The sequence below is a fragment of the Lactobacillus sp. UMNPBX6 genome (assembly GCF_002553975.1).
In the GTDB taxonomy this organism is placed as follows: domain Bacteria; phylum Bacillota; class Bacilli; order Lactobacillales; family Lactobacillaceae; genus Lactobacillus; species Lactobacillus gallinarum.
Map to the genome: position 1 here is coordinate 1 of NZ_PCZD01000005.1, position 54,336 is coordinate 54,336.

The following is a 54,336-nucleotide window of genomic DNA, read 5'->3' on the forward strand; positions in this document are numbered from 1 at the left end:
TTTAGGACGTTTATAGTTTAAGCCCGATCCAATATCTGAGATATATTCATCGGCGATAATGCCTCTAGCATTCAAGAATTGCCTTAAAAAAGCAACTTGATCTTTTAAATCGTCTTTTTGCCCATTGGAAGATACCCGCGCATAAGCCACAATTTTGCGTTTATCAATGGGCTCGTTATGATCAAGGCCTAAATACTGATCAAGCTCTGATTGATAGTAAAATCGTCTGTTGTTAGCTGTTCGATGAGCTTTTAATTTTCCAGCTCGATCCCAGCTTTGAAGAGTGAACGGCGCTTTGCCAAGATAGGCAGCAGCTTCTTTTAAATACATAATTCTAGACATAAAAAAATCTCACCACCTTGTAGCGAGATTATAACACACTTTATAACACTTAAGAAACACAATTACACATATATTTTTAAACTTGTTGAAACTCCCATGAATACTACTAAGAAAATTTCTATTCAGGTTGTTGATAAACCTAAAAGAAAAGTAATTATTTAACGCGGCATTAAGGCAACTGATTACTTAGACTACTGTGATGAGGTTGGCTGTGAAGTATAGGGATTGCTTAAAAGCATTAAATCAATCAGTGGAGAACCTGTTTGCCTCTGGCTACCTGCTAAATATCGTCAGCCCAATACTTCCGAATATGTTCAAGGTGTTGAAGTAGCAACAGATTATAACGCTCCAGTGCCAAAAGGGTTTGACGTTATTGAATTACCCGCTGCTAAATATTTAATGTTTAAAAGTGCACCATTTGCAGAAGAAAACTGTGGTGCAACTATTGAAGATGTAAGAGCAGCAATTAAAGAATATGATCCTAAAACCAAAGGCTATCTTTGGGATGAATCTAATCCAAGAATTCAACTTGAACCTATCGGAAGCAGAGGTTACATTGAAATGCTGCCTATTAAGAAAATAGATTAGACATATCCTCTAATTTTTAGAATGCATCTTTTGAAAAGAAGATAATTTTTGATAAGAAGTAGCTAAATCATTCTCAATTTCACGATAAAGTGGAAACATTTTTTGATAAGCAGCTACTTCTTTTTTGTGGGGATAATAAACTTTGTCATTTTCAACAAATTGTCCTATTTCATCAATCTTTTTATTTAGCCCTAATACCTGTCTTGCTAAAAACATAGCTGCAAGCGTTCCACTTTGTTGCTCCTTCATCGTGACAATCGGCACATCAAAAATATCAGCACACATCTGTCTAATAAAATCACTTTGCAAAAATCCGCCAGTTGCATTTATCGCAGCTGGTTTTTTAGTACTTTCAATTAACCCCGTTGCTGCATCGTAAAGATTAAAGATAATCCCTTCGATTACTGCTTGTGCCATCTCAGCCTTGGTATGCTGACGAGTCAGGCCAACAAAAGAACCGCGAGCCTTTGCATCCCAAATAGGTGCACGCTCTCCACCTAAATATGGTAAAAAGATCAAGCCTTTACTACCAACCGGTGCATTTTTAGCCAATTGCAGGAAATCCTCTACTGTTGCTTTTTCATCTAGCAAAGTTCGTCTTGCCCAATCCAGTACAATTCCACCATTATTTACTGGACCGCCTAATAAAAATTGCTGTTTGCTTGCTGGATAACAAAAATGACGCGCATCTTGATCTATTTGTGAATTTTTAACAATCGTTCGCACGGCACCAGAAGTACCAACATTTAATGCAAAATGATTTTCGTCCACAACATTTACACCTACCGTGGACAAATAGCCATCGCTTGCGCCTAAAACAATCTTAGCGTCCGAACTTATCCCCAGGTTATGCACATATTTTGCACAAATTTCTCCAACAACCGTTGCCGGATCAGCTAAACTCGGTAATTTAGCTGCATCAATTTCTGCCGCTTTTAACAAATCTTGATCCCAATCTAATGTTTTTAGATTAAGCATCCCTGTTCCAGCTGCCATCGTTGTATCTGTTACAATTTTGCCAGTCAAACGATAAATAATATATTCCTTAATCCCAATCCATTTTTGTACCAGGTGAAAAAGATCAGGATTACTCTGCTTTAGCCATATCAATTTATAAATCGGAGCCATCGGATGGAGCGGCATTCCCGTTTTTTGATAAATCTTCTGTGCTAAGTCAGTCTCTTTTGCTTCTTCAACTACAGTGGTGCAGCGATTATCTGCCCAGGTAATGCTATTAGTCAAAACTTGATTATTTTTCCCTAGCCCAATTAAACTGTGCATTTGACTCGACCATGAGATTGCCGCAATTTTCCCCTGCACTTCTTTAGCCAATTTAAAAATAATCTTTTGCACCGCATTAAAGATTACCTGTGGATCTTCTTCTGCTTGCCCTAATTCCTTTTGAATTAATGGATAGCTTTGACTTACAATCATAATAGTTTGACCATCTAAATCATATAGCACTCCCTTAGTTGCAGTTGTTCCAATATCTATGCCAATTATGTATTTCATAAATTTAATCCTTATTCATTTTTTGCAACAAAAAAACAGCTGCCGGAGAGCAGCTGCCTTGGTGGTCAAACATGCGTGACCACGGTGCGTAGAACATTGTTTTTAGTCGGATTTACTTCTTAAGATTTTCGTTAACGAAGGCTTCGATTTTATCATCTGAGTCTTTCAAAAATGGAAGCATATCTTCTTCCGTCTTCATGGTATCTCTACCATTCTTTTCCATAAAGTAGTCCCAAAGGGCATCTCTAACTGGCATATCTGAATCACTCCAGTCAAAAGCTTCCTTCATGTGACGGTCTAACAATGCAGTCTTAATAATTTCGTCTGCCATCTTAAATTACCTCCTAAAATATTCTACATTTAGTATTATACCGCACTTTCTTTTGATCAGCTACAAATTGAAATATTAAAAAAGAACATTCCTCATCTTTTGAATCGTTCTAGATCTCGCCCGTAATAGTTTGGCAGCTCCAATATTCAAATGATTAATTACATACTCAACGCTCATCTCACCTAAAATTGTTAATAATGCAATTAGTTCAAGCCGGGATAAGCTTTTGACAAAATTATTATAAGTATCATCAATTGGAATCGCGAGTTCAGAACGTTTAGGCTCATTAATACTTTGCAAATCAAGTCTCTCTAAAGAAACCGAATTATTATACGTTCGCCGCCTTAATGCAGTATGATAGCGTACCAAAGTTCGCGCATGATTAGTCAACTTAGCTTTATATAAACCCGCAAAATTGCCTTTACGCTCAGAATAAACCATGGCCGCTTCATAACAAATAATCATCGCCTCTTGCTGCCAATCATTTTGATCATAATGACGTAAATAATATCCCTTCAGCACTTTGTTGACTAGGGGTTGATATAAAGTAAACAACTCCTTTAAGGCTTCGTCATCTCCTCTTTTAACTTGCTTAATCAACTTCTTTTCTTTAGCTTGCATTTATATTTCCTCTCAACTTTTCTTCGTTGAGAATACCTGTAGCCCTCTGAAGTCGAGAAGAAAACAAACGTTTATTGTCACACAACTATTTCCCTGTATAAAAAAAGATGGACAAAGCCATCTCTTTGTCCACCTCTATTAATTAATGCAACGGGTGTCTACTATTATGAGCCTGATAAAGTAAAACTCCTGTAGCCACACTCGCATTCAAAGATTGCACATGTCCAATCATTGGTAAAGTGATTGTTTGATCCATTTGCTTTTTAAGCAATGGCGCAATTCCCTTACCTTCATTACCAATTACTAAAACCGTTTTTCCTTTAGCATTCCATTCACGATAATCCGTACCAGCCATATCTGTTCCGAATACCCAATAGCCGCGCTTTTTTAATTCTTTGGTAGTTTGTACCAAATTATTGACGCGAGCAACTGGCACATAATCGATTGCCCCTGTTGAAGTTTTTGCTACAACTGAGGTCAATCCTGTTGCATGGCGCTTAGGAATAATAATCCCGTCAACACCAGTGGCATCAGCAGAACGCAAAATTGAACCTAAATTATGAGGATCTTCAATTGAATCAAGCATCAATAAAAATGGTTCTTTACCTTCATCATCAAATTGATCCAATAATTTGCTTAAATCGGCATATTCAAAACTAGAAATAGCCAAAACTAAGCCTTGATGATTACCACCATCAACCAAACGATCAAGTTTATTTTTAGGCACATTTTGAATTACTAATCGCTTCTTTTTACAAATAGCATAAACCTGATTAGCAAAATCTTCTTGAATACCATGTTGTAAAAATACTTTATTAATTTTATCAGCACTTTGTGTCTTTAAATAATCAAGACCAGCATGGCGTCCAAAAACGAAATCTTTACTTGAAGTCATAATCTTTTAATCCATCCTCTTCTACGGTATTAATGCACCATTCAGTCAACTCTTGAACGCGATCATTTTTATTCAATAAATCAAGATAACCAATCATAGCTTCAAAACCAGTGGATAATTGATAGGTCTTTAAACTAGTATTTTTAGCTTTAGTATGACTCTTGGCATTACGACCGCGGCGGAAAGCTGTTAATTCAGCTTCAGTTAATCGCTCTTCATCTTGCAATTTAGTAACTAAGCCGGCTTGAGCTTTAGCTGAAACATAATGAGTCGCTTCACGCTGCAAGACCTGCGGCTTAACAATTCCGCCTTTAACTAAATGACGGCGAATGATTACTTCATAAACTGCATCCCCCAAATAGGCAAGCGTTTGTCCATTCAAAGTATCCGGATTTACTTCTTCTTCCGTTAATTTCTTTATTTTAATCACGAGTCCACCTTGTCCCTTGTGGAGTATCTTGAATAGTGATACCCATTTCTTTTAATTGATCACGGATTTGATCACTAGTTGCCCAATCCTTGTTCTTACGTGCTTCATCACGCTTTTTAACCAATTGATCAATTTCATCATCATTTGAACCTGCACTTTGACTGCAGAGCTTTTCAGTATCGATACCAAATACCAACAGCCATGCGGAAAGCTTATCCTTAAAAAGCTTCAATGATTCTTTATCAGCTTTTTCTGCATTGGCATTAGCGTTAATTACTGGCAACAAATCATAAATAGCGGTTAAAGCATTTTGAACATTAAAGTCATCATCCATTGCAGCTTCAAATTCTTCATTTGTTTTATTAATAGCAGTTGCTAACTCACTTGAATCTTCACTTGGCGTGTCATCTTCAAGACGGTAATTGATGTTAACTAAAGTATTTTTAAATCTATCTAAAATAGTAGCAGCTTGTTGCAAGTTTTCTGCAGAATAATTAATCTGACGACGATATTGTACGCTTGCCATAAAGAAACGCAAAACTTGTGGATCAACTTCTTTTAAAATGTCGTGTACAGTCACAAAGTTGTGTAATGACTTAGACATTTTTTCTTGATCCTTACCCACAGTCACAAAACCATTGTGAAGCCAGTAATTAACGAATTTTTTACCAGTTTTAGCTTCACTTTGGGCAATTTCATTTTCATGGTGCGGAAATTCCAAGTCTTGACCACCGCCATGGATATCAATTGTGTCACCTAAATATTTAGTAGACATTACTGAACATTCAATATGCCAACCTGGACGCCCCTTGCCCCATGGAGAATTCCAAGCAATTTCATCTGGTTCTTTTTGAGCTTTCCAAAGAGCAAAATCAATTGGGTCTTCCTTTCGATTTTGTTCTTCATCATTGATATGTTCTGAAGCGCCCTCTTCAAGTTGTTCAATATTTTGATCACTGAGCTGTCCATAATGCTTAAATTTCTTAGCACGGTAATAAACATCACCATGACTCTCATAAGCATAGCCCTTATCAATTAAAGTTTGAACAAAATTGATGATCTCTTTGATTTCATGAGTAGCACGGGGATGCAGTGTTGCCGGCTCGATATTTAAAGCAGTTGTATCCTCTAAAAACGCATTAATAAACTTTTCAGCTAACTTAGGAACCGTGGTGCCTTCAGCACGGGCTTCGTTAATCATCTTGTCATCAACATCAGTAAAGTTAGAAACATACTTAACCTTATAGCCCTTGTACTCCAAATAGCGTCTAATAGTATCAAAGGCAATTGAGCTACGAGCATTTCCGATGTGAATATAGTTATACACAGTAGGTCCACAGACGTACATGCTAATTTGTCCTGGAACTAAAGGTTTAAATTCTTCTTTTTTACGCGTCAGTGTATTATATACTTTCACGGCTAACACTTATCCCTTCTGTAAAAATAGCTATCCTTATTTTAGCAAATGAAAAAAGAAGTTGCAGTTATCTGCAGCTTCTTTTTCTAATCGTCTTTAATTAAAGACCATTTTCACTCATTTGCTTTAAGGTTAAGTCGATGTGTTCAACCACACGCTTCTTACCCAAAAGTTCCATAGCTTCACCAATACCAGGGCCCACCATTGAACGAGTAGTAGCAATTCTGATTGGCATAAAGAGCTTTCTGCCCTTAACGCCAGTTGCCTTACGAGTAGCTTGAATAGCACCCATAATTTGAACTGAAGTAAATCTTGGGATAAGGTCTAATTGCTTCTTGAATTCTTCAATTACACCACGACCATCATCATTCTTGATTTCTTCAATTTCTTCATCTGAAAGATCCTTAGTATCTTCAAAGAAGATCCTAGCCATGTCAACGATTTGCTTAGTGTATGACATTTGTACTGAGTAAATGTTAACCAATTGACGAATCCATTCCATCTTTTCTGGAGCTGGATGTTCATCAACTAAACCTGCTTCTTGCAAGTTGTTCAAAGCAAGGTCAAGCAAGGTATCACGATCAGCCTTCTTGATGTATTGGTTGTTAATCCATTCAAGCTTCTTTTGGTCAAATGCAGCAGGTGACTTAGACAAACGAGCTGGATCAAATTGCTTGATGAATTCGCGCTTGTTAAAGATTTCGTTTTCACCCTTTGGTGACCAACCAAGAAGAGTAATGAAGTTAAACATAGCTTCTGGCAAGTAACCAAGGTCACGATATTGTTCAATAAATTGAAGAACTGATTCATCACGCTTAGAAAGCTTCTTACCAGTTTCTGAGTTAATGATCAAAGTCATGTGACCGAACTTAGGTGGTTCCCAACCAAGTGCTTCATAAACAACTAATTGCTTAGGTGTATTTGAAACGTGGTCATCACCACGAAGTACGTGGGTAATCTTCATCAAGTGGTCATCAATTACAACGGCGAAGTTGTAAGTTGGCATACCATCACGTTTTTGAATAACGAAGTCACCACCGATGGTGTCTGATTCGAATTCAAGGTGGCCCTTAACGATATCATCCCATGAGTAGGTTTCCATTTCTGGAATATGAATACGAACAACTGGCTTTAAGCCCTTAGCCTTAGCTTCTTCTTGGGCTTGCTTGATTTCATCAGCAGTCATGCCTTCATATTCATAAGTGTAGTGAGGTGCAACACCCATAGCACGTTGTTCTTCACGTTGTTCTTCAAGTTCTTCTTCAGTCTTGTATGAGTAGTATGCCTTACCTTCATCGATCAATTGATCAATATACTTTTGGTAAATTTCTTTTCTTTCTGATTGACGGTATGGACCGTAGTCTCCACCTTTATCTGGACCTTCATCCCAGTCAATACCTAACCAGTGAAGGTTTTCCATCTGAGACTTGGAACCGCCCTTAACGTTACGTTTTTGGTCGGTATCTTCAATTCTCAATACCATAGTACCCTTGTTATGACGGGCGAATAAATAGTTAAAAAGTGCAGTACGTGCGTTACCAATGTGCAAGTGACCAGTTGGACTTGGTGCATATCTTACACGGATTTTTTCTTTAGCCAAAATTCATGCCTCTTTCAAAATAGTAAATTCAAACAATTTTAGTTTACTCGTTATATAGGAAGAATTCAATCTGTGCTAACCAAAAACTAATTTTAATGCTTGTGGAATACTGGAAATCGGAATTACTTCAATCCCGTTTTCCGTTAAGCTTTGATACATATTGTGTTTAGGAATAAAAATACGTTTAAAACCTACCTTGGCAGCTTCCTTTACTCTTGCTTCGATTTTATCAACGCGGCGTACTTCGCCGGTCAACCCTACTTCACCTACGAAACAATCAGTAGGCGAAATTTCTTTATCGGTATAACTTGATGCAACTGACATTGCAATTGCCAAATCGATTGCCGGTTCATTTAACTTGATACCACCGGTAGCCGTTAAATAGACATCCTGATTTTGAAGCATCAAATTGCCTCTTTTTTCAAGTACGGCTAACAATAATGATGCTTTATTAAAACTAATTCCTGAAGTAGTTCTTTTAGCATAACCAAATGCAGTTGGTGTTACCAAAGCTTGAATTTCTGCCAAAAGCGGACGTGTTCCTTCTAGTGAAACTACCACGGCTGAACCGGTTGAGTTAGGCAGTCTTTGATCAAGAAAAATCGATGATGGATTAGTTACTTCACGTAATCCTTCATTTTCCATCTCAAACATCCCGATTTCATTAGCAGCACCAAAACGATTTTTCACGGAATGCAAAATCCGATACGTATGATGTTCATCCCCCTCAAAATAAAGGACAGTATCCACCATATGTTCCAAAATTTTTGGACCAGCAATTGCACCTTCTTTAGTCACGTGTCCAATTACGAAAACGGTAATCGCGTCCATTTTAGCAATTTTCATCAATTCACTAGTGACTTCACGTACTTGTGAAGCAGAACCGGTCATTGAATCAAGACTTGGTTCATTCATCGTTTGAATAGAATCAATAACGACAAAATCTGGCTTAACATCATTAATCTGTTCGCGAATATCCTGCATATCCGTTTCTGGATAAAGCAGCATATTGCTTTGACCGACTCCAAGACGGTCCGCTCTCAATTTAATTTGGTTAGCTGACTCTTCCCCTGAAACATAAAGAACCTTATATTTTTCTGCCAAATCACTCATAATCTGTAACATTAAAGTTGATTTACCAATTCCAGGGTCACCACCAATTAAGACAAGAGATCCGGGGACAATTCCGCCACCTAAGACACGGTTTAATTCCTCAGATTTAGTTGGAATTCGCTCTTCTTTTTCCGCCTTAATTTTATCCAAATGAACTGGTTCATTAATTCCCGTTTTTTGAATTAAACGACTGGCGGTTGCCTTAGTAGAACGCTTTTGCACTTCTTCAGTTTCTTTTTCAAATTGATTCCATGCACCACAATTAGGACAGCGTCCTAAGTAACTAGCAGAGATATAGCCACAGGAACGACATTTATATTGTGTTTTTACTCTAGCCATTAATCATCTTCCTCTTCATTAGTTGAACCAAAGCCACTTAATCGCGCACGACTAATCGGATTGTCATCATCGGTTTTTAAATACTTCATAAAAATTCCTTGTGCAATTCGATCGCCTTTATGGATATGCAGTGGACAAACTCCGTAATTTAACATTTGAACAAATAACTCACCCTCATTATTGGGATTATTGTAATAATCTGCATCAATCACACCGATACCGTTAGGTAAAGATAAGTGTTTCTTAAATGTATTGGATGAGCGATTAGCCAAAATTAACACTTCATCCTCTGGCATATAAACTTTTAAACCAGTTGGCACCAAAATCGGCTTTAAAATTTTATCAGCCATTTCAAAATCGCGTTGATACAGTTGATGTCCATTACGAATCAAGCGAAAGATTCTAACGAAATCCAAGCGCCAAATGCTAGGAATAGTGATATCTTCAGCAGCTTCAATATCATAACCCGCACTAGCTAAAGTTTGACGACGTGGTAAATTAATTTCCTTATCTTGATACTTCTTTACTACTTCAAATCCGCGTGTTTTCATTTCGATAACTCCATTTACTACTTTTCATTTAACAGATATATATTCTACAATGTTTTGAGTAAACACAAAATATTTAACTCTCTATTATTTATTACGCAAAAAAGAGTGATTTTTTCTTTTAAAAAGGTGAAATTTTATGTTTGACATTAATAAATCACATCTATCATTTGAAGATCATGATGATAGCAACGTTTTAACCAGTAGCTGGACGATGGATAAAATAAAAAGAAATGACGGTACCGTTTGGGTGATGAATCATTTCTTTATTAATCCTAATTCTAATTTAGAAGAGGCATTAGAAAAAGAAATGCCTACCGCTTTATCCGTTGCCCAAGAATCCGGCTACCCTATTTGGCCACTTGATCCAATAGTTATCAACTATTTTGAAAAGCATCCCGAATTTCACAGTATTTGGTATCATCAGCCTTACACAAAATAAGAGTCCACATACGTGGGCTCTTATTTTCTTTGCAATTGATTATATTTTGCACCATCTGGTAACTTGAAATCTATTTTGTTATAGCCATTCCAAGTTGTTTGTTGCTCTACCAATTTAGTTTCATTATTTTCACTACTACATCTTAATACCCCTGCATCGTACCCATTACTAAAATCGAGATAGGCCGAACTTTTTAATTAATCTTTATCGTGATATAAAATTTTTATATATCTTATCTAAAATAGGTATATCAATACTAGTAATAGACTACTTCCTTTTTATCAGCTAAAATATAGAATGAAGAGGTATATATTAAAAGGAGGATTTTTAATGGCAAAAGAAATTAATAATGATACCATTGCAAAATTTGAAAATGATTTAAACAATCATCCTGTTTTTAACGTTGCAAGTCACGCAGCACAAGAAAATGGCATTTACAAAGCAAGTCAAAACTTACAAACTAAGATCGACCTAGACCCAACTTTCTCAATTGAAATTGATACTGGTAAGCCAGCTGATCAAAAACAATCAGGCCGTTGCTGGATGTTTAGTGCTTTAAACACTATGCGCCACCCATTACAAAAGAAGTTTAAGTTAAAGGACTTTGAATTATCTCAAAACTACACTAACTTCTGGGATAAATTTGAAAAATCTAACTGGTTCTTTGAAAACGTAATTGCAACAGCTGATAAAGACTTAGGCGATCGTAAGGTTTCATTCTTATTCACTACCCCACAACAAGATGGTGGTCAATGGGACATGCTTTGCGGCATCATCGAAAAATACGGTATTGTGCCAAAGAGCGTTTACCCAGAAACTGCTAACGCAACTAATTCAAGTGCATTAAACGATACTTTGAACACTTTGCTTCGTAAGGACGGTCTTGAATTACGCAGACTTGTTAATGCTGGCAAATCAGAAGACGAAGTACAAGCTCGCAAAGAAGAAATGTTAGACGATGTCTTCCGTGTTCTCGCAATTTCACTTGGTGTTCCACCAAAGAAGTTCAACTTTGAATACCGTGATGATGATCACAATTATCACATCGACAAGGACATTACACCTAAAGAATTCTTCGATAAATATGTTGGTATAGATTTAGCTAACCACATTTCAACTATCAATGCCCCAACCAGCGATAAGCCTTTCCACAAGGTATTCTCAGTTGAATACTTGGGTAACGTTGAGGGCGGTCGTCAAGTTCGTCACTTGAACTTAAAGGTTGATGAAATGAAGGATTTAATCATCAAGCAATTGAAGAGCGGTGAAGTTGTTTGGTTTGGTTCAAACGTTGTTAAGGATTCTGAACGTCGTGCTGGTCTGCTTGACACTAACCTTTACCGCCGTGATCAATTGTTTGATGTTGACTTCTCAATGTCTAAGGCTGACAAGCTTGACTCAGGCGAAAGCATGATGGACCACGCAATGGTCATCACTGGTGTTGACATTGTTGACGGCAAGCCAACTAAGTGGAAAATTGAAAATTCATGGGGTGAAAAACCAGGCTTTAAGGGCTACTTCGTAATGAGTGATTCATGGTTTGACTCATTTGTTTACCAAGCAGTTATCAACAAGGATATCTTGCCAGAAGACCTCAAGAAGGCTTACGACGAAGGCAAGGATAACCCAATTCAATTATTGCCATGGGACCCAATGGGTGCTTTAGCATTTAAGTATTAATAAATAATTTTATTCAACATACTTGAAAGACTAGGAATGTAAGTTAGGCATTCCTAGTCTTTTTTCTCCATAAATCAAAATAATTTGCTAGCAATTTAATTTTATTTTATTTAGTTTATTATTATGTTTATACTTACAAAAAATAAGGATGGTGATTTATGAATATACTCATTGCTTTAATTCCAGCACTTGGTTGGGGTATTTTTCCGCTCATTGCTGGTAAAATCAAAAACGGTCAACCTGCTAATGAATTAATGGGATTGGGAACTGGTGCATTAATAGTCGGTATTATTACAGCCATTATCCATCCTACCAATTCCAACCTTACGATATTTTCATTATCATTGATTTCCGGAATCTTTTGGACGATTGGACAATCTGGACAATTTATTTCAATGCGCAATATTGGCATCAGTAAAACGATGCCTTTATCGACAGGTTTACAGTTGATTGGTAATACCTTAATTGGAGCCATAATTTTCGGAGAATGGACTAGCGGTTCTCAATATTTAATTGGTACTTTAGCCTTGGTATTAATTACGTTAGCTTGACCGCTCTCAGCAAAGATAAAAGTGCAAAGCTCAAAATAAGAGATATTATTTTATTGCTCTTCACATCAGTTGGTTATTGGATTTATTCATCATTTCCAAAAGCTATTACAGCCGATGCGCAGACCCTATTTTTACCACAAATGATCGGTATTTTTATTGGTAGTATCATCTTTTTATTGGTATCTCATCAAACCAAGGTATTAAAAGAAAAAGCTACCTGGCTTAATATCTTTTCCGGCTTTTCATTCGGTATTGCCGCATTCGCATATATCTTTTCAGCTCAACTAAATGGTGTTATTACTGCTTTTATTTATAGTCAACTTTGCGTAATAATTTCTACCTTAGGCGGTATTTTCTTCATTGGTGAAAATAAGACTAAGTTAGAATTAGTTGCAACTTTCGTTGGCTTGATCTTAATTATCATTGGTGCAGCTATTCAATGAAATACTAAAACTAACGAAGACTTCAGATGATTTATTCTGAAGTCTTTTTGTATTTACTATCAATATCATAAATCTATAATGCTTTCACATTTCCAAGTGCATATTCTTGCTTTATTCAAAAATGAAACATCCAATGAAAGCTTATTTAGTAGAGATTATCATTTACCTAGGAGGTAATAAACATGACAGATTATTCAAAGAGACAATTGAAAGCTTTAGACAGATTTTCTAAGAAGATTAGTGACGCTGAAAGTCACCTAGCTAGAATCGAAGATTCAGTTCCTGACCGTCGTCACCGTACTGCACAACATGAAACAATTAAGGACATTAAGTCCATTTTAAAGCATGCTAGAAAAGTCGGTGAATATGACGCTAAGATCGAGCTAAAGCTGATGAAAAGCTTGATAAGTTAAGTGATACTGATGGCTACGATATTAAACGTTATCGTGAAGAACACCACTCACTTGAAAAAGCTAAGGAAGTTTTAGCAAAAGCTGGTAAATTAGAATGATTTATTCAGTAAAATAAAAAAGACACAGTTAGGTAAGAAAATCTTACCAACTGTGTTTTTTTGTTTTTACCAAATATGTAACAAACGTGTTGGGTCTAACTTGCTTAAGTTAAACTGATGAACGTGCTGCTTAGAATTTTCTGGAAATTTCTTAACAAAATCGGCTACGTTGTAGAGCCCTGTTGAATATGTCCAAACTCCCTTAATTTTTCTAATCGGATCTAGCATTTCATTTCTGATTGGGTAAGCAGAAATCAAGAAATGCTTGTGATGAAACTTGAATACAAAGTATGGTAACTTAAATTGTTTTACAGCTTCATCTTCGGTCTTAGCAATTGAAACTACATTGCGATATGTACCATATTTTTCAGTAAACTTTTCATTAAATGAAAAATAGAAATTAGAGATATGCACATGTGGAAAATCTTCTTCTTCCACTTGATCTGGAACTGCAATCACATGTGCATAACTATCTAAATTACTTTCTCTTTGGGACAAAGCGTGATCCATCTGATTAGGGACAATCTTGTGTGCCCAATATGGTACTTCAGGATGGGCTTCATATGAACGATACATTTGCTTAACTACTTCTGGTTTTACCCAGTCATAATGTATTCTTGTCTGGTTACGTTTAAGCAAATTCTCTAATGTATTGTGTTGCATCAAATCAACCACAAAACATTCATAATGATACTTATCCACCCATGACTTAAAATGTTCAATTGCACTTGGAACAATATGCGTTCCATCGACAATTACGGTTTCCCCATGTTCCATCTTGTGTTCTACAAGGTGATCCACCATTTGCTCAGTACGCACTGTTACGTGCCGCGGAATAACTTGGTGTAATACATCCGCATCCTCTTGATAATAAACTGTCAAATCCGCCAATAATAACCTTATTTGATCTCGACTAATCGCATAAGGCGTTAAGTGATGGCGTGCAATAAAAGAAGATTTACCGGAGCCAGGTGCACCTCGTAATAAAAATAATTTACGCATGCCTAATACTCCAAACTAAATATACTAGAAATCATTATAGATTTTACCATAGATACGCGAAAATCATTATTAAGAGCACTAAAAAAATGCAGCAAGCTGCATTTTACCCCCGAAGTATTTCTTTTTTAACAATATTTAACTGATCATCCATAGTATAAACAATTGGTTCTGCGTTAGGCACTTCCAAGTTTACAATATCGTGATTGTTAATATTTTCTAGTTTTTTGATTAAAGCTCGCAGGCTTGAACCATGAGCTACTATTAATTGATCTTCTCCATTAAGCAATCTTGAGGCAATGTGATCATAATAATATGGCATCAATCTCTTTTGCGTTTGATGCAAACTCTCTGCACGCGGCATTAAATGTTGATCACACAACTTATAGCGACGATCAATAATTGGCGATCCCTGCTTGGGCGGAATGGAATCAAAACTGCGCCGCCATAATAAAACCTGTTCTACACCAAAGACTTTACGTGAGATATCCTTGTTGAGGCCTCTCAAGGCGCCATAATGCCGTTCATTTAAGCGCCACGTCTTAGTCATAGGTAGCCACAAAAAATCGCATGTTTCAGCTACAATATTGGCCGTCACAATGGCACGAGATAAGACAGAAGTATGAATATGCGTTGGTGCAAAATCAGAAATAGTATTAATCAATTCACCTGCTTTTTTAGCTTGTTGCTCGCCCTTCTTAGTTAATGGCACATCATTCCAGCCTGTATAAACATTTGCGGCGTTAGCAACACTTTCACCATGTCGAACCAATACTAATTTCGCCATTTTATCGATCCTTTATTTAAGTAAACATCTAACAATCATAACTATACCAGCAATTGTAAAAATTATCCCCAAAATCATAAACGCCTTAATGCCGCCCTTATTATTGGGCTGCTTGCGTCTATTAAAGGCATAAGACATGTCATAGATTCCCATGATTAAAACAATTATCGCTGTAAAAATATTAACTGAGAACATCTTTTCACCTAATCCTCATTAGTCCCACGGCCTGGAACGATCATTTTATCATTGCGTCCACGTTCGCATTCCGCTTGTAACGTCACATGGTTAATACCCAATTTGGCTTTAAGTTTTTTACCAATATCTTGATAAAGATTCTCAAGCTCATCTGCATGAAGATTGCGATCAACATTAATATGGGCATCCATCATAATAAAGTCATCACTATAGCGCCATACATGGACATGGTGAATATTCTTTACTTCTGGAAAAGAAAGCACAATGTCATTAACCGAATTTAAATCAATATCAGGATTTGATTCCATCAATACATTAGCAGCCTTCATCGTGATCTCATAAGCCTCATGTAAAACAAAGACTGAAACTAGAATTGTCAAAACAGGGTCAAGCCAAGTTACATTCCAAAAGTAAATAAAAATCGCACCAATTACAACGGCCACACTAGATAGTGCATCACTAAGCATGTGGATAAATGTTGAACGGACATTTAAGTTTCCTTTAGCATCATGATGCATCGCTAACATAGAAATAATATTGGCGACTAGTCCGATAATTGATACAACTAACATAATTCCACCATGAATATGTTCCGGTTGCCAAAATCTTTGAATAGCTTCGACGAATAATACAACACTGATAACTATTAGCACAACTCCATTAGTAAACGCAGCCAAGGTTTCGGCTCGATCATAGCCAAAAGTCTTTCGTTGATTGCGACTTCTTCTACTAATTAAGTGAGCTACAAAAGATAAAATAATGGCCCCCACATCGCTTAAGTTATGCACAGCATCTGAAAGCAATGCCAGTGAACCTGATAAAATACCACCTAAAAATTCCGCAATAGTAATTATCACATTAAGCAATGTAACAAATACATAACGCTTTGTTGTATGATCTTTATTCATAAATATTTTCCTTCCGTTATCAGTGTACCAAAAAAGCCCTACTTATGCAGTAGGACTTATTTTTACAGTTTTTCGGCATTGACATTGTAATCTACAATTTCAAATTTACCATTATCGTGCAAAATTCCACGAGTGACACTTCCATTATCTGGGAAAATGATATCGTGCTTACCATCGCTCTTATTCCAATATTTAATAGATAAAGTCTTGATAAAATCACCATGAGTTACTAATAAAACTCTTTGTTCATTTTTAGTCACATCTTTTAACACATCGATGGCACGAACCATACGTTTATCTAACTCATCTTTATCTTCGGCTAAGTGTCTTGGATCAGCTCTCTTAGTAGCTTCACGAAATTCACGCAAACCTACTTGGTTGATAATCTTAGCAACATTATCTTCATGCCCTATACCTGCTGCCATTGCTACTTGATCCCAGGTTTGGTTAATATCATCACCTTCAAAAGTTCCGAAGAATACTTCACGAAATTCAGGCAACTTTTTAATTTTACCAATATCTGAGACCAAGTTAGCATCTTTCATTAAATGAACAGTATCAATTGCTCTTTTTAAATCAGATGAATACATATTATCAAAGTGAACTTGACTCAAAGCATTAGCAGTCACTTTTAAATCGTTAATTCCCTTAACAGTCAGTGGTGAATCACACCAGCCTTGCACCTTATTCAATTGGTTAAACATGGTTTCACCATGACGAACTAAATAAACTTCTGTTGACATATTAACCCTCCCTTTACATTAATAAACATTGTATCAAACTTAACGAATATATGCTGTATAAAAGAAATATGATGCTTGAACAAATGCAAGTGTAGCAATGAAAATTCGAACTGGCTTCTCTGGCACTCGCCTTAAAATTGCAGGTCCAATATAGCCACCAGCAAACATCCCTATGGCTAATGGTATTGCCTGCAGCCAATAGATATGCGAAGTAAACATAAAAATAATAAGAGCCACTAAATTAGCAAAACCACAAATCACATTTTTGATTGCGTTAATCACGATGAATTTTTCATTAGTAATGTAGGTCAAAAGCACGAGTACTATTACACCACCGGCTGCACCGAAATAGCCAGTGTAGGCTCCCATTATTAAAAGCGCAATGAAATAGATCACCTTTAACCACATCGGCTGCTTTTTGGTATTCAAACTATGATGTTTGCCTGAAACAATGATCATAATTCCAGAAAATGCTATGAAAAATGGTACTGCTTTTTCAAAGACACTGGATGGAAATGAAAGTAAAAGCATGCAACCAATAATTGAACCGACTACAGTAAAAATAGTGTAAAACCAGACCTGTTTCCAATGTTCCTTTAACTCTTTCGTAGAGGAGACAGTTGAACCTATACTAGTCCAAATTAATGCGGCATCGTTTGTTACATTGGCAAAAACCGGCGGAATACCCACAGCTAAAAGCACCGGATACGAGGCAAGTGATGCCATTGATGCAATAGAAGAAAGTAAGCCGCCAGCTACTCCACCTAACAATAAAAAGATTATCGTCCAAATCGTCATTTTCTATTCCCTTTCTTTACATCATCCAATCCATTATAATTCTAGTAGTTACTAACATAAAGGAAGTTATCAAATGTCTACATTCAATACTTTAATTTTTATTCCTGAGGGCAGTCTTTTAAATGAAAAACTAGCTGAAAAAAATGCTCTTCGCCAAACTTTAAAACATTACGGCATAGATTGGGGACCAGCTGACCGGATTAAATATACTAGTTTGCAAAAGCAATTTAAGCTTTTATCCACAGATGAACAAATCGATCTAGCTTTGTCCACATACCTAAAAGAAGATTTAGCTGAAACACGAGCTGTTTTTGCACAAAAAATGCAAAAACAAACTCGCTTAGTTAAAGGCGCTACAGATTTTTTAGATGAAATTACTGGTTCTCTTCGTCTAATTCTACTTGCTAAAGAAACCAAAGCTCAAATTGAGCCACGTCTTGCGCCAACTGAATTACTCAGTTCTTTTAACTTTGCTTATTTTACAGACGATTTTAAAGATAAGCTGCCTAGTAAAAATATCTTTTTCAAAATATTGAAGGATCATCCTGAGATTGATCCTGACAGTACTCTCGTGATTGGCACAAATCTAGATGAAGAAATTCAAGGCGCAGAAAACGCAAATCTAAAATCTTTATGGCTTGCACCAAAAAAGGATAAAATTCCTATCTCACCTCGTCCTACCCTACATTTAAGCAAATTAGCAGACCTTGATTTTTATCTAGACCTTGATTAATAGTTATAATAAATATATGTCACTTAGAAAGGATGATTTTGATGACAAAAGTTGCTGTTATCTTTGCAGATGGTTGTGAAGAAGTTGAAGGTTTAAGTGTAGTCGATGTATTACGCCGTCTAAATGTTGAATGTGATATGGTCGGCTTGCACAGTAAAGACGTAGATGGTGATCACCACATTAAGTTAACTTGTGACAAAGTTGTGGACAACAGTTTGCTTGACTACGATTTAGTTGCTTTTCCAGGTGGAATGACTGGTTCAGCTAACTTACGTGATGATGAAAAGTTACGCGATTTAATGGTTAAGCGTCATGAAGCTGGAAAGTGGGATGCTGCAATGTGTGCTGCTCCTCGTGCATTAGCTCGCTATGGTGTATTAAAAGATGCTGAGTTCACTTGCTATCCAGGTATTGAAGAAGAATGTGCTAAGTATGATCCAAGCGCTCATTTCAGTGAAAGAATTACTGTCACTGACAAAGAACACAAAGTTTTGACTAGCCGTGGTCCAGCTACTGCTTGGGCATTTGCTTACGCTATTGCAGAAGCACTTGGTGTTGATACTAAGCAATTGAAGCATGGTATGCTTTACGACTACTTAGCTGATAATATTCAAGATAGTTTATAATTTGTGGAAAACTAAGAGCTAAAATGTTCTTAGTTTTTTATTGCACCAAAAAAGCATCCCTGATTGGGATGCTTTTTGTATAAACGTAAATCCAAAGATTAACGCTTTGAGAATTGTGAAGCTTTACGGGCTTTCTTCAAACCTGGCTTCTTTCTTTCCTTCATTCTTGGGTCACGAGTTAAGAAACCTGCCTTCTTAAGTGGACCACGGAAGTCTGGGTCAACTTCAAGAAGAGCACGTGCAATACCGTGACGGATAGCTCCAGCTTGGCCAGAGAAACCACCACCGTTAACATTAACGTGAACGTCGTATTGACCTTCAGTTTCAGTTAATGTTAAAGGTTGCTTTAAATCTTTAACCAAGTTAGGGTATGGAATGTATTGATCAACATCTTTACCGTTAACAGTGATCTTACCGTTACCTGGTACTAAACGAACACGCGCAACTGAATCCTTGCGGCGACCAGTACCTGTGTATGCAGCTTGTTGTGCCATTATTTAACCTCCTAATTAAATTAACTTGTTGATATCTAACTTTTCAGGCTTTTGTGCTTCGTGCTTGTGGTCTTCGCCAGCATAAACATGCATCTTCATGAATTCATGATGACCAAGAGTGTTCTTTGGAAGCATACCCTTAACTGAGATTTCAACCATCTTAACTGGGTTATTAGCAAGCAACTCGCCGTATGAAACAGCCTTCAAGCCACCACGCCATTCTGAGTGGTGGTAGTAGAACTTGTCTGAAGCCTTTTTACCAGTCAACTTAATCTTTGAAGCGTTGATAACAATAACGTTATCACCGGTATCAACATTAGGTGTGTATTGAGGCTTGTTCTTACCTCTCAAAATAGTGGCTACAGCTGCAGAAAGACGACCTAAAGATACGTCGGTTGCATCAACAATGTACCACTTACGTTCGATTTCACTAGATTTTGCTAATGGTGTAGTACGCAATTTAAATTCCTCCGTTTATTTGCAGTTTGAAAACAATAAGTTTCCGGGGCCTATCGTGGACAAACATACTATACTAGAGTACGTCCTTTTTGCTAAAAAGTCAATTATAAATGCTAGTCTAATCTATATTTTTGTGGTATTTCATCATAAAAAACATGATAAAGATAAAGACCACTTGCTTGAGCCGTTTGTCGTACTTCCTGCCTATCTTTAGCGGCAATTACACGCTTTAAATCATGAATTGGACGCCGTCCATTGCCGATTTCAAGCAATGCAGCAACCATAATTCGAACCATATTGTATAAAAAACCAGAACCAATAAAATCGAATATTATTTCATTCTCTTTTTCGTCCTTAACAATGTTTACATAATAAATTGTTCTAACTTTATCTTCTATTTGCCCACCGCTTGCCGCAAAACTAGTAAAATCATGTTTGCCTAACAAGTCTTGCGCAGCTTCTTGCATTTTTTCTACGTCTAGCACATATGGAAAATGTCCTGTATAAAACCGTTTAAATGGATTAACAAAATGATCCAAACTTACACGATAGCGATACCATTTACCTTTAATAGAATATCTAGCATGAAAATTTTCATTAACTATTTCACAATCATTAAAAATAATATCAGTTGGCATCATTGAATTTAACGCCAAGATCATTCGATTAGCTGGAATAGTTTTACCAGGATAATCAAAATGAATTACCTGTCCAACAGCATGAACTCCAGCATCTGTTCTACCAGAGCCTTGAACAATAATGCGTTTTCCCTTAGTCATTTTCTTTAATGCATCTTCAACGGTTCCCTGAACTGTACGTTGATCTGGCTGCAGCTGAAAGCCATGAAATAAATGACCATCATATGCCATTGTCATCTTATATCTAGTTGCCATAATTAATGTGTCCTAAAAATTAACAATAGTCCTACCAACAAAACAAAATATGCCAAAGAAATCAAATCATATTTTGACCAATTTAAAACTCGATATTTGGTTCTTCCTTCACTCCCACGATATCCACGTGATTCCATCGCAGTAGAGAGATCAATCGCTGTCTCAAGTGAGTGAATGAATAATGGGATAAGAATCGGTGCGATTGCTTTAGCTCTTTTTATTAAGCCACCATCATTAAAATCCGCTCCACGTGATCTTTGAGCATTAATGATTTTTAATGTCTCATCAAATAAAGTCGGAACAAAACGTAAAGCAATCGAAATGACGAGTGCAATTTTATCTACAGGAACTTTCACCACTTTTAAAGGCTTAAGTAACCATTCCATTGCATCTGCTATCTCCAGAGGCATAGTCGTCACCGTCATTACTGTGGAAATCAAAATGATTAACGTGAAACGGACAAAAATATATATCGCATTTACGATACCATAGCTTGAAATACTAAATATCCACCAATGCCAAAAAACTTTGCCACCAGTCATAAAAAACAATTGTAATAGGGAAGTAAAGAAAATTAAGCCTATTAAAGGTTTAACACCATTCCAAAACACTCGAGCTTTTAATCCTGTAGCAATTATCGCTAAAAAGCAAAATAAGGTAATAATTGCATAAGTAATAGGATTATTGGCTAAAAAGATGGCCAAAATAAACAAAATAGTGATTAATAATTTACCTCGGGGATCCATTTTATAAACAAGAGAATCACCTGGAATATATCGTCCAATAATTATCTTACTCATTAAACTCCCCCCTGCACATTTTCCTTAATTCCATCAACTAATTCTTTGATTGTCAACGGATTTTCTTTAAATCTGAAGCCCTTTAACGATGATGCAAACAAACTAGAAGTAGGTTCATCTAAATAATGCTTTTTTAACCATTCCTCATTTTCAAAAACTTTTTGTGGTTTATCATGTTTAATCAATTTTCCGTGTTCCATTACTAAAACATCATCCGCATATTTAGCAACATCATCCATATTATGAGTAACCAAAATAACAGTATGACCGGCCTTTTGATAATTCACAAAAATCTGCATCATTTCTTCTCGAGCTCGTGGATCTAATCCCGCTCCAGGCTCATCCAGACAGAGTATTTGAGGCTCATTGACCATTACACCTGCAATTGCAACGCGTCTCATCTGTCCCCCAGAAAGCTCAAATGGAGACTTAGAAATCACATCCGTTGACAACCCCACTTGCTCTAACCATTTCTTTGCTTTAGCTTCGGCCTCTTTATCACTCATTCCAAAGTTTTTTGGACCAAATTTCACATCATCAAGTACAGTGTTTTCAAATAATTGACTTTCTGGAAATTGAAACACTAATCCTACTTCTTTACGCAGTTTTTTTAAGTTCTTATTTCCAGTTTGGGACGTAATATGATATCCCGCTATATCAATTGTTCCTGAACTCGGTTTTAGCAATGCATTAAAATGCTGCATTAAAGTCGATTTTCCACTACCTGTATGTCCGATTAATGCAATAAAACTATTGTCTAATAATTCAAAAGAAACATTGTCTAACCCTTTTTTCTCCATTGTTGTTCCAGGAGAATAAACATAATTTACATTTTCAAATTTAATTGACATAGATATTGCTTCAACTCATCTTTCGTTTTTACATTCTGGGGCACTCGAATCCCATTTTTATTTAATTCCAGTATTAATTTATTAGTAAATGGAATATCTAACCCTATTTGTTTAAGCATAGAAGTTTTATTAAAAATCTTTTCTGGTGGATCCTGATCAATTATTTCACCATCATTTAAAACAATCACACTATCTGCCATACTGGCTTCATCGATATCATGTGTAATGGAAATAACCGTTAAATCCTTTTTCTGCATCAACTCACTAATTATTCTAAGAACTTGTTTTCTCCCACTCGGATCAAGCATAGAAGTAGATTCATCTAAAATAATAATTTTGGGTTCGACAGCTAGTATTCCAGCAATAGCTATTCTTTGCTTTTGTCCACCAGAGAGATTAGCGGGTTCAGAGTCAATATATTCCAACATGCCTACTTCAGATAAAACGTTCCTTACTGTTTTTATCATTTCTTCTCTAGGTACGCCGCGATTTTCTAAGCCAAAAGCTACGTCATCCCCTACAGTAGCACCAACAAATTGATTATCTGGATTTTGAAAAACTATTCCAACTTTTTCTCTAATATTCCAGATATTTTCAGCCGTCACAGGTGTACCTAAAACTGTAATTTTACTATTAGAATTCTCATCTGGTAACAGTAACCCATTGATCAACTTGGAAATTGTTGATTTTCCGCTACCATTATGTCCAATTAAAGACGTCCATGACCCTTTTTTTACTGTAAAATTAACATCCTTTAAAACAGCTTTTTTTGTATCTGGATAAGTAAACTTGACATGTTGAAACTCAACAGCATCATCCTTAGGCATGCTGACACTTCCCCTCTAAACTACTTATTAGTAATTGTAACAGAAAAAAGAGCAAAAAAAATCATCCATGAAGAGGGATGATTTCTATCATCTAAGCTAGACTAAGCTTTCGCCATCATCTTTACGCTTTTTCTCACTTTCATGGATAATTCTTAATACGTATTAAGTTGTGGTAATTCTGAATTAAACTAATTCAAGAATAACCATTGGAGCAGCATCACCTTTACGAGGAACAGCTAACTTCAAAATTCTGGTGTAACCACCATTGCGATCCTTGTAACGAGGTGCTACATCGCTGAAAAGCTTTTGCAATGCTGACTTAACAACAACTGCATCTTTTTCTTCATGAACATCTGCAACTTCGTTACGTACGAATGCTGCAGCCTTTCTTCTTGAAGCTAAATCGCCGCGCTTACCTAAAGTGATCATCTTTTCGGCAGTCTTACGAACTTCTTTAGCACGAGTTTCAGTAGTAACAATACGTTCGTTCATGATTAATTGAGTAGTCATTTCTCTTAGCATTGCTTTTCTGTGAGCACTATCGCGACCTAATTTACGGTATGCCATGGGTTTGCCTCCTTTATTTACCTACTTTAGTCTTCTTGACGAAGTGAAAGACCTAAGTCGGTTAATTTATTCTTAACTTCTTCCAATGATTTACGTCCCAAGTTACGTACACGCATCATATCTGATTCTGTCTTATCAGTTAACTCTTGAAGAGTGTTAATGCCGGCACGTTTCAGGCAGTTATATGAACGAACAGAAAGATCAAGCTCTTCAATTGTCATTTCGAGTTTCTTTTCTTTCTTATCGTCTTCCTTTTCCACCATTACTTCGCTGAATTTAGTATCTGCATCAGCTGATTCAAATACCTTGAAATGTTCAACTAAAATCTTAGCAGCAAAACTAAGGGCGTCATTAGGCTTGATTGAACCGTCAGTCCAAATCTCAAAAGTGAGCTTGTCAAAATCGTCTCTCTTACCAACACGAGTTGATTCAACTTGATAGTTAACCTTTTTAATTGGTGAGAATAGAGAATCAACAGGAATTACTCCAATTGGCATGTCATCACTCTTATTGTCACTTGCAGCAACATAACCTCTACCATTTTGCACGGCAATTTCCATGTGCAAGTGTCCACCTTCAGCAATGGTACAAATGTATTGATCCGGATTTAAGACTTGAACGTCTGCATCAACTTTAAGATCATCAGCAGTTACTGTGGCAGGACCTTCAACGTCTAATTCAATAACCTTTCTCTCATCTGAAAGAGACTTTAATTCAAGTTTCTTCAAATTAAGAATAATCTTGGTTACATCTTCTCTGACGCCAGGAACTGTTGAGAACTCGTGTAAAACGCCATCAATTTGCACATAAACAAGTCCAGTACCTGGAATAGAAGTAAGTAAGACTCTTCTTAGAGAGTTACCTAAAGTAGTACCAAAGCCTCGCTCAAGTGGTTCAACAACAAACTTACCGTAAGAATCTTCTTGTTCAACAACGGTAATATTTGGTTTTTCAAATTCAATCATTACTGGGCCCCTTTCAAAACGTAACGTCCTATATCAAGGACAATATTAAACACGACGACGTTTTGGTGGTCTGGAACCATTGTGGGGAACTGGCGTAACGTCACGAATTGCAGTAATTTCAAGACCAGTTGCTTGAAGTGATCTAATAGCAGATTCACGACCAGCACCAGGACCTTTTACAGAAACTTCTACATGTTTCATACCTTGGTCCATTGCACTCTTAGCTGCTGCTTCTGCTGCCATTTGAGCTGCAAATGGAGTAGACTTACGACTACCCTTAAAGCCCAATGCACCAGCTGAAGACCAAGCAACTGCATTACCTTGAACGTCAGTAATCATGACTAAAGTATTATTAAACGTTGAGTGAATGTGTGCCACACCGCTTTCAACATGCTTCTTCACACGACGCTTACGTGCTGTTTTCTTTGCAGGCATCAATAAACCTCCTTATAAATAAAATTAACGGTTTCTCTTAGTACCCTTACGAGTACGAGCATTATTCTTGGTATTTTGACCACGAACTGGAAGTCCACGGCGGTGACGAATACCACGATAAGAACCAATATCAACTAAACGCTTAATGTTCATGCTTACTTCACGGCGTAAGTCACCTTCAACACGATACTTATCAACTTCAGTACGAAGCTTTTCTTGATCTTCTGGAGTTAAATCCTTTGAACGAACGTCTTCAGAAACACCAGCATCAGCACAAATCTTCTTAGCAGTTGCATCACCAATACCATAAATGTATGTTAAAGCAACAACAATTCTTTTATCTCTTGGTAAGTCAACACCAGCAATACGAGCCATAAACTACACCTCCTCTTTTTCTACACTATTAACCTTGACGTTGCTTGTGCTTTGGATTTGCTGAGCAAATAACCATTACACGGCCATGTCTCTTAATAACTTTACAATGTTCGCACATTGGTTTAACAGATGGTCTAACCTTCATGTTTCCCTCCGTTATATTACTTTATAAACCGATACGTAATTCTACCTTTAGTTAAATCATATGGAGATAATTCTACTGTTACACGGTCTCCAGGCAAAATGCGAATATAGTGCATTCTGATTTTACCTGAAACATGTGCTAAAATAGTAGCCCCATTTTCTAATTCAACTTTAAACATAGCATTAGGTAAGGTATCTACTACCTTACCCTCTACTTCAATGACATCATCTTTTGCCAAAGTTGTTCCTCCGCAATTAAACAGTCATACTTTGAAATTATAACACGGATAAAAAATTATACAAATTTATTCTATTGATTATTACTCAATACCGCATCAATATCTTCAAAGACTTTTTCTGGAGTTTGTTCACCATTAATTACAGTAAGCAAACCTTTCTTTTGATAAAAGTCTTTCAAAGGTGCATTCATCTTTTCATTAACTTCAAGACGATTCTTAACAACTTCTGGCTTATCATCTTCACGTTGATAAAATTCATGACCATCACAACGATCACAAGTACCTTCAACTTTAGGTTGCTTTGAAAGTTTATTATAAGTGGCACCACAATTTTTACACATGTATCTAGCTGATAAACGCTTAATCAAAGTATCTTCATCAACTTCAAGCGCAATAACATTTGTTAATGGTTTCTTTAAGCGTTTAGTAATACCATCAAGAAGTTCTGCTTGTACAGTAGTTCTTGGGAAACCGTCTAAGATGAAACCTTCTTTAATATCAGGTTGGCTTAAACGTTCTTCAACTAACTTAGCAGTAACTTCATCTGGTACCAAGTTACCTTTATCAATGTAACTTTTAGCTTCAAGACCAACCTTAGTCTTATTAGCCATTGCTTCCCTAAACATATCTCCAGTTGAAATATGAGTTAAGTGATATTTATCGACGATTCTCTCTGATGCTGTACCTTTACCAGCACCCGGTAAACCTAAAAGAATTAAGTTAATCATTTATCCGTTCCTATCTGATGAATCCAACATATTCTCTCTTCATTAACAATCCGTTAATTTGACGAGATAACTCAAGAACAACCCCAATAACAATTAAAAGACTTGTTCCTCCTAAACCAATGGAACTTGGGAGATTCCAAAAGTTAGTAGCTAATTGAGGCAATAATGCAACTAAGCCTAAAAATACTGAACCTACAGTTGATAATTTAATCAACATTTTTGAAATATAATTCTGGGTATCTTTACCTGGCCAAACGCTAGGAATATAAGCACCTTGTTTTTGTAAGTTTTCTGCTAGCTTCTCAGGGTTAACCTGTACAAAAGCGTAGAAGAATGTAAATAGAATAATTAAAAAGGTGTAGATAATAACTCCAGGTGTAGTTTGTAAACTAAAGATCTGGTTCATTACTTTAAACCATTGCTGATCACCTTGGGTTCTTTGAAAGGCCATTAAAATTGTTGCCGGTGTAACAATAAAAGAACTGGCAAAAATAACTGGAATAACTCCAGATACATTAACCTTTAATGGTAGAAAACTTTCAGAACCACTAATCGTCGCTCTTCTTGTGTATTGAATAGGAATACGACGATCAGCTTGTTCAACCCATGTAACCAATTGGGTTACAATAAGGATTGCAACTATAACCGCGATGAAGAACAAAATACCTTGCCAACGATCACTGGCACTATTATTAATAATTCCTTCTTTATAGATTTGCCATAATCCACTAGGTAATCTTGCAATAATACCAGCAAAGATAATTACTGATACACCATTTCCAAGTCCCTTATCTGTGATTTCATCACCTAACCATGTTAATAACATAGTTCCGGCGGTCATGATAATAGCAATTTCTATATAAGTTTGTGGAGTTTGATTCTTTACCAACCCCATTTCAGTCAAGGCGTTAAAACCTAATGTAATACCAATACTTTGAACAAAAGCAACAACTAATGTCAAATATCTAGTTACTTGATTAGTCTTACGACGCCCAACTTCACCTTGTTTCCCCCATTCTACTAATGTAGGTACGATATCCATTTGTAATAATTGAATTACAATTTGGGCCGTAATATAGGGAGAAACACCCAAGGAAAATATTGAATAGTTATCTAGTCCACCACCAGATACAGTATCTAGCATTGGAACTAATCCAGTTTGAGCAACCTGAGTGATCGCCTTTGCATTAACACCAGGAACAGCAATATTAGCACCAATCCGGTATATTAAAAGAATAAAGAGTGTAAAATAAATTTTATTTCTAATTTCTTTATCTTTAAAGGCGTTCTTCAAGGTCGAAAACATTAGATCACCTCAACAGTTCCGCCAGCGGCTTCAACTGCCTTCTTAGCAGCTGCGGAAACTTTGTTAACCTTTACAGTTAATTTAACTTTCAATTCACCGTTGCCAAGTAACTTAACGCCTGATAATTCTTTCTTTACCAAACCGTTTTCCTTAAGAGTTTCAACAGTTACTTCACTACCGTCATTGAACTTATTTAAGTCATCTAAGTTTACAATTGCATATTCTTTACGGTTAATATTCTTAAAACCACGCTTTGGCATAGTTCTGAATAATGGCATTTGACCACCTTCAAAACCTAAACGTGTATGACCGCCTTGACGAGCTAATTGACCCTTTTGACCACGGCCAGAAGTTTTACCGTAACCACTTGAAGTACCACGACCAACACGTTTTCTATTGCGACGTGAGCCTTCAGCAGAATGTAATTCATGAAGCTTCATTAATTTGGCACCTCCTTGATATATTATTTATTAATCTCTTCAACAGAGATTAAGTGAGCAATTTTCAATAATGCACCGCGAGTAGCAGCGTTGTCTGGAAGAACAACAGTACTATTTACTCTACCTAAGCCAAGAGCTTTAACAATCTTTCTTTGTTCAGGTAGACGGTGAGCAGCACTTCTAATTAAAGTAATCTTTAAATCAGTCATCTATGATCTCCCTAATCTAAGCTCTTTCAGGTTGACGAAGTTTATTTACTTCTTCGCTAGTTCTAAGCTTCTTCAAACCATCGATAGTTGCACGAACAACGTTGATTGGAGTATTAGAACCAAGTGACTTTGAAGTTACGTCTGAAATACCAGCCATATCCATAACGATACGTACGGCACCACCAGCAGCAACACCGGAACCAGCTTCAGCAGGCTTCAATAAAATGTTACCTGAACCGTAGTGACCAATAACTTCATGAGGAATAGTAGTACCAACTTTAGGTACGTTAATCATCTTCTTCTTACCGTCTTCTACAGCCTTACGGATTGCTTCTGGGACTTCTTGAGCTTTACCAGTACCAAAACCTACACGGCCTTTCTTGTCGCCAACAACAACAAGAGCAGCAAATCTCATACGGCGACCACCTTTAACAACCTTAGTGATACGGTTGACAGCGACTAATTGATCTTCGATATCGTCTTTGTTTCTGCGATTATTACGAGAATCATTACGGTTTGCCATGTGTTAATTCTCCTTTCCTAGAAATCTAATCCGTTTTCACGAGCAGCATCAGCTAACGCTTGAATACGGCCGTGGTATAAGTAACCACTTCTATCAAATACAACTGTAGAAATGTTCTTAGCCTTTGCAGCTTCAGCAATAGCCTTACCTACAGCAGCAGCTTGTTCTACCTTAGTTGCATCTTCTGATACGTTTTCATCCAAAGTTGAGGCGCTTGCAAGCGTAACACCCGCTACGTCATCAATTAATTGAGCGTAGATGTTTTTATTTGAACGAAAAATGCTTAAGCGTGGGCGCTCAGCAGTACCAGAAATCTTACCACGAATACGTTTATGACGCTTTAAGCGTAACTTGTTTTTATCTGGTTTAGAAATCACAATTTCACCTCAAAATAACTACTTATTACTTACCTGTCTTACCTTCCTTACGACGTACGTATTCATCAACATAACGAATACCCTTACCCTTGTAAGGTTCTGGTGGACGTACGGCGCGGATTTCAGCTGCAAATTGACCTACATCTTGCTTTGAAACACCTTCAACTTCTACATCAGTTGCTGAAGTTGCCTTAACAGAAACACCTTCTGGTGCAGTCAATACAACTGGGTGTGAGTAACCAACGTTTAAAGTAATCTTGTTGCCTTGTGCTTGTGCACGGTAACCAACACCGATTAACTTTAAAGTCTTCTTATAACCGTTAACTACACCTTCGATCATTGAAGCTAAGTTAGCTCTTTCAGTACCGTGAATTGCTTTATCATTTTCACTTGAACGTGAAAAGTTAATTTCACCGTCTTTTTGTTCAAAAGTGATCTTTGGATCGAAGTATCTAGTTAATTCACCCTTAGGGCCCTTAACAGTAATGTTGTCGCCTTCCTTGGTAACAGTGACACTGTCAGGGACTTCAATAGTCTTTAAACCGATTCGGCTCATTAATTGTTCTCCTTTCTGTCAGTATTACCAAACGTAGGCAATTACTTCGCCGCCAACGTTCTTTTGTCTTGCTTCTTTGTCAGTAATAACACCAGCAGAAGTAGAAACGATGGCAATGCCTAAACCATTAAGAACTTTAGGTAAGTCCTCAGCACTTACGTAGTTTCTAAGACCTGGCTTAGAAATACGCTTTAAGCCTGAAATAACGCGTTCTCCATTTGGACCATATTTCAAGAATACCTTGATAACGCCTTGCTTGTTATCATCAGCAACTTCGTAATCACGGATGAAACCTTCACGTTTCAAAATTTCTGAAATAGACTTTTTAATATTTGATGCAGGAATTTCAACTGAATCGTGCTTTGCCATGTTGGCATTTCTGATTCTAGTCAAGTAATCTGCGATTGGATCTGTCATGACCATTTAAGCTATCCTCCTAACCGTATACTACCAACTAGCCTTTTTAAGACCAGGGATTTGACCCTTGTGTGCTAATTCCTTTAAGCAAATACGGCATAAACCGAATTTACGGTATACGGAATGTGGACGACCACATCTCTCGCAACGTGTATATTCGCGTGAAGAGAACTTAGCAGGACGACGATTTCTGATTTTTTGTGATGTTTTAGCCATTAATGTCCTCCACTATCTTGCAAACGGCATACCAAATTGAGTCAAAAGTTCACGAGCTTCTTCATCAGTGTTGGCAGTAGTTACGATAACAATGTCTAAACCTCTAGTACGGTTAACCTTATCAAAATCGATTTCTGGGAAAATCAATTGTTCCTTAACACCTAAAGTGTAGTTACCACGACCATCAAATGAACGAGTTGATACACCACGGAAGTCACGAACACGTGGAAGAGAAACATTGATTAACTTGTATAAGAAGTCGTACATTCTGTCGCCTCTAAGGGTTACCTTAGCACCGATAGACATACCTTCACGTAAACGGAAGTTAGCGATTGACTTCTTTGCCTTAGTAATTAATGGCTTTTGACCAGAAATTAAAGTTAATTCTTCAACAGCTTCGTCCAAGTTCTTGGCGTTAGAAACAGCGTCACCGACACCCATGTTCAAAACGATCTTGTCGATCTTTGGAATTTGCATTGATGACTTGTAATCAAACTTTTCTGCCAATGCAGGAGCTACTTTTTCTTTGTATTCTTCAGCTAAATAACTTGCCATTTGTGTCCTCCCTTCTACTTATCTTCTTTTTTACTAATAACTTTAACGTTTGATGCGTGAATTGAACCTTCTGATTCAACTACACCACCATTAGCGTTGGTTTGAGAAGGCTTTTGGTGCTTCTTAATCTTGTTAACACCCTTAACAACTACACGGTTCTTCTTAACATTAACAGAAAGAACAGTACCTTCTTTACCTTTATCTTTTCCGGCAATAACTTTTACCTTGTCACCAGTTTTAACGAACATCAGTGCACCTCACTATCAATTATAAGACTTCAGGAGCAAGAGAGACGATCTTCATAAAGTCGTACTCACGTAACTCACGTGCAACTGGCCCAAAGATACGAGTACCACGTGGGCTCTTATCTGCGTTAATAATTACTCCAGCATTTTCGTCGAATTTGATGTATGAACCATCTTCACGACGTGCACCTGACTTTGTTCTGACAATTACAGCTTTTACAACGTCGCCCTTTTTGACAACGCCACCTGGTGTTGCTTGCTTAACAGTACATACAACGATGTCACCAATGTTACCGGTCTTACGCTTTGATCCACCTAAGACTCTAATAACTAAAAGTTCTCTGGCACCAGAGTTATCAGCAACCTTTAAACGAGATTCGTTTTGAATCACTGTAGAATCCTCCCCTCACTAAATCCGCAAATTAAACAGATTTCTTAACAATCTTTACTAAACGGAAGCGCTTCTTACGAGATAATGGACGGGTTTCCATGATACGTACAGTATCGCCAACTTTAGCTTCGTTATTTTCGTCTTGTGCGTAGTATTTCTTAGAATATCTAATACGCTTGTTGTAAACTGGGTGGTTCTTGTAAGTATCAACAACGACTACGATAGTCTTGTCCATCTTATCAGAAACTACACGACCTTGGTATACGTGACGACGATTTCTTTCGTTTGTTTCGCTCAAGTTAATAGCTCCCTTCCATTAATTGTTTTCTAATGCTTTTTCGCTCAGAACAGTCTTGATTCTGGCGATATTCTTGCGGACTTTACTCAAGCGAGCGGTATTTTCTAATTGACCCGTTGCTTGTTGGAAACGCAAATTAAAGAGTTCTTCTTTATATTGCTTTTCTTTTTCTAACATTTGATCAGTGGTTAATGCTCTGATATCTTTAGCCTTCATTAGATTCGCCACCTACTTCCGAACTTCTAGTTACAAACTTAGTCTTAATTGGTAACTTAGTTGAAGCAAGTCTCAAAGCTTCACGAGCAGTTGCTTCATCAACACCACCAATTTCAAACATAATCTTTTCTCTCTTAACTACAGCTACCCAACCTGCAGGTGCACCTTTACCAGAACCCATACGTACACCTACACCTTTAGCAGTGTATGACTTTTGAGGGAAAATTCTAATCCAAACTTTACCGCCACGCTTCATGTAACGTGTCATAGCAACACGGGCTGCTTCGATTTGACGGTTAGTAATCCAATGTGATTCGAGGGCTTCAAGACCATATTCACCAAAGGCAATATATTTACCACCTTTAGCAGCACCACGCATCTTACCACGGAATTCACGACGGTGTTTTACTCGTTTTGGTACTAAAGGCATTATCTATTTCCTCCCTTCGCTGGCTTTGAAGCTGGCTTGTTCTTACGAGTAGGTAAGATTTCGCCACGGTTGATCCAAGCTTGAACACCAATTTCACCATAAGTAGTGAAAGCATTTACCCAAGCATAATCAATATCAGCTCTCAAAGTTTGTAATGGAACACGACCTTCTGTGTGCCATTCTCTTCTTGCCATGTCGGCACCGTTCAAACGACCAGAAGTTTGAACCTTGATACCCTTGGCACCAGCACGCATAGCTCTTTGAGTAGCTTGACGCATAGCACGTCTAAAAGCAATACGAGCTTCAAGTTGACGAGCAATACTATCTGCTACCAATTCAGCATCAAGATCTGGTTTCTTAATTTCAACAATATTAATGTGAACTTGCTTACCAGTTAAAGCATTTAATTGTTTTCTTAAAGCTTCAACTTCAGAACCACCTTTACCAATTACCATACCAGGCTTTGCGGTGTGGATTGAAATGTTAATTCTGTTAGCTGCACGTTCAATTTCAACAGTAGACACTGAAGCATCCTTCAATTTCTTTGAAATAAACTTTCTGATTCGAAGGTCTTCATTTAAAGTTTCTTTGTATCCTTTGTCAGCATACCATTTTGATTCCCAATCACGGATGACACCGAGACGAAAACCGTTTGGGTTAATCTTTTGACCCATTAATATACCTCCCTTAATCGTTCTTTTCTGAAACTACTACAACTACGTGACTGGTTCTCTTGTTAATTGGGGAAGCCATACCCTTAGCACGGGGACGGAATCTCTTTAAAGTAGCACCTTCGTTTACATATGCTTCTGATACGTAAAGATTTGCACTTTCAAGATCGTAGTTGTGTTCTGCGTTAGCAATTGCTGAACGTAAAACTTTTTCAACGATTGGGGAAGCAGCTCTAGGCGTAAATTCTAAGATTGCTAATGCTTCGGCAACGCTCTTACCACGAATTAAGTCAACGACCAAACGAGCTTTTCTTGGAGCGATGCGAACAGTTCTTGCTTCTGCCTTAGCTGAACTAATTTGTTCTGCCATTTAGATGTTTCTCCTTCCTCTATTGTGCTGTGGTTTTATCTTCAGTGGATTTGTGTCCATGGAAAGTTCTTGTTGGAACAAATTCACCTAACTTATGACCAACCATGTCTTCAGTAATGTATACTGGAACATGTTTTCTACCATCGTAAACAGCTATAGTCAAACCAACAAAGGAAGGGAAAATAGTTGAACGACGTGACCAAGTCTTAATAACTTGCTTCTTATCTGCATCTGCTTGTGCATCAACCTTCTTTAATAATGATGCATCAGCAAAAGGACCTTTTTTAATACTACGGCTCATTAATTAACCCTCCTTCTATTACTTGCTACCTTTACGGTGACGAATGATTAACTTCTCGCTAGCCTTCTTGGTGTCTCTAGTCTTGATACCGCGAGCCTTCTTACCCCATGGAGTCATAGGTTGTGGACGACCAACTGGAGCCTTACCTTCACCACCACCATGTGGGTGATCGTTAGGGTTCATTACGGAACCACGTGATTGTGGGCGCTTGCCTAACCAACGCTTACGACCAGCTTTACCTAATTGAATTAATGAATGTTGTTCATTACCTACAACACCAATAGTTGCACGGCATGATGACAAGATCTTACGAACTTCACCACTTTGTAATCTTACTAAAGTGTAATCACCATCAACACCCAAAACTTGAGCAGAAGTACCAGCACTTCTTACAAGTTGGCCACCCTTACCTGGCTTCAATTCAATGTTGTGGATTGAAGTACCAGATGGGATATTCTTTAATGCTAATGCGTTACCTGGCTTAATGTCAACTGAATCGCCTGATTCAACGATATCGCCAACCTTTAATCCCCTAGGTGCTAAGATATAAGCTTTAATACCATCAGTGTAGTGAAGTAATGCGATGTTAGCAGTTCTGTTTGGATCGTATTCGATAGCCTTTACAACTGCCTTTGCATTATCCTTATTACGCTTAAAGTCGATGATACGGTATTTTTGTTTGTGACCACCACCACGGTGTCTTACAGTGATGTGACCATATGAGTTACGACCTGCAGTATGTGATTGTGATTCAAGTAAAGTCTTTTCAGGCTTTGTCTTGGTAATCTCAGCAAAGTCGGAAGAAGTCATATGACGACGACCATTAGTGGTTGGCTTGTAAATCTTAATAGCCAATTGACTGACCTCCTATTACTTGTTGTCTTCTTTATTTTCGTCTTGGAAAATCTTGATGTCGTTTGAATCGTTAGTTAAAGTGACGATTGCCTTTCTACGACGAGCAGTCTTACCAGTGTAACGACCTACTCGCTTGTCTTTACCGCGAACATTCATAATGTTAACGCTCTTTACCTTAACATCGAAGATTTCTTCAACAGCATTGCGAACTTGTGTCTTGGTTGCAGTTAAAAGCACGTCGAATGTGTACTTCTTATCATCCATTAAGTTCGTGGACTTTTCAGTAATGACAGGTCTTAAAATGATATCGCGTGCGTCCATTAAGCCAAAACCTCCTCGATCTTCTTAACAGCATCTTGAGTCAAGATTAACTTATCATAGTTAACTGCATCTTCAACGTTCAAACCGTTAACTGGAACAGCCTTAACCTTAGCTAAGTTTCTTGCGGAAAGTTGTACATTGTTATCATCTGAAACAATTAAAACCTTACCATCAACATTTAAGCTGTTTAACATTGATACTAAATCTTTAGTCTTAGGTGCTGACATAGTCAACTTATCTAAAACGATCAAATCCTTATCAATCATCTTTTGGGAAAGAACTGACTTAATAGCCAAACGACGTTGCTTTCTTGGCATCGTGTATGCGTATGAACGAGGTGTTGGGCCAAATACTGTACCACCACCACGCCATTGTGGAGATCTGATAGAACCTTGACGAGCACGACCAGTACCCTTTTGTCTCCAAGGCTTCTTACCACCACCGCGAACGGCAGATCTGTTCTTAACCTTTGAGGTACCTTGACGCTTACCGGCTCTTTGTCTAATGATTGCTTCAAAAACGACACTTTCGTTAGGCTCAATACCAAAAACTTTATCGTTTAAAGTAACTTCACCAGAATCTTTACCGTTTTGATCCATAACTTTTAAATTAGCCATTCTAGTCCTCCTTCCTATTTATCAGCCTTAACAGCTTTAGAAGCAGTCTTAACAACGATTAATGAGTTCTTAGCACCTGGAACATTGCCCTTGATCATCAATACGTTCTTGTCTGCTACAACTTTTTCAATTACTAAGTTTTCAATGGTAACTTTCTTCATACCCATGTGACCTGGCAAACGCTTGCCCTTTGGTACACGGTTAATGATGGAACCCATTGAACCAGGAATTCTATGGTATCTTGAACCGTGGGTTTCTGGTCCTCTTGATTGGCCCCAACGCTTGATGTTACCTTGGTATCCATGACCTCTTGAAGTACCAGTAACGTTTACAACGTCACCTTCCTTGAATGTATCCACAGTAACTTCTGAGCCGACTTCATAGTCCTTAAGCTCAACACCGCGGATTTCCCGAATGAAGCGCTTAGGTGAAGTCTTTGCCTTATCAGCATGACCTTTTTCTGGTTTGTTGCTCAAAACTTCACGCTTGTCTTGGTAACCTAATTGAACAGCTTCATAACCGTCTGATTCAACAGTCTTAACTTGCATAACAACGTTAGGAGTTGCTTCTACAACTGTTACAGGAACAAGGACACCATCTTTAGTAAAGATTTGAGTCATACCAACTTTTCTTCCTAAGATTCCTTTGGTCATGTTTACACCTCTTTCTATTTAAATTACAACTTAATTTCGATGTCTACGCCGCTTGGAAGATCAAGCTTCATTAATGAATCAACAGTCTTAGGTGTTGGATTCAAAATATCGATTAAACGCTTGTGAGTGCGCATTTCGAATTGTTCACGTGAGTCCTTGTTCATGTGTGGTGAACGAAGAACAGTGAATAAAGTTCTTTCTGTTGGAAGAGGAACTGGACCTGAAATTTCAGCACCAGTTCTCTTTGCAGTAGCTACGATCTTAGCAGCTGATTCATCGAGAATACCGTGTTCGTATGACTTAAGTCTAATACGAATTGTTTGACTTGCCATTAAATTACCTCCTTAACGTCTTCTTTAAAAGATGACTCGCTCGACAAAAATTCCCCGCACGCCACTGTGGCAATGCAGCCTGGCGTGCCGCAACCTTTTGCGTCAACGCTTTACAACAATTTTAATTACTCAAGGCACAATCGTCCCTTAAGCACAAAGACTATTGTACTTTGTCTTTCCTTAAATATCAAGGCTTAAGGGCATTTTTTCTAAAAAAGATTTACAAAAAAAGAGTTATTGAAAATTCTCCAATGTCATTAAGTTAAGACATTGACAAATTATCGACTTGGACTTTTAAGATCATTCATTTGCGATTTATCGCATTTGAATGATCTTTTTTCATGCCAAATAAACCCAAATTTTGTTTAGAAATTAGGCTACACGATATAAATAATATACAGCTGATTTGGGTTTGAGATTTCTTTTGTCTTTTCGTCCTGGTCTGATCGGAATTGTGTAATGACTAATTTGAATAAGAATCTTTTTAAAGATTTCAGTTGAAGAAGAAATTATATACATAGCCTGGATGACAAAACATGACTGTTTGAAATTGATCGCATATTGATACTTGCAGTTTTTTTGTGGTACATATGCTTGAGCATCAATTTGACTGACTGCGTTAAACATAATCATGTGGGCATAGATCTCCATTTCAATAAATCTATCCTGCTTGGAATGAAACTGTACGCTACCTAAAGCATATTTCAACTTTTTGAATGAAGTTTCAATGCCCCAGCGCAAATGGTAGATCTCTTTGATCCTTTTTAAGGGATAATCGGCTCTATTTAGATTAGTTAGAACAACTTCCCATTCTTCTTTGCCTGATTTAGGATCATTAATTCTAAATTTACGGGCACGAAATTTTATTGTACATAACTCTCCAAAGTCCCAGCTGCCATCTTTGGTATTTTTAGACCGATATTTTATATATTGACGGTAATGATGGTTAACCAAATGAACGTTTTCTGTAGTCTTATGGGTTTCATAATAATAATTAGAGGTAGTCACCCAGCAAGCTATATCCTTATCACACTCTTGATTAGGCAACTCAGCTACTTCCTTAAATGCGCCATATCCCGTTTTAGTACGTATGACATAATAACAGTTAGGCAGGCGATTACAATTTTCAATCATGTTAAAGCCGGTATAACCTCGATCCATAGTAACTATATATGGTCCGCAATTTAGCTTTTTAAGCATTTGAACGGCGGCTTTACGTTCATCCATCTTTGACTTAGGCTGAAAGATGCAGTCTTGATAAGTATTATTTAACAGGTCATAGAGTGCATTAACATGAATTTGGCAATATGGCTTTCCTTTATGATTGAGATTTCCAACAATATTCTCTGATTTAGGATTCCAGATTTGATTAAAATCAGACCCATCAATGGCAAATATACGATATTTATGATCAAATAACTGGATATTAAATAAATTCTGATTAAATACAGTTAGAATATGCTTAAAACATGCGGGTGAAAGCTGACCTTTGCGTTGGACATAAGCGGAAGTACTGACTACTTTATCGTTACTTTTAATAGCTTTTTGGCCAAAAGCTCTAAACAACTCACTGGTCAAATCTTTTCCTTGCATATTAATAGTAGTTTTAATGACTGTAGCTGCATCTAAAAACCGCTTCCTAGTGAAGGCATGAGGATCATCGATAAAATCATGAATATGCTTTCCAGTATCATTGATAATTTGATCAAGACGATCTAAAATATTTCTGTGAAGGGCTTTCATAATTAACACCAGCTTTCTGGCAATAATTTTGAAGGTTTACTAATTTAATCAGAGGGCGAAAAGGTAGGTTCTTTTCGCCTTTATTTTATGCAAAAAAAGAACCAAATCATAATGATTCGGTTCTACAGAGATTAGATTCAATTTGTCAATGTCTTAACTTAATGACATTGGAAAATTCTCAATAACTCTTTTTTATATGTAATTGTTTTCAATTAAGCTAAAAGCATAAAGCTTTTCACTATTAAAAATTATTCAGCTTCGCCGCCGCGCTTTTTAATAATGTCAGCTTGAATTGACTTAGGTGTTGGTGAGTAGTGATCAAATACCATAGTAAATGTACCACGACCTTGAGTTGATGAACGCAAAGTAGTTGCGTAACCAAACATTTCTGAAAGTGGAACAAATGAGTTGATGATCTTAGCACCTGCTCTGTCTTCCATACCTTCCATAGTACCACGACGAGCAGTGATTGAACCCATAACATCACCTAAGTATTCTTCTGGAGTGGTTACTTGAACCTTCATAATTGGTTCCAAGATAACAGCGCCAGCTTTTGAAGCAGCGTTCTTCAAAGCAAGTGAAGCAGCAACCTTGAAGGCAGCTTCTGATGAGTCGACTTCGTGGTAACTACCATCGTAAAGCTTAGCCTTAACATCGATCAATGGGTAACCTGCAAGAACACCATTCTTCATAGCTTCTTGTAAACCTTGGTCAACTGAAGGAATGAATTCACGAGGAACAACACCACCAACAATGGCATCTTCAAATTCGTAACCCTTACCTTCTTCGTTAGGAGTAAAGTCAATCCAAACGTCACCGTATTGACCCTTACCACCTGATTGACGAACGAACTTACCTTGTGCCTTAGCTTCCTTAGTGAAGGTTTCACGGTAAGCAACTTGTGGTTCACCGATCTTAGCATCAACGTTAAATTCACGTCTCATACGTTCAACCATGATATCAAGGTGAAGTTCACCCATACCTGAGATCAAAGTTTGACCAGTTTCTGGGTTAGTTTCAGCACGGAAAGTTGGGTCTTCTTCAGTAAGCTTTTGCAAAGCAACGTCCATCTTATCACGGTCAGCCTTTGACTTAGGTTCAACTGATACTTGGATAACTGGATCTGGAACTTTCAAGCTTTCCAAAATAAGTGGGTGATCTGGGTCAGTTAATGAGTCACCAGTAGTGGTGTTCTTCAAACCGATGGCACCAGCGATATCACCTGAGAATACTTCTGGAATTTCAGTTCTTGAGTTGGCGTGCATTTGAAGCAAACGACCTACACGTTCACGACTGTTCTTTGAAGCGTTCAATACGTATGAACCTGATTCAAGAGAACCGGTGTAAACACGGATGAAAGTCAAACGACCTACGAATGGGTCAGTAGCGATCTTGAATGCAAGAGCTGCAAATGGCTTCTTATCGTCAGCCATAAGTTCAACTTCATCACCAGTCTTAGGATCGTGAGCAACGTAAGGCTTAACGTCAAGTGGTGATGGCAAGTAGTCAATAACACCGTCAAGCATCATTTGAACACCCTTGTTCTTGAATGCTGAACCAGCATATACTGGGAAGAATTCCAAGTTCAAAGTAGCTTTACGGATAGCTGCCTTTAATTCATCGTTAGAAATTTCTTCACCGCCAAGGTATTTTTCCATGATGCCGTCGTCAACGTCAGCAACAGCTTCAATTAATTCACCACGACGCTTTTCAGCTTCTTCCTTGTATTCATCAGGAACTGGTACAGTATCCCACTTTGAACCAAGCTTGTCTTCATCGTAGATATCAGCAACCATGTTGATCAAGTCGATAACACCTTCGAAGGTATCAGCTGAACCAATTGGCATTTGAACAGCATGAGCGTTAGCATTTAAACGTTCGTGTAATGATTTAACTGACTTATCGAAGTCAGCACCAATCTTATCCATCTTGTTAACAAAAACAATACGAGGAACACCGTAAGTTTCAGCTTGACGCCATACGTTTTCAGTTTGTGGTTCAACACCAGCTTGGGCATCAAGAACAGTTACGGCACCATCAAGAACACGGAGTGAACGTTCAACTTCGATAGTGAAGTCAACGTGTCCTGGGGTATCAATGATGTTAATTCTGTAGTCCTTCCATTGTGCAGTAGTGGCTGCAGAAGTAATGGTGATACCACGTTCCTTTTCTTCATCCATCCAGTCCATTTGTGAATCACCTTCGTGAGTTTCACCAATTTTGTGGATCTTACCAGTGTAGTAAAGGATACGTTCAGTAGTAGTAGTCTTACCCGCATCGATGTGGGCCATAATACCAATGTTACGTGTCTTTGCTAATGGAAATTCACGCTTGTTAGCCATAAATTATTCTCTCCTTAAAATAAAACGAACGAATTAGAAGCGGTAGTGTGCAAATGCACGGTTAGCTTCAGCCATACGGTGAACGTCTTCACGCTTCTTAACTGCTGAACCAGTGTTGTTTGAAGCATCGATGATTTCGTTAGCTAAACGTTCATCCATAGTGTGTTCGTTACGTAAACGAGCGTATGAAACAAGCCATCTTAAACCTAAAGTAGTTCTTCTTTCAGGACGTACTTCAACTGGGATTTGGTAGTTTGAACCACCGATACGGCGAGCTCTAACTTCCAAAACTGGCATAACGTTGTTCATAGCTTCTTCAAATACATCAAGTGGTTCCTTACCAGTCTTGTCTTGAACAATGTTGAAAGCATCGTAAAGGATTGAAGATGCCTTAGCTCTCTTACCATCAATCATCAAGTGGTTAATTAACTTGGTAACAAGCTTTGAGTTGTAAACTGGATCTGCTAAAACGTCTCTTTTAGTTACGTGACCTTTTCTAGGCATTATTTAACTCCTCCTTTAATCTTTCTTAGTACCGTACTTAGAACGGCCTTGCTTTCTGCCATCAACACCAGCAGTATCGAGGGCACCACGAATGATGTGGTAACGAACACCAGGAAGGTCCTTTACACGACCACCACGAATTAAAACGACTGAGTGTTCTTGCAAGTTGTGGCCTTCACCTGGAATGTAAGCAGTAACTTCGATTAAGTTTGAAAGACGTACACGAGCGTACTTACGTAAAGCTGAGTTAGGCTTCTTTGGAGTCATAGTACCCACACGAGTTGCAACACCACGCATTTGTGGAGCTGGGTTGAATACTGATTCCTTCTTCATACTGTTGTAGCTGTAATTCAAAGCAGGTGACTTTGACTTAGTAACCTTTGAATGACGGCCTTTTCTTACCAATTGATTAATGGTTGGCATTAAAATTTCCTCCTAAAATTACTATTTTGTTCACACATCCGGGAGTTTCTTTTTATACTCACGAACAGACTGTTCAAAACATACAAACACTATTGTACTCGGTTTTTAATAGAAATCAAACTTTTTCAAAATAAAAAAAGAAAAACAATGATTTTTTGCGTATTAAATAGTGAGGTGATTTTTTGAATTTAATTTATACTTTTACTAATTTTGCAATTGGAACTTGTATTGCATCCCACATGGCAGTAGTTTTTGATCGATGGGAGAACAGAAATTTCATTTTTTCTCGCTCTTATTGCAAAAATTGTCACTTTGAATTATCTTTGCTGGACGAGATTCCTCTTATTTCTTACTTATTATTGAAAGGACGTTGTCATTATTGTAAACAATCTATTCCAAGTGAATTATTTCTGTTTGAATTAGTTGGAGGATTTGCCTTTTCTTTGATTGACTTCAGCTCTATTAGTGGCATCACATCTTCTGTGTTTCTTTCCTCTCTTCTTTTGACGGCTATCGCTGATTTTTATGAAAAAGAATTTGATCTTTTCTTTCTTTTTCCTGCAATAACTATCGCTATCTTAGAAAATAAGTTCTCTGCTTTTACGACCTTAGATTTTATTTCTCTTATATTAATTATTTCAATTTTCAGTTGGAGTATTTTTAAGCATAAAATGGGGCTAGGCGACCTATTAATTTATCTCACTATTGCCAGTTACTTAACTCCTTCTATTGCTAACATAATATTTTTATTTGCTTGCTTCTCACTTTTATTATTTTTCGTAATTGAACATAAAGATTCCAACTATCATTATCCTTTCATACCATTTATTTTCTTAGGTTTAGTTCTAACACAATTTTTAAACTAAAAAAGCGTTCCTATTCTTTATGAATAGAAACGCTTTTTATAAGAACTAAATTTTACTTACTTTGTTCTTTTTCTTTCATTTGCTTTTCAATATCAGCAATTGAGTAAACTGAATCTGGCTTCTTAACGTCAGCTTCAGGTTCCATGCTGCGGTATACAGGCATACCAGTACCAGCTGGAATAATCTTACCGATAATAACGTTTTCCTTAAGTCCAAGAAGTGGATCATTCTTACCTCTGATTGAAGCATCAGTAAGAACACGAGTAGTTTCCTGGAATGAAGCAGCTGACAAGAAACTATTAGTTTCCAAAGCAGCCTTAGTAATACCCAAGATAACGCTTTGTGCAGTTGCTGGAATACCACCAGAAATAATAACTTCCTTGTTACGGTCTCTAAATTGACCGATATCCATAACTTCACCTGGCAAGATGTCAGTTTCACCTGGATCAAGGACACGCACCTTTTGAAGCATTTGACGAGTCAATACTTCGACGTGCTTGTCGGCAATGTCTACACCCTGCATTCTATATGCCTTTTGAACTTCAGCCAAGATGTACTTTTCAGTAGTTAAAGTATCAGTAACTTGGATCAATTCCTTAGGATCAACAGAACCGAGAGTCAACTTATCACCACGGTGAACATAATCGCCTTCAGATACAGCAACAGAAGCAGTGTAAGGAACACTGTAACTTCTAGTATCAATCTTACCTTTAACAGTAATTTCACGAGTATGTTCTGCTGGATTTTCTTGAATTGAATCAATTACACCATCTACTTCAGAAATGGTTGCACGACCCTTAGGGTTACGTGCTTCGAACAATTCTTGCACACGAGGCAAACCTTGAGTAATATCTTCGGCACCGGCAACACCACCGTTGTGGAAAGTTCTCAAAGTAAGCTGAGTACCAGGTTCACCAATTGATTGAGCGGCAACAGTACCTACTGCTTCACCAACTTCAACTTCTTCACCAGTAGCAAGGTTCATACCGTAACACTTGCGACATACACCGTGTGGAGTATCACAGGTAAGAATTGAACGAATCTTAACATGGGTTACTCCTGCATCACAGATCTTATGAGCCATGTTTTCATCCATCATGACATCTCTGCCAACAATAGCTTCACCAGTCTTAGGATCCTTAACTGTTTCAGCAGTGAAACGACCAACCAAACGATCAAATAATGGTTCGATCATTTCGTCACCTTCCATGATGGCGCTAACTGTAATACCACGATCAGTACCACAATCATCATCACGAATAATAACGTCCTGAGCAACATCAACCAAACGACGAGTTAAGTAACCTGACTGAGCAGTCTTCAAGGCAGTATCCGTCATACCCTTACGAGCACCGTGAGTGGACATGAATAATTCCAATACTGACAAACCTTCCTTGAAGTTTGAAGTAACAGGAATTTCGAACAAACCACCGTTAGGAGTAGCCATCAAACCACGCATACCAGCTAACTGAGTAAAGTTAGAAATGTTACCACGGGCACCTGAGTCGGCCATGATTGAAATTGGGTTACGTGGTGAGTGAATTTGAGCAATTTCGTTTTGGATTTCATCCTTACATGCATTCCAAATACTAATTACCCGGTCGTGACGTTCTTGTTCAGTAATTAAACCACGTCTGAATTGCTTAGAAACAATATCAACTTGCTTACGTGCCTTAGCTACCTTTTCATCCTTATCTTGAATTTCTGGAACGTCATTCATACCAATAGTAATACCTGAAGTAGTTGAACTAGTGTAACCTAACTTCTTCAAGTCATCCAAGTATTCTGAAGTTCTTTGGACCTTGTAGTACTTGTAGATAGTAGCAATAGAGTCTGACAAGAAACTACTCTTGAATGGTGTAGCAATTAAATCATCGCCAACTTCATCAATCTTGTCATGAATATCTTGACCCTCACCTAAGAAGTACTTAGCATCCAAAGGATTATTTAAGTTTTCTTCACTTGGTTCATTGATGTAGAAGTAATCATCTGGGAATAATTGGTTAAAGACAAGCTTACCGTATGTAGTAATGAAAATGCCATGTTCATGACCTTGTGGCCATGGCTTCTTAGGCATAGCATCAGCTGACATACCAATAATAGTATGGTAGTGAATATCACCATTTTCATAGGCTACAGTTGCTTCAGCTGGTGAACTAAAGATCATGCCTTCACCTTCACGACCACGTTCAGCTTGAGTCAACCAGTAGTTACCCAAAACGATATCCTGTGATGGAGTAACGATTGGCTTACCATCCTTAGGAGCCAAGATGTGGTGAGCAGCAAGCATAAGTAAACGAGATTCAGCAACAGCTTCATCAGAAAGTGGTACGTGGATGGCCATCTGGTCACCATCGAAGTCGGCATTGTAGGCTTCACAAGCTAATGGGTGAAGTCTGATTGACTTACCTGGTACTAAAACTGGTTCAAATGCTTGAATACTCAAACGGTGAAGAGTAGGTGCACGGTTCAAAAGAACTGGACGTTCCTTAATAACGTCTTCAAGTACATCCCAAATATCATCATCTTCACGATCAATCTTACGCTTAGCATTCTTAATGTTAGAAGCAATACCGCGCTTAACCAATTCGTGCATTACAAATGGCTTAAATAATTCCAAAGCCATTGGACGTGGAACACCACATTGATAGAACTTCAATTTTGGTGAAACATCGATAACTGAACGACCGGAGTAGTCAACACGCTTACCAAGCAAGTTTTGACGGAAACGACCTTGCTTACCCTTAAGCATGTGTGAAAGTGACTTAAGTGGACGGTTACCTGGTCCAACAACTGGACGACCACGACGACCGTTGTCAATCAAAGCATCAACAGCTTCTTGAAGCATACGCTTTTCGTTTTGAACGATGATGTTAGGAGCGTTCAAATCAAGCAATCTCTTCAAACGATTGTTACGGTTAATTACACGTCTATATAAATCGTTCAAATCTGAGGTAGCAAAACGGCCACCTTCAAGTTGAACCATTGGACGAAGATCTGGTGGAATAACTGGAACTGCATCCATAACCATCCATTCAGGCTTATTACCTGAATTCTTAAATGCGTCCAAAATATCCAAACGTCTAATTGCACGAGTACGTTTTTGACCAGTTGCGGTTTGAAGCTCTTTCTTCAAATCTTTAACTTCTTTATCAAGGTCAACTTTCTTGAGCAATTCGCGAATAGCTTCAGCACCCATCTTAGCTTCAAAACGGTTACCGTATTTAGCTTTTTGTTCACGGTATTCTGCTTCAGTTAATAATTGCTTAGGCTCAAGATCAGTATCACCTGGATCAATTACGATATATGCAGCAAAGTAGATAACTTCTTCAAGCAATCTTGGAGAAATATCCAATACTAAACCCATTCTTGAAGGGATACCTTTGAAGTACCAAATGTGGGTTACAGGGGCAGCTAATTCAATGTGTCCCATACGTTCTCTTCTTACTTTTGAAGAAGTAACTTCAACACCACAACGGTCACAAACGATGCCACGGTATCTAACACCCTTATATTTACCACAGGCACATGACCAATCTTTAGTTGGTCCAAAGATTCTTTCATCAAATAGACCATCTTTTTCAGGTTTTAAAGTACGGTAGTTGATGGTTTCAGGCTTCTTAACTTCACCATATGACCAGCTTCTGATCTTGTTAGGTGATGCAAGACCAATTTGCATACTTTCAAATTTATTTACGTCGATCAAAAGTTTAACCTCCTACTATTTAGAAACTTTGTCGTCAGATTCATCTGCAGGAGCTACTGGCTTATCTGCATCTTTCTTATCGTCTTTTTTATCTTCTGATTTTCCAGTTTCTTCGGCTAACTTCTTTTTTTCTTGTTCTTCTGCCATACGTGACAATGAATCAATGTTTAAATGTTCACTTGAATCTTCATCCATATCACGAAGTTCAATTTCATTATGATTCATATCAAGAACACGAATATCCAAACCTAATGATTGAAGTTCCTTAACAAGCACACGGAATGATTCTGGAACACCTGGCTTAGGAATTCTTTCGCCCTTAACAATTGCTTCATATGCCTTTACACGACCAACAACGTCATCTGACTTATAGGTCAAGATTTCTTGCAATGTGTAAGCTGCACCATAAGCTTCAAGGGCCCAAACTTCCATTTCACCGAAACGCTGACCACCAAACTGAGCTTTACCACCCAAAGGTTGTTGAGTAACCAATGAGTAAGGCCCAATTGAACGTGCGTGGATCTTGTCATCAACCATGTGAGTAAGTTTCAAGTAGTGCATGACACCAACTGAAACACGGTTGTGGAATGGTTCACCGGTACGACCATCGTAGATAACAGTCTTACCGTCTTTATCAACACCAGCTTGACGAACAGTGTCCCAAACATCACTTTCGTTGGCACCATCAAATACTGGAGTAGCTACGTGAATACCTAATTGACGTGCTGCAGCACCCAAGTGCAATTCAAGAAGCTGTCCAATGTTCATACGTGATGGAACACCCATTGGGTTCAAACAGATATCTACTGGAGTACCATCTGGTAAGTATGGCATATCTTCTTCTGGAACGACAGCAGCAACAGTACCCTTGTTACCGTGACGACCAGACATCTTGTCCCCAACTTGAATCTTTCTCTTTTGTGCAATGTAAACACGAACCATAGTATTAACACCTGGTGAAAGTTCATCGCCGGCTTCACGGGTGTAAACCTTAACGTCTTGAACGATACCGCCACCACCGTGTGGTACACGAAGTGAAGTATCACGAACTTCACGAGCTTTTTCACCAAAGATAGCGTGAAGTAATCTTTCTTCAGCAGATAATTCAGTTACGCCCTTAGGAGTTACCTTACCTACCAAAATATCACCATCGTGAACTTCAGCACCGACGCGGACAATACCATCAGCATCAAGGTCCTTCAAAGCATCTTCACCGATGTTAGGAAGTTCTCTTGTGATTTCTTCAGGACCAAGCTTAGTATCACGAGCTTCTGATTCGTAGTCTTCAATACTAATTGAAGTATAAACATCATCCTTAACCAAACGTTCTGAAAGCATGATGGCATCTTCATAGTTGTACATGTTCCAAGTCATGAAGGCAATAAGTGGGTTTTGACCTAAAGCAAGTTCACCATGATCCATAGTTGGACCGTTAGCAATAACATCACTAGCATCAACATGATCACCCAACTTAACATTAGGAGTTTGGTTGTATGACTTAGAGTTGTTTGAACGACGATACTTTTCAAGAGTGTACTTGTCTAAAGTACCATCTTCACGTCTAATACGGATTTCGTTTGCATCTACGTATTCAACAGTACCAGCATCCTTAGCTACTAAGGCAGCACCTGAATCGTGAGCTGCACGATATTCCATACCAGTACCAACAAGTGAGCCATGTGGGTTGATCAAAGGAGCAGCCTGACGTTGCTGGTTGGCACCCATCAAAGCACGGTTAGAGTCATCGTTTTCAAGGAATGGGATACATGCTGAAGCTACAGAAACAACTTGTTTAGGAATAACGTCCATGTAGTCAATCTTGTCTGGAGTAACTTCGACGTTATCTTCCTTTTGACGAGCTAAGATTAAATCACTCTTAAATGAACCATCATCATTCAAAGGAGTGTTAGCACCAGCAATGATGTAGTTATCTTCTTCATCAGCAGTCAAGTAGTCGATCTTGTCAGTAACCTTGTGGGTCTTCCAAGATACACGACGGTATGGAGTTTCGATGAAACCATACTTGTTAATGATTGCGTATGAAGCAAGTGAGTTAATCAACCCAATGTTAGGACCTTCTGGAGTTTCGATAGGACACAAACGACCATAGTGAGTATAGTGAACGTCACGAACTTCATATCCAGCACGGTCACGAGTCAAACCACCAGGCCCTAAGGCTGACATACGACGCTTGTGAGTCAATTCACCCAATGGGTTGTGTTGATCCATGAACTGTGAAAGTTGTGATGAACCGAAGAATTCCTTGATACTTGCAACAATTGGACGAATATTGATCAATTGTTGTGGAGTAACAGTTGAAGGATCTTGGATTGACATTCTTTCACGAACAACACGTTCCATTCTTGCCAAACCGATTCTGAATTGGTTTTGAAGAAGTTCACCAACACGACGGATACGACGGTTACCTAAGTGGTCAATATCATCAGTTGTACCGATCTTGTCTTGCAATGCGAAGAAGTAGTTGATTGAAGCCAAAACATCTGCTGGAGTTAAATGCTTAACATCTGCAGCAATGTGACCATTTGACATTAACTTGACTTCACGTTCAGGATCTACCTTTGAGTAAACCTTAATTTCTTGAACTGTAATAGGATCTGGTAATACGCCTTCCTTTGAAGGTTGGTAAGTTACCATCTTGAAGTCATCACGATCAAGGTATGGAGCTAACTTGTCCATTACTTCGTGAGTAACAACAGTATCCTTCTTAGCAATGATTTCACCAGTATCTGGATCAGCCAAAGTTTCAGCTAAAGTTTGACCATACAAACGATTCTTAAGAGAAAGCTTCTTGTTGATCTTGTAACGACCAACTGGTGCTAAATCATAACGACGTGGATCGAAGAAACGAGCATACAAAAGTGAACGTGATGAATCAGTTGTCTTAGGTTCACCTGGACGTAATCTTTCGTAAATATCCTTTAAAGCTTCGGCTACACGAGAATCTGCTGGATTCTTGTGAACATCTTTGTCCAAAGTAAATTGCAAAGTATCGCTTTGACCAAACATATCGATGATGTCACTGTCTGAGCCAATACCCATAGCTCTAATTAAAACAGTAAGTGGCAACTTACGAGTACGGTCTACACGAACGAATGAAACATTCTTAGCATCAGTTTCATATTCAAGCCAAGCACCACGGTTAGGAATAACAGTAGTACCAAAGATTTGACGACCATTCTTGTCGTAATCACCAGTGTAGTACACACCTGGAGATCTTACTAATTGAGAAACAATAACTCTTTCGGCACCATTGACGATGAATGAACCTGATTCAGTCATTAATGGTAAATCGCCAAAGAATACATCTTGAGTCTTAATTTCACCAGTTTCTTGGTTAGTAAGCTTCAAAGTTACGTGCATTGGTGCAGCATAAGTTGCATCATGATCACGAGCTTCATCAACTGTATACTTAGGCTTTTGAAGCTTGTAGCCAACATATTCTAATGAAAGCTTACCTGAGAAGTCACTAATAGGCATGATGTCATCAAAGACTTCTTTAATGCCTTTATCAAGAAACCACTTATATGATTCGGTTTGAACATCAGTTAAGTTAGGGAGCTTCAATACTTCTTTAATGCGAGAGAAGCTACGTCTAGTTCGATGCTTACCGTAGTTCACTACGTGTCCATTTAACAAGGAAAAACATCCTTTCTGTCTAAGAAAGCAAATATTACATTTCTGTTACAAATTCAAAAAACTGCAATTTTAGGCATAAAAAAGACAAAAACGAAACTTTTTCGTTTTTGTCCTTATCATTTTGCTGGACAATAGATCAGCAAAATCCTGAATCTCAGTCTTTTTAAATCAGCAAAAATTATATGTCTTTTTCTACTTTTTGTCAAGGTCTAATGCCTGATATCACTTAGTTTTTACCAGCTTTTTATCAGAAACAACATCAAATTTTAAATGGCCATGTTGACTACCAATTTTTAAAGTATCATTTGATTTTACTTCACTGGTAATCAACATTTCTGCCAATTTATCTTCGATATCATTTTGAATTGCTCTTCTAAGTGGTCGAGCACCATTTTCGGGATCATAACCATCTTGAACGATTTTATCTAGAGCAGCGCGAGAAATCTTAAGTGTGATTCCTTTCTTCTGCAAACGAACTACCAATTTATGAGTCAACAAGGTAACAATGTCACGCAATTGTTTCTTAGTTAATTCATCAAAGATAATCGTCTCATCGATTCTATTCAAAAATTCTGGACGGAAGAATTGTTTAATTGCTTGCTCTACCTTAGCTTGTCTTGCCTTAGCTTGATCAACCTTATCAGCATTAAAGCCTACAGCCTTGCTGTCAAATAAAGTACGTGATCCCAGATTAGAAGTCATGATAATAATCGTATTTCTAAAATCAACTTTTCTGCCTTTAGAATCTGTCAAAAATCCTTCATCTAAGACTTGCAAAAGTAAATTGAATACATCTGGGTGAGCTTTTTCAACTTCATCAAGCAAGACAACAGAATATGGATGACGACGAACTTGTTCAGAAAGTTGACCGCCCTCTTCATAACCAACATAACCAGGTGCTGACCCGATTAACTTGCTGGAAGCGATTTGATCCATATATTCTGACATATCTAATCTGATCAAATTATCTTCTGAGCCAAACATTGCGGCTGCAACTGACTTAGCAAGTTCCGTTTTACCTACACCAGTTGGGCCCAAGAATAAGAATGATCCAATTGGGCGTCGTTCATCTTTAATACCACTTCTACTACGACGAATTGCACGAGCTACAGCGGAGACAGCTTTATCTTGTCCAATAACTCGTTTGTGCAAAATACTTTCGAGGTTAGCTAATTGGCGACTCTCATCCCTCTTCATTTGAGTAACTGGTACGCCTGTCCAATCAGACACTACCTTGGCAATATCTTCTGGTTCAACAATAGCCTCAGCACTAACTTTAACTTGCAGCGCATTTTCCATTTTTTCTCGTTGCATTTGCAAGTTATTTTGTGCTTCTTGAAGTTGCGCAGCCTGAACAAAGTTTTGACTTGCAGCAGCTTCATTTTTTTGCTCAATAATACTCTTTATTTTTTCATTAATTTGAACTAAATCTTTATTTGAACCAACATTAGTCTTAATTTTAACAGCTGCACTGGCTTCATCTACCAGATCAATTGCCTTATCGGGTAAGAAACGATTGGTAATGTAACGGCTAGATAGATCAACAGCATCCTCAAGACTGGCATCTGAAATAGTTACATGATGGAACTTCTCATATTTAGGTCTAAGTCCATTCAATATAGCCAATGTATCTTTCTTAGTAGGTTCATTCAAACGTACTTGTTGAAAACGCCGGGCTAATGCTTGATCTTTTTCAATATACTTTTGATATTCATCAAATGTAGTAGCACCAATCATTTGAATATCGCCACGAGCAAGTGATGGCTTCAAGATATTAGAAGCATCGATTGCTCCTTCAGCACCACCAGCACCAATCAAAGTATGCATTTCATCAACAAACAGAATGACCTTGCCATCTTTAGCAATTTCATCCAAAATCTTCTTCATTCTATCTTCAAACTCGCCACGATACTTGGTACCTGCTACTAAACTGCCCATGTTAAGAGCCATTACTCGTTTATTGAGTAAATCCTCTGGCACTCTTTTATTAACAATTTCTGTAGCAATTGCTTCAGCGACTGCAGTCTTACCTACACCAGGTTCACCTACTAAAACTGGATTATTCTTAGTACGACGAGACAAAATTTGAATAACTCGCTTAATTTCCTTTTCGCGGCCAATAACTGGATCAATACCGCCTTCACGAGTACGTTGATTCAAATTAACAGCTACTTTATCTAGAGTTGGTGTAGTACTATTTTTACGTTTCTTTTGCCCTGTAGCTGTATTGCTATTACCTAACCAGCTTGCTGAGTCGCCAAAATCTTGTTCCTGATCTAAGCTATCATTAACATCTTGACGTAAGCGACCAATATCCACATTTAAATTCTTGAGAATCATGGCCGACAAGACTTGTTCACTAGCTGTTATTCCAAGCAAAACATGATTAGTTTCAATTTCTTTATATCCACCTTGATCGGCTTGTCTTTTTGCATAATCTAGTGCCAAGCTTAAACGAGGTGACATTTCCATATAACTAGTTTTAGGTGCTGAACCGTAGCCGGTGTAGCGCTCAATTTCTTCACGCACAGCAGTAGGAGTTAAGCCCCATGAACGAAGTATCTTCCCTGCTTCACCGTCTGTTTCAATTACTAAAGCCAATAAAACGTGTTCTGTTCCGATTAAGCGATGATGGAAATTCTGTGCTTGTTCACGTGCAATTTCCAATACTTGATTAACGCTTTTACTATATGAGTTTTCCATACAAACACCACCCCTTTAAAATACGTTATGGTATTTTACTTTTATTTTGTCAGTAAGTAAAATAATTTAACTTATCTCCGTGATCATTATGATCAAAAACGCGCAATTAATCAAAAATTGCGGCGGCAATTTCAGTTAAATATTTTTGATCTGTTTCATCAAAATTGTTTAGCTTAGTAGAATCAAAATCGAAAACGCCCCATAATTTTTCATCCTTAAAAACAGGCACGACGATTTCAGAATTCGAAGCACTGTCGCAAGCGATGTGACCAGCAAATTCATGGACGTTGGGCACAATTTGCGTTTTTTCTTCCTTAGCTGCTGTTCCGCAAACGCCTTTACCCATTTGAATATGCACACAAGCTGGCATCCCTTGGAATGGGCCTAAAATCAACTCGCCGTTTTCAAAGCGATAAACACCAGCAAAATTAACATTATTAAGCGAATTAAACAAAAGCGCAGATAAATTAGCAGTATTGGCAATCCAGTCATCTTCGCCATCAACTAGTGCCTTTGCCTGCTGCACTAACAATTCATAATTTTCTTTCGTAGTAGCTGTCATTCTCATGTCCCCTATAGTTTTAGTGTGTATTATAGCAAAAAAAAGCTGTCTATTAAGACAGCTTAAATATAATCGGGAAAACGCGATTTGAACGCGCGACCTCTACGTCCCGAACGTAGCGCTCTACCAAACTGAGCTATTTCCCGAAAAAAAGACTCACCATTCGGTGAGCCTTCTATCTTGGAGCGGAAGACGGGATTCGAACCCGCGACCCCCACCATGGCAAGGTGATGTTCTACCACTGAACTACTTCCGCACAACAGTTATTATTATAGCAAATGCATTTTTCTTTGCAAGACCTTTTTATCAAAAAAGATAAATTTATTTTAGGCACAAAAAAAGCTCACATTCGTGAGCTCTTCATCTTGGAGCGGAAGACGGGATTCGAACCCGCGACCCCCACCATGGCAAGGTGATGTTCTACCACTGAACTACTTCCGCACAACAGTTATTATTATAGCAAATGCATTTTTCTTTGCAAGACCTTTTTATCAAAAAAGATAAATTTATTTTAGGCACAAAAAAAGCTCACATTCGTGAGCTCTTCATCTTGGAGCGGAAGACGGGATTCGAACCCGCGACCCCCACCATGGCAAGGTGAT

At 37.9% G+C, this 54,336-nt stretch carries 65 protein-coding genes, 3 tRNA genes and 2 pseudogenes; 8 read left to right on the forward strand and 62 right to left on the reverse strand.

What is annotated here, in order from left to right:
- The coding region (locus CP357_RS01510; protein ID WP_143468300.1) for a recombinase family protein at window positions 1-342 on the reverse strand (342 nt) is incomplete at its 3' end.
- Between the two features lie 225 nt (window positions 343-567).
- Here CP357_RS01510 and CP357_RS01515 point away from each other — a divergent pair.
- On the forward strand, window positions 568-930 hold the full coding sequence (locus CP357_RS01515) for a hypothetical protein (RefSeq protein WP_233187191.1): 363 nt from the start codon (window positions 568-570) through the stop codon (window positions 928-930).
- Between the two features lie 9 nt (window positions 931-939).
- Here CP357_RS01515 and CP357_RS01520 read toward each other — a convergent pair whose 3' ends face one another.
- The 9 genes from CP357_RS01520 to CP357_RS01560 all read right to left on the reverse strand — a co-directional run bounded on the left by CP357_RS01520 (window position 940) and on the right by CP357_RS01560 (window position 9,739).
- A complete protein-coding gene (locus CP357_RS01520) occupies window positions 940-2,442 on the reverse strand; it encodes a gluconokinase (RefSeq protein ID WP_098036388.1) in 1,503 nt (500 codons plus the stop codon).
- 112 nt (window positions 2,443-2,554) lie between these two features.
- Window positions 2,555-2,773 (reverse strand): hypothetical protein, encoded by a 219-nt coding sequence (locus tag CP357_RS01525; protein WP_005720420.1) that lies wholly within the window; start codon window positions 2,771-2,773, stop codon window positions 2,555-2,557.
- Window positions 2,774-2,848: 75 nt separating this feature from the next.
- On the reverse strand, window positions 2,849-3,394 hold the full coding sequence (locus tag CP357_RS01530) for a sigma-70 family RNA polymerase sigma factor (protein ID WP_025005233.1): 546 nt from the start codon (window positions 3,392-3,394) through the stop codon (window positions 2,849-2,851).
- Between the two features lie 142 nt (window positions 3,395-3,536).
- Window positions 3,537-4,289 carry a 23S rRNA (guanosine(2251)-2'-O)-methyltransferase RlmB gene (rlmB, locus tag CP357_RS01535; RefSeq protein WP_098036389.1) on the reverse strand — a complete coding sequence of 251 codons (753 nt, stop codon included), beginning with the start codon at window positions 4,287-4,289 and terminating at the stop codon, window positions 3,537-3,539.
- Entirely contained in the window at window positions 4,276-4,719 is a 444-nt protein-coding gene (locus CP357_RS01540; RefSeq protein WP_025005235.1) for a Mini-ribonuclease 3, read from the reverse strand. Before CP357_RS01540 ends, rlmB begins: the two co-directional genes overlap by 14 nt.
- Complete coding sequence (cysS, locus tag CP357_RS01545) at window positions 4,712-6,145, reverse strand: cysteine--tRNA ligase (RefSeq protein WP_087175972.1); 1,434 nt, start codon at window positions 6,143-6,145, stop codon at window positions 4,712-4,714. Before cysS ends, CP357_RS01540 begins: the two co-directional genes overlap by 8 nt.
- Window positions 6,146-6,236: 91 nt before the next feature.
- Window positions 6,237-7,736, reverse strand: a complete 1,500-nt coding sequence (gene gltX, locus CP357_RS01550) for a glutamate--tRNA ligase (RefSeq protein ID WP_098036390.1) — start codon at window positions 7,734-7,736, stop codon at window positions 6,237-6,239.
- A 75-nt stretch (window positions 7,737-7,811) separates the two neighbouring features.
- On the reverse strand, window positions 7,812-9,188 hold the full coding sequence (gene radA / locus CP357_RS01555; protein WP_098036391.1) for a DNA repair protein RadA: 1,377 nt from the start codon (window positions 9,186-9,188) through the stop codon (window positions 7,812-7,814).
- The gene (locus CP357_RS01560; RefSeq protein ID WP_025005238.1) at window positions 9,188-9,739 is read right to left on the reverse strand and encodes a dUTP diphosphatase; all 552 of its coding nucleotides are present in this window, start codon (window positions 9,737-9,739) and stop codon (window positions 9,188-9,190) included. Before CP357_RS01560 ends, radA begins: the two co-directional genes overlap by 1 nt.
- A gap of 136 nt (window positions 9,740-9,875) precedes the next feature.
- Between CP357_RS01560 and CP357_RS01565 the strand changes: the two genes are divergently transcribed.
- The 4 genes and pseudogenes from CP357_RS01565 to CP357_RS01580 all read left to right on the forward strand — a co-directional run bounded on the left by CP357_RS01565 (window position 9,876) and on the right by CP357_RS01580 (window position 13,363).
- The gene (locus CP357_RS01565; protein ID WP_025005239.1) at window positions 9,876-10,178 is read left to right on the forward strand and encodes a hypothetical protein; all 303 of its coding nucleotides are present in this window, start codon (window positions 9,876-9,878) and stop codon (window positions 10,176-10,178) included.
- Between the two features lie 330 nt (window positions 10,179-10,508).
- Window positions 10,509-11,858: an aminopeptidase C gene (pepC, locus tag CP357_RS01570; RefSeq protein ID WP_098036392.1), complete on the forward strand. Its 1,350-nt coding sequence runs from the start codon at window positions 10,509-10,511 to the stop codon at window positions 11,856-11,858.
- 158 nt (window positions 11,859-12,016) lie between these two features.
- Window positions 12,017-12,852: pseudogene (locus tag CP357_RS01575) on the forward strand (RhaT/GlcU family sugar-proton symporter).
- A 182-nt stretch (window positions 12,853-13,034) separates the two neighbouring features.
- Window positions 13,035-13,363: pseudogene (locus tag CP357_RS01580) on the forward strand (hypothetical protein).
- A gap of 66 nt (window positions 13,364-13,429) precedes the next feature.
- Here CP357_RS01580 and CP357_RS01585 read toward each other — a convergent pair.
- The 6 genes from CP357_RS01585 to CP357_RS01610 form a co-directional block, all read right to left on the reverse strand.
- Complete coding sequence (locus tag CP357_RS01585; protein WP_087175969.1) at window positions 13,430-14,365, reverse strand: AAA family ATPase; 936 nt, start codon at window positions 14,363-14,365, stop codon at window positions 13,430-13,432.
- 103 nt (window positions 14,366-14,468) lie between these two features.
- Complete coding sequence (locus tag CP357_RS01590) at window positions 14,469-15,149, reverse strand: 2,3-diphosphoglycerate-dependent phosphoglycerate mutase (protein WP_087175968.1); 681 nt, start codon at window positions 15,147-15,149, stop codon at window positions 14,469-14,471.
- Between the two features lie 12 nt (window positions 15,150-15,161).
- The gene (locus CP357_RS01595) at window positions 15,162-15,344 is read right to left on the reverse strand and encodes a DUF308 domain-containing protein (RefSeq protein WP_025005245.1); all 183 of its coding nucleotides are present in this window, start codon (window positions 15,342-15,344) and stop codon (window positions 15,162-15,164) included.
- An 8-nt stretch (window positions 15,345-15,352) separates the two neighbouring features.
- A complete protein-coding gene (locus CP357_RS01600; RefSeq protein ID WP_025005246.1) occupies window positions 15,353-16,252 on the reverse strand; it encodes a cation diffusion facilitator family transporter in 900 nt (299 codons plus the stop codon).
- 62 nt (window positions 16,253-16,314) lie between these two features.
- Window positions 16,315-16,995 (reverse strand): histidine phosphatase family protein, encoded by a 681-nt coding sequence (locus CP357_RS01605; protein WP_025005247.1) that lies wholly within the window; start codon window positions 16,993-16,995, stop codon window positions 16,315-16,317.
- A 39-nt stretch (window positions 16,996-17,034) separates the two neighbouring features.
- Window positions 17,035-17,793 carry a sulfite exporter TauE/SafE family protein gene (locus CP357_RS01610; RefSeq protein ID WP_098036393.1) on the reverse strand — a complete coding sequence of 253 codons (759 nt, stop codon included), beginning with the start codon at window positions 17,791-17,793 and terminating at the stop codon, window positions 17,035-17,037.
- 73 nt (window positions 17,794-17,866) lie between these two features.
- On the opposite strand from CP357_RS01610, the gene CP357_RS01615 reads away from it, so the two are divergent.
- Together CP357_RS01615 and CP357_RS01620 are read left to right on the forward strand one after the other, a co-directional pair.
- A complete protein-coding gene (locus tag CP357_RS01615) occupies window positions 17,867-18,526 on the forward strand; it encodes an HAD family hydrolase (RefSeq protein ID WP_098036394.1) in 660 nt (219 codons plus the stop codon).
- A 41-nt stretch (window positions 18,527-18,567) separates the two neighbouring features.
- Entirely contained in the window at window positions 18,568-19,152 is a 585-nt protein-coding gene (locus CP357_RS01620) for a DJ-1 family glyoxalase III (protein WP_025005249.1), read from the forward strand.
- 98 nt (window positions 19,153-19,250) lie between these two features.
- On the opposite strand, the gene rpsI is transcribed toward CP357_RS01620, so the two are convergent.
- From rpsI to rpsL, 39 genes are all read right to left on the reverse strand, one after another.
- On the reverse strand, window positions 19,251-19,646 hold the full coding sequence (rpsI, locus tag CP357_RS01625) for a 30S ribosomal protein S9 (RefSeq protein ID WP_003625832.1): 396 nt from the start codon (window positions 19,644-19,646) through the stop codon (window positions 19,251-19,253).
- 15 nt (window positions 19,647-19,661) lie between these two features.
- Entirely contained in the window at window positions 19,662-20,105 is a 444-nt protein-coding gene (gene rplM / locus CP357_RS01630; protein ID WP_025005250.1) for a 50S ribosomal protein L13, read from the reverse strand.
- A gap of 113 nt (window positions 20,106-20,218) precedes the next feature.
- Window positions 20,219-20,998, reverse strand: coding sequence for a tRNA pseudouridine(38-40) synthase TruA (gene truA / locus CP357_RS01635; protein WP_056945456.1), 780 nt, complete (start codon window positions 20,996-20,998; stop codon window positions 20,219-20,221).
- Between the two features lie 2 nt (window positions 20,999-21,000).
- Entirely contained in the window at window positions 21,001-21,798 is a 798-nt protein-coding gene (locus CP357_RS01640; protein ID WP_098036395.1) for an energy-coupling factor transporter transmembrane protein EcfT, read from the reverse strand.
- Window positions 21,798-22,649, reverse strand: a complete 852-nt coding sequence (locus tag CP357_RS01645) for an energy-coupling factor transporter ATPase (protein ID WP_025005252.1) — start codon at window positions 22,647-22,649, stop codon at window positions 21,798-21,800. The genes CP357_RS01640 and CP357_RS01645 overlap by 1 nt, the downstream gene beginning before the upstream one ends.
- Window positions 22,625-23,476 (reverse strand): energy-coupling factor transporter ATPase, encoded by an 852-nt coding sequence (locus CP357_RS01650; RefSeq protein ID WP_087235504.1) that lies wholly within the window; start codon window positions 23,474-23,476, stop codon window positions 22,625-22,627. Before CP357_RS01650 ends, CP357_RS01645 begins: the two co-directional genes overlap by 25 nt.
- Window positions 23,477-23,659: 183 nt before the next feature.
- Complete coding sequence (gene rplQ, locus CP357_RS01655) at window positions 23,660-24,043, reverse strand: 50S ribosomal protein L17 (protein ID WP_003625821.1); 384 nt, start codon at window positions 24,041-24,043, stop codon at window positions 23,660-23,662.
- 26 nt (window positions 24,044-24,069) lie between these two features.
- Window positions 24,070-25,008: a DNA-directed RNA polymerase subunit alpha gene (locus CP357_RS01660; protein ID WP_025005254.1), complete on the reverse strand. Its 939-nt coding sequence runs from the start codon at window positions 25,006-25,008 to the stop codon at window positions 24,070-24,072.
- A 45-nt stretch (window positions 25,009-25,053) separates the two neighbouring features.
- Window positions 25,054-25,443 carry a 30S ribosomal protein S11 gene (rpsK, locus tag CP357_RS01665; protein ID WP_003625817.1) on the reverse strand — a complete coding sequence of 130 codons (390 nt, stop codon included), beginning with the start codon at window positions 25,441-25,443 and terminating at the stop codon, window positions 25,054-25,056.
- Window positions 25,444-25,467: 24 nt separating this feature from the next.
- A complete protein-coding gene (gene rpsM / locus CP357_RS01670; RefSeq protein WP_003625815.1) occupies window positions 25,468-25,818 on the reverse strand; it encodes a 30S ribosomal protein S13 in 351 nt (116 codons plus the stop codon).
- A 28-nt stretch (window positions 25,819-25,846) separates the two neighbouring features.
- Window positions 25,847-25,963: a 50S ribosomal protein L36 gene (rpmJ, locus tag CP357_RS01675; protein ID WP_005721621.1), complete on the reverse strand. Its 117-nt coding sequence runs from the start codon at window positions 25,961-25,963 to the stop codon at window positions 25,847-25,849.
- 16 nt (window positions 25,964-25,979) lie between these two features.
- Window positions 25,980-26,201, reverse strand: a complete 222-nt coding sequence (gene infA, locus CP357_RS01680; RefSeq protein ID WP_002878178.1) for a translation initiation factor IF-1 — start codon at window positions 26,199-26,201, stop codon at window positions 25,980-25,982.
- Between the two features lie 71 nt (window positions 26,202-26,272).
- Window positions 26,273-26,929 carry an adenylate kinase gene (locus tag CP357_RS01685; protein ID WP_098036396.1) on the reverse strand — a complete coding sequence of 219 codons (657 nt, stop codon included), beginning with the start codon at window positions 26,927-26,929 and terminating at the stop codon, window positions 26,273-26,275.
- Window positions 26,930-26,939: 10 nt separating this feature from the next.
- The gene (secY, locus tag CP357_RS01690) at window positions 26,940-28,235 is read right to left on the reverse strand and encodes a preprotein translocase subunit SecY (RefSeq protein WP_025005256.1); all 1,296 of its coding nucleotides are present in this window, start codon (window positions 28,233-28,235) and stop codon (window positions 26,940-26,942) included.
- Window positions 28,235-28,675 carry a 50S ribosomal protein L15 gene (rplO, locus tag CP357_RS01695; RefSeq protein ID WP_003625809.1) on the reverse strand — a complete coding sequence of 147 codons (441 nt, stop codon included), beginning with the start codon at window positions 28,673-28,675 and terminating at the stop codon, window positions 28,235-28,237. The genes secY and rplO overlap by 1 nt, the downstream gene beginning before the upstream one ends.
- A 23-nt stretch (window positions 28,676-28,698) precedes the next feature.
- The gene (gene rpmD / locus CP357_RS01700; RefSeq protein ID WP_025005257.1) at window positions 28,699-28,884 is read right to left on the reverse strand and encodes a 50S ribosomal protein L30; all 186 of its coding nucleotides are present in this window, start codon (window positions 28,882-28,884) and stop codon (window positions 28,699-28,701) included.
- 16 nt (window positions 28,885-28,900) lie between these two features.
- On the reverse strand, window positions 28,901-29,407 hold the full coding sequence (rpsE, locus tag CP357_RS01705; RefSeq protein ID WP_003625807.1) for a 30S ribosomal protein S5: 507 nt from the start codon (window positions 29,405-29,407) through the stop codon (window positions 28,901-28,903).
- Window positions 29,408-29,424: 17 nt separating this feature from the next.
- Window positions 29,425-29,784 (reverse strand): 50S ribosomal protein L18, encoded by a 360-nt coding sequence (gene rplR / locus CP357_RS01710; RefSeq protein WP_007126808.1) that lies wholly within the window; start codon window positions 29,782-29,784, stop codon window positions 29,425-29,427.
- A gap of 25 nt (window positions 29,785-29,809) precedes the next feature.
- Window positions 29,810-30,340 (reverse strand): 50S ribosomal protein L6, encoded by a 531-nt coding sequence (gene rplF / locus CP357_RS01715; RefSeq protein WP_025005258.1) that lies wholly within the window; start codon window positions 30,338-30,340, stop codon window positions 29,810-29,812.
- A gap of 24 nt (window positions 30,341-30,364) precedes the next feature.
- Window positions 30,365-30,763 carry a 30S ribosomal protein S8 gene (rpsH, locus tag CP357_RS01720; RefSeq protein ID WP_003625802.1) on the reverse strand — a complete coding sequence of 133 codons (399 nt, stop codon included), beginning with the start codon at window positions 30,761-30,763 and terminating at the stop codon, window positions 30,365-30,367.
- Window positions 30,764-30,787: 24 nt separating this feature from the next.
- Window positions 30,788-30,973 (reverse strand): type Z 30S ribosomal protein S14, encoded by a 186-nt coding sequence (locus CP357_RS01725; RefSeq protein WP_003549037.1) that lies wholly within the window; start codon window positions 30,971-30,973, stop codon window positions 30,788-30,790.
- A gap of 12 nt (window positions 30,974-30,985) precedes the next feature.
- Window positions 30,986-31,528: a 50S ribosomal protein L5 gene (gene rplE, locus CP357_RS01730; protein ID WP_087175958.1), complete on the reverse strand. Its 543-nt coding sequence runs from the start codon at window positions 31,526-31,528 to the stop codon at window positions 30,986-30,988.
- A 14-nt stretch (window positions 31,529-31,542) separates the two neighbouring features.
- Entirely contained in the window at window positions 31,543-31,776 is a 234-nt protein-coding gene (gene rplX / locus CP357_RS01735; protein WP_003549035.1) for a 50S ribosomal protein L24, read from the reverse strand.
- A 19-nt stretch (window positions 31,777-31,795) separates the two neighbouring features.
- Entirely contained in the window at window positions 31,796-32,164 is a 369-nt protein-coding gene (gene rplN, locus CP357_RS01740) for a 50S ribosomal protein L14 (protein WP_012211380.1), read from the reverse strand.
- Between the two features lie 31 nt (window positions 32,165-32,195).
- Window positions 32,196-32,462, reverse strand: coding sequence for a 30S ribosomal protein S17 (rpsQ, locus tag CP357_RS01745; RefSeq protein WP_005721626.1), 267 nt, complete (start codon window positions 32,460-32,462; stop codon window positions 32,196-32,198).
- 18 nt (window positions 32,463-32,480) lie between these two features.
- Entirely contained in the window at window positions 32,481-32,678 is a 198-nt protein-coding gene (rpmC, locus tag CP357_RS01750) for a 50S ribosomal protein L29 (protein ID WP_025005260.1), read from the reverse strand.
- Entirely contained in the window at window positions 32,668-33,108 is a 441-nt protein-coding gene (gene rplP / locus CP357_RS01755) for a 50S ribosomal protein L16 (RefSeq protein ID WP_003625792.1), read from the reverse strand. Before rplP ends, rpmC begins: the two co-directional genes overlap by 11 nt.
- Window positions 33,108-33,782, reverse strand: coding sequence for a 30S ribosomal protein S3 (gene rpsC, locus CP357_RS01760; protein ID WP_057729734.1), 675 nt, complete (start codon window positions 33,780-33,782; stop codon window positions 33,108-33,110). The genes rplP and rpsC overlap by 1 nt, the downstream gene beginning before the upstream one ends.
- 13 nt (window positions 33,783-33,795) lie before the next feature.
- Window positions 33,796-34,149, reverse strand: a complete 354-nt coding sequence (rplV, locus tag CP357_RS01765; protein WP_003625788.1) for a 50S ribosomal protein L22 — start codon at window positions 34,147-34,149, stop codon at window positions 33,796-33,798.
- A 19-nt stretch (window positions 34,150-34,168) separates the two neighbouring features.
- Entirely contained in the window at window positions 34,169-34,450 is a 282-nt protein-coding gene (gene rpsS, locus CP357_RS01770; RefSeq protein ID WP_025005262.1) for a 30S ribosomal protein S19, read from the reverse strand.
- Between the two features lie 18 nt (window positions 34,451-34,468).
- Window positions 34,469-35,305, reverse strand: a complete 837-nt coding sequence (gene rplB / locus CP357_RS01775; RefSeq protein WP_025005263.1) for a 50S ribosomal protein L2 — start codon at window positions 35,303-35,305, stop codon at window positions 34,469-34,471.
- A gap of 15 nt (window positions 35,306-35,320) precedes the next feature.
- Window positions 35,321-35,626 carry a 50S ribosomal protein L23 gene (gene rplW / locus CP357_RS01780; RefSeq protein WP_025005264.1) on the reverse strand — a complete coding sequence of 102 codons (306 nt, stop codon included), beginning with the start codon at window positions 35,624-35,626 and terminating at the stop codon, window positions 35,321-35,323.
- Window positions 35,626-36,243, reverse strand: a complete 618-nt coding sequence (gene rplD / locus CP357_RS01785) for a 50S ribosomal protein L4 (protein WP_025005265.1) — start codon at window positions 36,241-36,243, stop codon at window positions 35,626-35,628. The genes rplW and rplD overlap by 1 nt, the downstream gene beginning before the upstream one ends.
- Window positions 36,244-36,257: 14 nt before the next feature.
- Window positions 36,258-36,896 (reverse strand): 50S ribosomal protein L3, encoded by a 639-nt coding sequence (rplC, locus tag CP357_RS01790; protein WP_003625776.1) that lies wholly within the window; start codon window positions 36,894-36,896, stop codon window positions 36,258-36,260.
- 23 nt (window positions 36,897-36,919) lie between these two features.
- Window positions 36,920-37,228: a 30S ribosomal protein S10 gene (gene rpsJ, locus CP357_RS01795; RefSeq protein ID WP_013641475.1), complete on the reverse strand. Its 309-nt coding sequence runs from the start codon at window positions 37,226-37,228 to the stop codon at window positions 36,920-36,922.
- Window positions 37,229-37,600: 372 nt separating this feature from the next.
- Window positions 37,601-38,971, reverse strand: coding sequence for an IS4 family transposase (locus tag CP357_RS01800; RefSeq protein WP_098036397.1), 1,371 nt, complete (start codon window positions 38,969-38,971; stop codon window positions 37,601-37,603).
- A gap of 248 nt (window positions 38,972-39,219) precedes the next feature.
- A complete protein-coding gene (gene fusA, locus CP357_RS01805; protein WP_098036398.1) occupies window positions 39,220-41,313 on the reverse strand; it encodes an elongation factor G in 2,094 nt (697 codons plus the stop codon).
- Window positions 41,314-41,346: 33 nt separating this feature from the next.
- Entirely contained in the window at window positions 41,347-41,817 is a 471-nt protein-coding gene (gene rpsG, locus CP357_RS01810) for a 30S ribosomal protein S7 (protein ID WP_003549021.1), read from the reverse strand.
- A gap of 15 nt (window positions 41,818-41,832) precedes the next feature.
- Window positions 41,833-42,240 carry a 30S ribosomal protein S12 gene (gene rpsL, locus CP357_RS01815; RefSeq protein ID WP_025014719.1) on the reverse strand — a complete coding sequence of 136 codons (408 nt, stop codon included), beginning with the start codon at window positions 42,238-42,240 and terminating at the stop codon, window positions 41,833-41,835.
- A 182-nt stretch (window positions 42,241-42,422) separates the two neighbouring features.
- Here rpsL and CP357_RS01820 point away from each other — a divergent pair, with 182 nt between their 5' ends.
- Entirely contained in the window at window positions 42,423-43,106 is a 684-nt protein-coding gene (locus CP357_RS01820; protein ID WP_098036399.1) for an A24 family peptidase, read from the forward strand.
- A gap of 52 nt (window positions 43,107-43,158) precedes the next feature.
- Here the strand turns inward: CP357_RS01820 and rpoC are convergent, their stop codons facing one another.
- The 7 genes from rpoC to CP357_RS01855 all read right to left on the reverse strand — a co-directional run bounded on the left by rpoC (window position 43,159) and on the right by CP357_RS01855 (window position 54,175).
- The gene (gene rpoC / locus CP357_RS01825; protein WP_025005269.1) at window positions 43,159-46,812 is read right to left on the reverse strand and encodes a DNA-directed RNA polymerase subunit beta'; all 3,654 of its coding nucleotides are present in this window, start codon (window positions 46,810-46,812) and stop codon (window positions 43,159-43,161) included.
- Window positions 46,813-46,827: 15 nt separating this feature from the next.
- Entirely contained in the window at window positions 46,828-50,469 is a 3,642-nt protein-coding gene (locus tag CP357_RS01830) for a DNA-directed RNA polymerase subunit beta (RefSeq protein ID WP_025005270.1), read from the reverse strand.
- A gap of 222 nt (window positions 50,470-50,691) precedes the next feature.
- Window positions 50,692-53,172, reverse strand: coding sequence for an ATP-dependent Clp protease ATP-binding subunit (locus CP357_RS01835; RefSeq protein ID WP_098036400.1), 2,481 nt, complete (start codon window positions 53,170-53,172; stop codon window positions 50,692-50,694).
- A gap of 106 nt (window positions 53,173-53,278) precedes the next feature.
- Entirely contained in the window at window positions 53,279-53,734 is a 456-nt protein-coding gene (locus CP357_RS01840; RefSeq protein ID WP_087175955.1) for a GAF domain-containing protein, read from the reverse strand.
- A gap of 72 nt (window positions 53,735-53,806) precedes the next feature.
- Window positions 53,807-53,880 (reverse strand) — tRNA-Pro (locus CP357_RS01845).
- A gap of 35 nt (window positions 53,881-53,915) precedes the next feature.
- Window positions 53,916-53,990, reverse strand: a tRNA-Gly gene (locus tag CP357_RS01850).
- Window positions 53,991-54,100: 110 nt separating this feature from the next.
- A tRNA-Gly gene (locus CP357_RS01855) sits at window positions 54,101-54,175 on the reverse strand.
- Window positions 54,176-54,336 lie beyond the last annotated feature (161 nt).

Bases quoted from the DNA above. Each gene is read 5' to 3' on its own strand.
- CP357_RS01520 (WP_098036388.1), bottom strand. From the start codon at position 2,442: ATGAAATACATAATTGGCATAGATATTGGAACAACTGCAACTAAGGGA.
- CP357_RS01525 (WP_005720420.1), bottom strand. From the start codon at position 2,773: ATGGCAGACGAAATTATTAAGACTGCATTGTTAGACCGTCACATGAAG.
- CP357_RS01530 (WP_025005233.1), bottom strand. From the start codon at position 3,394: ATGCAAGCTAAAGAAAAGAAGTTGATTAAGCAAGTTAAAAGAGGAGAT.
- rlmB (WP_098036389.1), bottom strand. From the start codon at position 4,289: ATGACTTCAAGTAAAGATTTCGTTTTTGGACGCCATGCTGGTCTTGAT.
- radA (WP_098036391.1), bottom strand. From the start codon at position 9,188: ATGGCTAGAGTAAAAACACAATATAAATGTCGTTCCTGTGGCTATATC.
- CP357_RS01560 (WP_025005238.1), bottom strand. From the start codon at position 9,739: ATGAAAACACGCGGATTTGAAGTAGTAAAGAAGTATCAAGATAAGGAA.
- CP357_RS01565 (WP_025005239.1), top strand. From the start codon at position 9,876: ATGTTTGACATTAATAAATCACATCTATCATTTGAAGATCATGATGAT.
- pepC (WP_098036392.1), top strand. From the start codon at position 10,509: ATGGCAAAAGAAATTAATAATGATACCATTGCAAAATTTGAAAATGAT.
- CP357_RS01585 (WP_087175969.1), bottom strand. From the start codon at position 14,365: ATGCGTAAATTATTTTTATTACGAGGTGCACCTGGCTCCGGTAAATCT.
- CP357_RS01590 (WP_087175968.1), bottom strand. From the start codon at position 15,149: ATGGCGAAATTAGTATTGGTTCGACATGGTGAAAGTGTTGCTAACGCC.
- CP357_RS01595 (WP_025005245.1), bottom strand. From the start codon at position 15,344: ATGTTCTCAGTTAATATTTTTACAGCGATAATTGTTTTAATCATGGGA.
- CP357_RS01600 (WP_025005246.1), bottom strand. From the start codon at position 16,252: ATGAATAAAGATCATACAACAAAGCGTTATGTATTTGTTACATTGCTT.
- CP357_RS01605 (WP_025005247.1), bottom strand. From the start codon at position 16,995: ATGTCAACAGAAGTTTATTTAGTTCGTCATGGTGAAACCATGTTTAAC.
- CP357_RS01610 (WP_098036393.1), bottom strand. From the start codon at position 17,793: ATGACGATTTGGACGATAATCTTTTTATTGTTAGGTGGAGTAGCTGGC.
- CP357_RS01615 (WP_098036394.1), top strand. From the start codon at position 17,867: ATGTCTACATTCAATACTTTAATTTTTATTCCTGAGGGCAGTCTTTTA.
- CP357_RS01620 (WP_025005249.1), top strand. From the start codon at position 18,568: ATGACAAAAGTTGCTGTTATCTTTGCAGATGGTTGTGAAGAAGTTGAA.
- rpsI (WP_003625832.1), bottom strand. From the start codon at position 19,646: ATGGCACAACAAGCTGCATACACAGGTACTGGTCGCCGCAAGGATTCA.
- truA (WP_056945456.1), bottom strand. From the start codon at position 20,998: ATGGCAACTAGATATAAGATGACAATGGCATATGATGGTCATTTATTT.
- CP357_RS01640 (WP_098036395.1), bottom strand. From the start codon at position 21,798: ATGAGTAAGATAATTATTGGACGATATATTCCAGGTGATTCTCTTGTT.
- CP357_RS01645 (WP_025005252.1), bottom strand. From the start codon at position 22,649: ATGTCAATTAAATTTGAAAATGTAAATTATGTTTATTCTCCTGGAACA.
- CP357_RS01650 (WP_087235504.1), bottom strand. From the start codon at position 23,476: ATGCCTAAGGATGATGCTGTTGAGTTTCAACATGTCAAGTTTACTTAT.
- rplQ (WP_003625821.1), bottom strand. From the start codon at position 24,043: ATGGCATACCGTAAATTAGGTCGCGATAGTGCTCACAGAAAAGCAATG.
- CP357_RS01660 (WP_025005254.1), bottom strand. From the start codon at position 25,008: ATGATTGAATTTGAAAAACCAAATATTACCGTTGTTGAACAAGAAGAT.
- rpsK (WP_003625817.1), bottom strand. From the start codon at position 25,443: ATGCCTGCAAAGAAAACAGCACGTAAGCGTCGTGTGAAGAAGCATGTT.
- rpsM (WP_003625815.1), bottom strand. From the start codon at position 25,818: ATGGCTCGTATTGCTGGTGTTGACTTACCAAGAGATAAAAGAATTGTT.
- rpmJ (WP_005721621.1), bottom strand. From the start codon at position 25,963: ATGAAGGTTAGACCATCTGTTAAACCAATGTGCGAACATTGTAAAGTT.
- CP357_RS01685 (WP_098036396.1), bottom strand. From the start codon at position 26,929: ATGATTAACTTAATTCTTTTAGGTTTACCGGGTGCTGGTAAAGGTACA.
- secY (WP_025005256.1), bottom strand. From the start codon at position 28,235: ATGTTTTCGACCTTGAAGAACGCCTTTAAAGATAAAGAAATTAGAAAT.
- rplO (WP_003625809.1), bottom strand. From the start codon at position 28,675: ATGAAGCTTCATGAATTACATTCTGCTGAAGGCTCACGTCGCAATAGA.
- rpmD (WP_025005257.1), bottom strand. From the start codon at position 28,884: ATGACTGATTTAAAGATTACTTTAATTAGAAGTGCTGCTCACCGTCTA.
- rpsE (WP_003625807.1), bottom strand. From the start codon at position 29,407: ATGGCAAACCGTAATGATTCTCGTAATAATCGCAGAAACAAAGACGAT.
- rplF (WP_025005258.1), bottom strand. From the start codon at position 30,340: ATGAGCCGAATCGGTTTAAAGACTATTGAAGTCCCTGACAGTGTCACT.
- rpsH (WP_003625802.1), bottom strand. From the start codon at position 30,763: ATGGTCATGACAGATCCAATCGCAGATTACTTGACTAGAATCAGAAAT.
- CP357_RS01725 (WP_003549037.1), bottom strand. From the start codon at position 30,973: ATGGCTAAAACATCACAAAAAATCAGAAATCGTCGTCCTGCTAAGTTC.
- rplE (WP_087175958.1), bottom strand. From the start codon at position 31,528: ATGGCAAGTTATTTAGCTGAAGAATACAAAGAAAAAGTAGCTCCTGCA.
- rplX (WP_003549035.1), bottom strand. From the start codon at position 31,776: ATGTTCGTTAAAACTGGTGACAAGGTAAAAGTTATTGCCGGAAAAGAT.
- rpmC (WP_025005260.1), bottom strand. From the start codon at position 32,678: ATGAAGGCTAAAGATATCAGAGCATTAACCACTGATCAAATGTTAGAA.
- rplP (WP_003625792.1), bottom strand. From the start codon at position 33,108: ATGCCTTTAGTACCAAAACGAGTAAAACACCGTCGTGAATTCCGTGGT.
- rpsC (WP_057729734.1), bottom strand. From the start codon at position 33,782: ATGGGTCAAAAGATTAACCCAAACGGTTTTCGTCTCGGTGTCATCCGT.
- rplV (WP_003625788.1), bottom strand. From the start codon at position 34,149: ATGGCAGAACAAATTAGTTCAGCTAAGGCAGAAGCAAGAACTGTTCGC.
- rpsS (WP_025005262.1), bottom strand. From the start codon at position 34,450: ATGAGCCGTAGTATTAAAAAAGGTCCTTTTGCTGATGCATCATTATTA.
- rplW (WP_025005264.1), bottom strand. From the start codon at position 35,626: ATGGACGCACGCGATATCATTTTAAGACCTGTCATTACTGAAAAGTCC.
- rplD (WP_025005265.1), bottom strand. From the start codon at position 36,243: ATGGCTAATTTAAAAGTTATGGATCAAAACGGTAAAGATTCTGGTGAA.
- rplC (WP_003625776.1), bottom strand. From the start codon at position 36,896: ATGACCAAAGGAATCTTAGGAAGAAAAGTTGGTATGACTCAAATCTTT.
- rpsJ (WP_013641475.1), bottom strand. From the start codon at position 37,228: ATGGCAAGTCAAACAATTCGTATTAGACTTAAGTCATACGAACACGGT.
- CP357_RS01800 (WP_098036397.1), bottom strand. From the start codon at position 38,971: ATGAAAGCCCTTCACAGAAATATTTTAGATCGTCTTGATCAAATTATC.
- fusA (WP_098036398.1), bottom strand. From the start codon at position 41,313: ATGGCTAACAAGCGTGAATTTCCATTAGCAAAGACACGTAACATTGGT.
- rpsG (WP_003549021.1), bottom strand. From the start codon at position 41,817: ATGCCTAGAAAAGGTCACGTAACTAAAAGAGACGTTTTAGCAGATCCA.
- rpsL (WP_025014719.1), bottom strand. From the start codon at position 42,240: ATGCCAACCATTAATCAATTGGTAAGAAAAGGCCGTCATTCAAAGGTT.
- CP357_RS01835 (WP_098036400.1), bottom strand. From the start codon at position 53,172: ATGGAAAACTCATATAGTAAAAGCGTTAATCAAGTATTGGAAATTGCA.
- CP357_RS01840 (WP_087175955.1), bottom strand. From the start codon at position 53,734: ATGACAGCTACTACGAAAGAAAATTATGAATTGTTAGTGCAGCAGGCA.